This is a genomic window from Sideroxyarcus sp. TK5 (assembly GCF_054601595.1).
Genome location: NZ_BAAHSJ010000001.1, coordinates 501997 through 557842 on the forward strand (window position 1 = coordinate 501997; position 55846 = coordinate 557842).

Sequence of the window (55846 nt, forward strand, 5' to 3'; positions counted from 1 at the left end):
CTACGTCGGCGACGAAGTGACATTGACCATCCCGGTGGAAGCCATCAAGCAGTGATGTAGGGACCGCCGGCCCCGAGCCGGCGGTAAACAGACAACAAGGAAACGAAATGACGAAAGCATTGTTCACCCCGACCACCCTCGGCAAACTGCAACTCGGGAACCGAATCGTGATGGCACCGATGACGCGCTCGCGCGCCACCGGTAACGTGCCGAACCAGCTGATGGAGAACTATTACGCATTGCGCGCAGACGCGGGGCTCATCATCACCGAAGGCACGTCACCCTCCGCCAATGGTCTGGGCTATGCACGCATCTCGGGGATGTTCTCGGATGCCCAGATACAGGGATGGAAACGGGTGACCGATGCGGTTCATGCACGGGGCGGCAAGATATTCGTGCAGCTGATGCACACCGGCCGCGTCAGCCATCCGGCCAACATGCATGAAGGAACAAAGATCGTCGCACCATCCGCGCAGGCATTGGCCGGGGATATGTGGACGGATAGCGATGGCATGCAGCCTTATCCGGTACCGACCGAGATGAGCGGGGAGGATATCGCCACCGCCATAGCGGAATATGCCCAGGCATGCAGGAACGCAATAGCGGCGGGTTTCGACGGTGTCGAGCTGCACGCTGCCAACGGTTACCTGATCGACCAGTTCCTCAACACCGCCAGCAACCAGCGCAGCGACCAGTGGGGTGGCAGCGTTGAGAACCGCATCCGCTTCGTGGTGGAAGTCGCCAAAGCCAGCGCCGCCGCCATCGGTGCGGAGCGCATCGGCATGCGCATCTCCCCCTACGGTGTGTTCAATGGCATGAAGCCGGACGCGAAGATGGATGCGCTGTATCTGCGTCTGGTCGAGGCGTTGAACGAGACCGGTCTGGTATACATTCATATCGTCGACCATAGTTCGATGGGCGCACCGGAAGTCAGTCCCGAGCTGAAGCAGAAGATACGCGCCAACTTCAAGGGCAAGTACATTCTGTCCGGCGGCTACGATGCGGCACGCGCCGATGCGGACCTTGATGCGCAGAAAGGCGATCTGGTCGCCTTCGGTCGTCCCTTCATCTCCAACCCGGACCTGGTGAACAAGCTGCAGAAAGGTGGCGAACTTACTCCGCCGGACATGGCGACGTTCTACACGCCGGGCGAGAAGGGTTACACCGACTATTGATGAAGCTGGTTCTCTACAGCACTTCGCATTGCCATCTGTGCGAGCAGGCAGCAGTCTTGCTCGCACAGCGAGGTGTCGAAGCCGAACTTGTCGATATCGTGGATGACGATGCGCTACTTGAATGCTACGGTACACGCATCCCGGTAGTGAAACGGCTGGACAACGGGGATGAACTCGGCTGGCCGTTCGATACCGAGATGCTAGCGCGCTTCCTGTCCTGAGCGCGGGGCTCAGTCCGACCACATCGCGTTCAGCAGCCTGTCCTCGCGTTCTTCCGGTACGCGTTGCATGAACGGGCAGTCGCGGCGGTGGATGGTGATGCCACGGTCACGGGTGACGTAGCCGACGATGGAGGCCGGGGGGGCCGGATGGCAGCAAAGCGCCAGTTTGAATGCCAGGTTGTTCACGCCCTCGATCAGCACACGAGGTGTGCGGCCGCTAGATGGTGCTGGAGTAGCCGTCTTGCGCGGTGCAGGCGATTCCTTGACGACTGCAAGGCTCACCCGGCGCGGTGTGATGTCGCCGCGGCCGAGGGCGGCGTGCAGGTCGTCCGGCTTGTTGTAATGCAGTTGCTGGGCGAGCTTTTCCAGATTGATGTCGTTGGCACCGATGCGATGCAGTTCGCGTTCGAGCAAGGCGCGTCCCTGTGCGATGCTGTCGTCCAGGTTCTGTTCCGAGAACCAGTGTCGCACCTTGGCGCGCGCCCGCGCGCTCTTCAGATAACCGAGCTGCGGGTTGGCCCAGTCGCGGCTGGGGCCGCCCTGTTTGACGGTGAGGATCTCCACGCGCTGGCCGGTCTGCAATTTGTGTTTGAGCGGCACGATGTTGCCGTCCACCTTGGCACCGCGCGTGCGGTGCCCCAGGTCGGTGTGCAGAACGTAGGCAAAGTCTACCGGCGTTGCACCGCTGGGAAGATCGATCACCTTGCCCTGCGGGGTCAGCACGTACACGCGGTCCTGTAACAGTTCGTTGCCGAGCTGTTTCTGCAGCTCGCCGCTGTCCGCCAGTTCGGCTTTCCACGCCAGAACCTGTCGCAACCAGGCTACTTTCTCGTCCAGACCGCCTTCGGATTTCCTGTTCTCCTTGTAGCGCCAGTGGGCGGCGACGCCGAGTTCGGAATCGTGGTGCATCTGTCGCGTGCGGATCTGCACCTCCACCGACAGGCGGCGCGGGCCGAGCACAGCGGTGTGCAACGAACGGTAGCCGTTGGGTTTGGGTTTGGCGATGTAATCGTCGAACTCTTTCTGTATCGGCAGCCACAGTTCGTGCACCAGCGACAGCGCGGCATAACACTGCTCTATGTCATCCACGAGGATACGCACGGCGCGCACGTCGTACAGCTCCTCGAAGGCCAGATGCTTGCGCTTCATCTTGTTGATGATGCTGTAGATATGTTTGGGGCGGCCGGTCACTTCGCCGTCGATGCCGGCATCTTTCAGTGTCTGCTGCAGTTGCTCGACCAGATCGGTGATGTAGCGCTCACGATCGACGCGCTTCTCATCCAGCGACTTGGCGACCTGTTTATACAGCACAGGTTCCAGATAGCGCGTGGACAGGTCTTCCAGTTCCCACTTGATCTGCCACACGCCGAGGCGGTTGGCCAGCGGGGCGAAGATGCTCTGTGTCTCCTGCGCGACTTGCCGTTGCAGCGCAGCATCGGCATGGGAGAGGTGGCGCAGCGTCTGCGTACGTTCGGCGAGTTTGATCAACACCACGCGGATGTCTTCCACCATCGCCAGCAGCATCTTGCGCAACGTCTCGACCTGCTGTGCGGCTTCTTCGGTGCTTGGCTGAGCGCGCACCTCGCTGAACTGGCGCACATGTTCCATGCGCGAGATGCCCTCAACCAGCCCCGCGATGTTGGGGCCGAAGCGCTCGCGCAGCAGGATGTGCGAGTCCTTCAGGAAGTCTGGCACGGCATGCAGCGCGGTGGCGGCGATGGCCTCGTGATCCATATTGAGGCCGATCAGGATGGAGGCCGAACCCAGCGCGTGCTGCAGTAGCGGTGTGCCGGTGATGTCGGTGCTGCCTCGGTAGAGCGGGGCAGCGAATTCGCAGGCCTGCCGGATGAGGTCGATCTGATCCGGATCGAAGGTGTCCGACAGTGCCGCCATCCAGTGCTGGATGTCGCTGGCGTCGTCTCCGGTGAGCGGCGGGAATTGATGCTGGACTGAAACCATCTGTCTTGTTTAGAGTTGGTATTTTCCTTCGGTGAAGAGTCGCAACGCGGCATCCACGACGTCGGCATCATAGGCCGTGCCGCGATGCGCGCGTATCTCCTGCAGTGCCGACTCGATGCCGAGTCCCGTGCGGTAGGGGCGGTGTGATGCCATAGCCTCGAGCACGTCGGCCACGGCGATGATGCGCGCTCCCGGCAGGATCTGCTCACCTTTCAGTCCCTGCGGGTAGCCGGAACCGTCCATGCGTTCATGATGCTGCAACACCATCTCGGCCACCGGCCACTGGAAGTCAATGTCCTTGAGGATGTCATAGCCGCTCTGAGGATGAGTCTTGATGAAGGAATACTCGATCTCGTTGAGGCGAGCGGGTTTGCTGAGTATCTCGGCCGGGATGGAGATCTTGCCCAGGTCGTGCACCACTCCGGCGAGGTGGATGGCGAAGATCTGTTCATGGGGCAGCCCCATCTCGCCGGCGATGGCGGCGGCAAGGTCGGCCACGCGCCGCTGATGGCCGGCGGTATAGGGGTCGCGCATCTCCACGGTGGCGGCGATGGCCTGCACCGTGTCCTGCAGCCCTTGCTGTATCTTTTCCAGAAAACTCTGCTTCTCCTGCAGGACCTGGTCGCGCTCGGCGCGCATGCGCAGATTGCGGATGCCAAATGAAAGATCCTCGCCCATCTCGGACAGCAGCGCGATCTCGTCGGTCGTGAATGCATCCGGCAAGGCGGCATACAGCGACAGCGTCGCAAAGGTGCTGCCGTTGTCGTGCAGCGGGAGCGAGATGCTGGCACGGTAGCCGTATCGCAGCGCCACGTCCCGCCAGGGCGCAAACAGAGGGTCGGTCGCGATGTCCTGGCAGATGGTGGCTTGCCCGCTGCGCACCGTCAGGCCTGACGGGCCGTTGTTCAGTGCGATGTCCTGCCATGTCGACAGTAGGGATTCCACATAACCGGGCTGTACGGCATGCCAGACCTCGGGTTTGATCGAGTGCGTCGCGTCATCCTGCACATAACCGACCCACGCCAGCAGATAGCCGCCTTTTTCCACGGCTGCGCGGCACATGGCTTCCAGCAGGGCGCGTTCCTCGTGTGCGTGCAGCAGTGTCTTGTTGCCCGCGCTCAGTGTTTTGAGTGCGCGATTGGCGTGTTGCAGGGCATTCTCCGCCTCGCGCACGCGCATGAACGGTTCCTGTACGCTGCCGACGAACACTGTGCGATAGAGCACGGCATAGGCGATGATCTTGTAGACATGCCCCAGCAGATTGAACACATCGGTCACATCGGAATACAGCGTGAAACTCAACTCGCTGAGGATGGAGATGGCCGCCACGCTGAACAGACCGACTGCCTCGCGCGGTTTGCCTCGTTGCGCCTGACGCCAGAACAACACGGTGGCGACCAGCAGCAGCGCGACGATGGCATATTCCGCCGCGATCTTGAAGGTGGTCAGCCCCAGACCGGCGATGAAGGTGCGCGGCAACGCATCCTGGTGGAACAGGCCGACCCAGTACACCACTGCGCTGACAAGGATCGCAACGGACAGCATCGTGTAGCGGGTGTGCGGACGCGCAAGCGGTTGCCACGGGCGCAAGGCGACCGACAGCAAGGCTGCGGCAAAGATGAATCGTGCGGACAGCCAGAAGTTGATCGCCTTTTCGGGGCCTGCGGGCGTCACCCAGTCCGGCATGCCGGCGAAGGACAGCATGTGCGCGAAGTCGATCAGGCCGACCGCCAGCGAAGCGCAGGCGAGGAGGATGATGTTGGCGGCGCGCTCCTTGCTATAGGCGTTCCAGGCGACGCCGAAGATCAGCATGGAGATGATGAGGGAGGCGGTCTCGACCGGCAGGTGGATGCTCTGGTATCTGGAGATGCCTTCGAACGCATGTTGCGGCGGGGCGAACCAGACGATCAAAAACAAGGCTGCCAGCATCAGCAACGGCCAGGCCGCTTTGCGCAATGCAGACCGGTTGTGTGCGAGCGTATCCATTGCCGCTCAGGCGTTGCTCACCTGTATCAGTTGCGCCAGCTTGGCCTTGGCCGCGCCGCTGGCGATGACTTCGGCGGCTTTCTTCACGCCGTTCTGCAGCGTGTCGGAAAGTCCGGCTAGGTAGACGGAAGCGCCCGCGTTCATCAGCACGATGTCCAGCGCCGGGCCGGGCTGGTTGTCCAGCACGTCGAGGATCATGTCGCGCGAAGCCTGCACGTTGCTGGCCTGGATCTCTTCCAGCGAGGCGGTGGAGAGGCCGAACTGCTTGGGATGCACGGTGTACTCACGCACTTCGCCATCTTTCAGCTCTGCCACCATGGTTTCGCCGGTCAGCGTGATCTCGTCCAGCCCGTCCATGCCATGCACCACCATCACGCGCTGGCTGCCCAGGCGTTGCAGCACGCGTGCCTGGATGCCGACCAGGTCGGGATGGAACACGCCGAGCAGTTGCTGTTTTGCGCCAGCGGGGTTGGTCAAAGGGCCGAGGATGTTGAACAGGGTGCGTACGCCCAGTTCCTTGCGCACCGGCGCGGCATGCTTCATCGCGCTGTGGTAATTCGGGGCGAACATGAAACCGAAGCCGGCCTCGCTGATGCACTTCGCGGTCTGTTCCGGCGTCAGGTTGATGTTGATGCCCAGCGCTTCCAGCACGTCGGCGCTGCCCGATTGAGACGATACCGAACGCCCGCCGTGCTTGGCGATCTTCGCCCCTGCGGCTGCCGCGACGAAGGCCGAGGCGGTGGAGATGTTGAAGGTGTGTGCACCATCGCCGCCGGTGCCGCAGGTGTCCACCAGCCGGTTGTCGTCCGCGATATCCACCTTGGTAGAGAGTTCGCGCATCACCAGCGCCGCACCGGCGATCTCGCCGATGGTCTCCTTCTTCACGCGTAACCCGGTGATGATGGCCGCGATCATCACGGGCGTGACTTCGCCGCCCATGATCTGCCGCATCAGCGACACCATCTCGTCGTGGAAGATCTCGCGGTGCTCGATGATGCGCTTGAGTGCGTCTTGCGGCTTCATGGTTTGCCCTCCAGGAAGTTCTTCAACATGTCATGGCCGTGCTCGGTCAGGATGGATTCCGGGTGGAACTGCACACCGTGCACGGCCAGCGTCTTGTGGCGCACGCCCATGATCTCGCCGTCGTCGGTCCAGGCGGTGATCTCCAGGCAGTCGGGCATGGTCTCGCGCTCGATCACCAGCGAATGATAGCGCGTGGCGGTGAACGGCGAAGGCAGGCCAGTGAACACGCTGTTGCCGTGGTGGTGGATCAGCGAGGTCTTGCCGTGCATCAGCGTCTTGGCGTGGATGATCCTGCCGCCGAAGGCCTGGCCGATGCTCTGGTGGCCGAGGCACACGCCGAGCAGCGGTATCTTCCCCGCGTAAGTCTTGATCGCGGCGACCGAGATGCCCGCCTCGTTCGGTGTGCAGGGGCCGGGCGAGACGACCAGGTGCTGCGGGTTCATCTTCGCGATGTCATCCACCGTGATCTCGTCGTTGCGCTTCACCACCACATCCGCGCCGAGCTCGGCGAAGTATTGCACCAGGTTGTAGGTGAAGGAGTCGTAGTTGTCTATCATCAAAAGCATGGTGTCCTCCTAGCGGTGGGCTTGGGCATCGAGCCCGTCCAGCACCATCTCCGCAGCGCGCAGCACGGCGCGCGCCTTGTTCTGCGTCTCCTGCCATTCGCTCTCGGGCACCGAGTCGGCGACGATGCCCGCACCCGCCTGCACGTAGAGCATCTTGTCCTTCACCACGGCGGTGCGCAGGGCGATGGCGACGTCCATGTCGCCGTTGAAACCGAGGTAACCGACTGCGCCGGCGTAGATGCCGCGCTTGGAAGGTTCCAGTTCGTCGATGATCTCCATCGCGCGCACTTTGGCCGCGCCGCTGACCGTGCCGGCGGGGAAGGTGGCTTTCAGCACATCCATCGCATCCAGGCCTCGCTTCAGCTTCGCCTCGACGTTGGAAACGATGTGCATCACATGCGAGTAACGCTCGATCACCATCTTGTCGGTGAGCTTCACCGTGCCGTGTTCGGCCACGCGGCCGATGTCGTTGCGACCGAGGTCGATCAGCATCAGATGCTCGGCCAGTTCCTTTGGATCGGCCAGCAGTTCTGTTGCCAGTTCGGCATCCTGTTGCGGGGTCTTGCCGCGCGGTCGGGTTCCGGCAATCGGGCGCACGGTGACGGTGTCACCTTCCAGTCGCGCCAATATCTCCGGCGAGGAGCCGACCACGTGATGGTCGCCCATGTCGTAATAGAACATGTAGGGCGAAGGATTGATGCTGCGTAGCGCGCGATACAGCGACAGCGGCGATGCCGGGAAGGGCTGTGACATGCGTTGCGACAGCACCACCTGCATGATGTCGCCGTCGAATATGTATTGCTTGGACTTCTCCACCGCAGCCTTGAAGGCCGCTTCGCCGAATTCCGATTTGGCTTCGACATGTTGTGCCGGCGGTACGAACGGGATGTCTGCCGGCAGGCGCATCATGCCGATCAACTCGCGCAGACGGTCGCGCCCGAGCGGGTAGGCGTCGTCCTGTGCCGGATCGACATACACGATGAAGGTGAGCTTGCCGGACAGGTTGTCGATCACCGCCAGTTGTTCGGTCAGCATCAGCAGGATGTCGGGCGTGCCCAGCGTATCCGGCTTCCGTGTCCGGGCCAGGCGCGGTTCTATGTAGCGCACGGTGTCGTAGCCGAAGTAACCCGCCAGACCGCCGGTGAAGCGCGGCAGGCCGGACAGCGGCGCGACCTTGAAACGCTTCTGGTAGTCGCTGATGAAGTCGAGCGGATGTTCGACCTGTTGCGTCGTCTCGCCACTGGCGTTGGTCAGTGTGACCTGGTTGCCGCGCACCGAGATGCGTGTCTCGGCCGGCAGGCCGATGAAGGAATAACGACCGAAGCGTTCGCCGCCCTGCACCGATTCGAGCAGATAGCTGAACGGCTTGTTGGCCAGCTTGAGATACAGTGACAGCGGCGTGTCCAGATCGGCGAAGGTCTCGGCGACCAGCGGGATGCGGTTGTAGCCTTGTGCGGCTAATGCGTTGAATTCTTCCTGAGTGATAGGGGACAGCATAAAGACCTCTCTAGTGTTGTGCGATGACCATGGGTGGACGCGATGTCCGGTGATGCCGGATCACCATCGCCACCAGGTCGTCTGCAATAAGAGGTCGGTATGGGTCATGTCAGTTTGGTTTGATGAGTGGCAACACGCCGGTGAGATCGGGAATGACTGCATCCACGTTCAGTGTCTCCACCGGCTCGCCGTGATTGTAGCCGTAAGGTACGCAGATGATGGGGCATCCTGCGGCACGTGCCGCCTGCGCATCACTCAGCGAATCGCCGACCAGCAGCAGATGTTCGATGGTACAGCCGAAGAACTTGGCCGCGTGCAGCAACGGCAGTGGATGCGGCTTCTTCTCGGGCAGTGTGTCACCAGCCAGCACGATGTCGAAGTAGTGTGCCATGCCGATGCCTTTGAGCAAAGGCGTGGTGTAGCGCTCGACCTTGTTGGTGATGCAGCCGAGACGGAAACCCGCCGCTTTCATCGCATCGAGCCCTTTGATCACATTGGGGAACGGCTTGCTCTGCAGCAGCAGCGCGGTGTAATGCTGCTCGAAGATGGGCAATGCCTGGTCGAACAGCGCGGCATCCGGTTCGGCATGCATGTCGCCGGTCAGCGCACGCTTGACCAGCCAGTGGATGCCGTTGCCGATATAGCTCATCAGCAGGTCTTGCGACACGGGTGGACGGCCCATGTCGCGCAACATGCGGTTGGCCGATTCGGCCAGTTCCGGTGCGGTATGCAGCAGGGTGCCGTCCAGGTCGATGACGATGGCCGAGACAGCCAGCGGGAAGTCCTGGTACGCCATTACTTGCCGACTTTGGCCAGCTCTGCGCGCAGTTCGCCGATGATGGTGTTGTAGTGGTTCGCGTCTTTGTCGTTCTTCTTGCCGAACACGGCAGAACCGGCCACGAAAGTGTCGACGCCTGCTTCAGCCACTTCCTTGATGTTGGCCGGGCCCACGCCACCGTCGATCTCCAGACGGCACTTGTAACCGCCGGCGTCGATCATGGCGCGTACCTTGCGTGCCTTGTCCAGCACGTGCGGGATGAATTTCTGACCGCCGAAGCCGGGGTTGACCGACATCAGCAGCACCATGTCCAGCTTGGGCAGGGTGTACTCGAGAATATCCAGCGGTGTGGCGGGATTGAACACCAGACCAGCCTTGCAGCCGAGTTCCTTGATCATGCCGATGGTGCGGTCGATGTGCTCGGAGGCTTCCGGGTGGAAGGTGATGTAGGTCGCGCCGGCCTTGGCGAAGTCGGGGATGATGCGATCCACCGGCTTGACCATCAGGTGCACGTCGATGTCTGCAGTCACGCCGTGTTTGCGTAGCGCTTCGCAGACCAAGGGACCTATGGTCAGGTTGGGCACGTAGTGGTTGTCCATCACATCGAAGTGCACGATGTCCGCACCGGAGGCCAGCACGTTGTCCACTTCCTCGCCCAGCTTGGCAAAGTTTGCGGAGAGGATGGAGGGGGCGATCTGATAATCCATGAGAGTTCCTTTAATTGAGACGGGTTTGAATTTTGGACGCGCATTTTACCTGAAATGCGCCCTGCGCCGCTGTGCGGCTTGTCATGACATGTAAAATACGGTGAAATGCAACGATGGATGATTCTTCTCGATATCGTGTTCACGTTGCCGTACAGGTACGCCATCTGGCGGAACAATCCGATGAGGCGGATGAACGCTTCGTTTTCTCCTACACCATCACCATCACCAATCAGGGGCCGCAGGCGGTGCAGTTGCTGAGCCGTCACTGGATCATCACGGATGCCAACAACCACGTGCAGGAAGTGAAGGGCAAGGGGGTGGTCGGCGAGCAGCCGGTGATCAAGCCGGGCGAGAAGTTCGAATATTCAAGTGGCACCGTGCTGGCCACCCAAGTGGGTACAATGTCGGGCAGCTACCGCATGCAAGTACTGGACGGTGGCGAGTTCACGGTCCCCGTGCCCCAGTTCGTATTGAGCGTGCCGCGCACGCTGCATTAGTCAGGAAACGATGAAGTCTCTCTTGCCCGTTCGTAATCTGGCCCTGCTGTTGGGCCTCAGTGTCTGGTTGTCGGCCTGCAACATGTTCAAGCCTGCGGTGATCGAGCCGGTGCCGCCGGTCGGCAAGGTCTCGCCCGATTTCATGCTGGCCAGCTGGTCGGAGCTACCGGACTGGCTGAATCAGGAATTGCCGGCCTCCTGGCCGGCGCTCGAGCAGAGTTGCAGTGCACTGCGCTACAAGACTTTGTGGTTGCCGATCTGCGATGCGGCGAAAGCCATCGCACCGGACGACCTGATGGCGCAACGCACTTTCTACGAGACCTGGTTCACTCCCTATCGCGTCCTCAACCCGGACGGCACGGATACCGGACTGGTCACCGGCTATTACGAGCCCCTGCTATACGGCAGCCGCAAGCAGAGCGCCAAATACCCCTACCCGGTCTATGCGCCGCCGGAAGACATGCTGGAAGTGGACATGGGTGAACTGTATCCAGAATTCCGTGGCAAGACGGCGCGCGCCCGTCTGGAAGGCAAGCGTGTCGTGCCCTACTTCAATCGTGCCGAGATCGATGCGGGTCGGGCCGAGGCGCTACAAGGCCATGCCTTCCTGTGGGTGGACAACGAAGTGGAGCTGTTCTTTCTGCAGATACAGGGTTCGGGGCGTGTCCAGCTGGAGGATGGCACTCGCGTCAAGATCGGCTACGCCGACCAGAACGGGCATCCCTACGCGTCCATCGGGCGGCGTCTGATCGATATGGGTGAGATGACGGCAGACCAGGCTTCGATGCAAAGCATCAAGCGCTGGGCTGAAAAGAATCCGGAACGGCTCGCAGTGTTGCTGGGGCACAACCCCAGCTATGTGTTCTTCCGTGAAATGCCGGATGCGATCTCGGGTCCGGTGGGGGCATTGGGTGTGCCGCTCACCAACGAATACAGCATCGCAGTTGACCGGCGCACCATGCCGCTCGGCGTGCCGGTGTTCCTGTCCACGACCCAGCCCAACACCGAAGAACCGCTCAATCGCCTCATGTTCGCGCAGGACACCGGCGGTGCCATCAAGGGGGCGGTGCGAGCCGACTTCTTCTGGGGTTTCGGCGAGCTGGCTGGTGCCAAAGCGGGGCGCATGAAGCAGCGCGGTCGCATGTGGGTGCTGTTCCCCAAGGGCGGCGAGCCGACACTCAACTGAGTCATTCCTCTGTGCAGTTCCTTCATCGGGACGATGCGAAGTATCGTGTCGTCCTGCCAAATATATAGACCTTCCATCACAAACAACTTTAGCTGTTTTGTGCAATCCATTGCTTTTTAAGCGTATTTATTTTATCTCAACGAAAGCCGCTAACCCTTTGTCCTGAAAAGAAAAAAACCCATTTTCCTGCTTGACCGACCCGATTGTTTTCAATATAGTGGGACCCAGTGGTAAAAAGTGGGAATAAATGGGAGGCAAAGGGGTTCCATGTTCCAAGGGGCGGCGCAATTCAATCTGGATGGCAAGGGCAGGCTGACGATACCCACGCGGTATCGCGACATGCTGCTGGCCCATTGCGCCGGTCAGTTGGTGCTGACCGCCGATGCCGACGGTTGTCTGCTCGTCTATCCGCAGCCCGAGTGGCAACCCATCCGCGAGAAGCTGATGCAGCTTTCCGCTTTCAATCCTAAAACGCGCGCTTTGCAGCGCTTCTTGGTCGGTCATGCGGAAGACGTGGTCATGGATGCTGCCGGGCGCGTGCTGATCTCCGCGACCTTGCGTGATTACGCCAAGCTGGACAAGCGCGTGATGCTGGTCGGTCAGGGCAACAAATTCGAATTGTGGGACGAGGCGCGCTGGCAGGCGCAGTACGAGAAGATGACTAGTTTCTCGATGGACGATCTGCCGCCGGAGCTGGAAGGGTTCACCTTGTGAGTGACGCGTTCGCGCATGCGACCGTCCTGTTGAACGAAGCGGTCGATGCGTTGCAGGTGCGGCCGGATGGCATCTACGTGGACGGCACTTTTGGTCGCGGCGGGCATAGTCGCCTGATCATGCAGCGCCTGGGAGCGCAGGGGCGATTGATCGCACTGGACAAGGATCCGGCGGCCATCGCAGCAGGGCGCGCGATCAATGATGCGAGATTCACGCTGGTGCATCGCGGCTTCGAGCAGCTGGCGCAAGTGCTGACCGAGCAGGGCGTGGACAAGGTGGATGGTGTACTGCTGGATCTGGGGGTGTCGTCGCCGCAACTGGACGACGAGCAGCGTGGCTTCAGTTTCCGTTTCGATGCGCCGCTGGACATGCGCATGGATACGAGCAGTGGGCAGACGGCAGCCGAATGGCTGGCGACCGTGGAAGAAAGAGAACTGGCGGAGGTGATACGTGATTACGGCGAAGAACGGTTTGCTAGGCAGATTGCAAGGACGATTGTTGCTGCGCGCCAGGAGCGGGCTATCGAGACAACCGGGCAGCTCAGCGACATCGTGGGGCAGTGCGTGCGCACGCGCGAACCGGGCAAGAACCCGGCCACGCGAACCTTTCAGGCTATACGGATTCATCTCAATCGCGAGCTCGAAGAGCTCGAGAATGTTCTTCCGCAGTGCGTGGGGCGTCTGAAAGCGGGCGGGCGCATGTCCATCATCAGCTTCCACTCCCTTGAAGACCGCATCGTGAAACGTTTCATGCGCGACATGGCGCAGGGCGACAAGGTGCCCAAGTTCGTGCCGATCCGCGCGGCGGACGTTCCGCAGGGGAAGCTCAAGCTGATCGGCAAGCCGGTGTTCGCATCGGCTGCCGAGCTGGCAGCCAACCCGCGCGCGCGCAGCGCGGTGCTCAGAGTGGCGGAGCGGCTGGGTGGCTAGGCTGAATGTAGCGTTGCTGATTCTGGTCATCGCCTGTGCGTTGGGAGTCGTCACCTCCCAGCACAAAGCGCGCAAATTGTTTGTGGATCTGCAGTACGAGAAAGAACGGGCGCAACAGATGGATGTAGAGTGGGGCAAATTGCAGTTGGAGCAGAGCACGCTGGCGATGCCGACGCGCGTAGAGAAGCTCGCACGCCAGCAATTGCAGATGCACATGCCTGTCAGCGACCAGATGCACCTGGTGCGCATCGACGGTGACGGGGTGCGGCCATGAACTACGCCTCGCTCCCCCAGACCTCTGCGCAGCTTGCCTTGCCCGCCTGGCGCTCGCGCCTCCTGTTCGTGCTGTTGCTGCTGGTGATGCTGGCGCTGTTCGCGCGAGCCGTCTACCTGCAGGGGATCAACAACGATTTTCTGCAGCAGAAAGGCGATGCGCGCTATGCGCGCGTGATCGAGGTGCCCGCGCATCGCGGCATGATCACCGACCGCAACGGCGAGCCGCTGGCGATCAGCACGCCGGTGGAGTCTGTCTGGGCCAGTCCGGCCGAGGTGGTGATCGATATGCGCCAGCTGATGAACCTCGCGCGGGCGCTGGATATGAAACCCGAGGCATTGCGCGACAAACTTCAGGCGCGGCGCGATTTCGTCTATCTCAAGCGCCAGTTGCCGCCGGAGCAGGCGCGCAAGGTGGCGGCACTCAATATCCCGGGTATATCGCTGCAACGGGAATACAAGCGCTACTACCCGGCGGGCGAGGTGACTTCCCATCTGCTTGGCTTCACCGATGTGGACGATAACGGTCGCGAAGGCATCGAGCTGGCGCTGCAGGAGACGCTGGGCGGCAAGCCGGGCAGTCAGCGCGTGATCAAGGACAGGCGCGGGCAGATCATCGAGGACGTGGCCAGTCTGCGTGCGCCGAAAGAGGGCGGCGATGTCGCGCTGAGCATAGACAGCAAACTGCAGTTCCTGGCGTTCCGCGAGATCAAGCAGGCCGTGATAGACCACAAGGCCCAGTCCGGCTCCATCATCGTGCTGGATGCGAGGAGCGGCGAGGTGCTGGCGCTGGCCAATTGGCCCACCTACAACCCGAACAATCGCAAAGGTGCGACGCTGTCCGTGATGCGCAATCGTGCCGTCACCGACCTGTTCGAGCCCGGCTCGACCATGAAGGCGTTCGCGGCAGCCGCCGTGCTGGAAGAAGGGAAGTTCAAGCCGGATACCCGTATCGATACCGGCGACGGCAGGCTGACCATCAACGGCCGCACCATCCACGACACGCATCCGGACGGTGTGATGACCGTCTCGCAGATCATCCAGAAATCGAGCAACGTCGGTTCGGCCAAGATGGCGTTGTCGCTGACGCCGCATACGTTCTGGGGGCACCTGAGCGATGCGGGTTTCGGCATGCGAACCGGCAGCGGTTTCCCCGGCGAAGCGACCGGCATCCTGCGCGATTTCAAGACATGGCGGCCCATTGAGCAGGCCACCATGTCCTACGGCAACGGTATCTCGGTCAACCTGTTGCAGCTTGCCCGTGCCTATACCGTGTTCGCCAACGACGGAGAACTCAAGCCGGTCAGCATGCTGCGTCAAACCGGGCACGTGGCGGGCGAGCCGGTCTATTCGATACGCACCGCGCGCGCGGTGCGCGACATGCTGGAACTGGTGGTGAAGCCCGGCGGCACCGCGCCGCTGGCGCAGATCCGCGGCTATCGCGTGGCGGGCAAGACGGGGACCGCGCACAAATTGCAGAACGGCCGCTACGTGGATGAGTACGTCGCCTCCTTCGTCGGCATGGCGCCGGCCTCCGATCCACGCCTGATCGTGGCCGTGATGGTGGATGAACCGTCCGGTGCCCAATACTACGGCGGACTGGTCGCCGCGCCTGTTTTCCAGAGTGTGATGAGCGCTTCGCTGCGCGCGCTGGACGTCCCTTACGATGCACCGCTGAACAATGTCCTGCAGTCCGCACAACTGGTGGAGGAGGAGACATGAACGCGCTTCGACTCGGTGAACTGGGCATGCTGGGTATCGAGGTCAAGCGCCTCGTCTCGGATAGCCGCGCGGTACGGGCGGGCGACACCTTCGTTGCCTATCCCGGTGAAGGCAATGACGGGCGTCGCTACATCGCGCAGGCGATCGCGAACGGCGCCAATGCGGTGATCTGGGAGGCGCAGGATTTCGTCTGGCGTCCGGAATGGACGGTGCCCAATCTGCCGGTGCATGGTCTGCGTCAACAGGCCGGATTCATCGCAGACAGCATCTATGGTCAGCCGTCGGCCAAATTGTGGACGGTGGGGGTGACCGGCACCAACGGCAAGACCTCGATCAGCCAGTGGCTGGCACGCTGCTTTTCCGCAGTAGGCAGCAAGAGCCTGGTGATCGGCACGCTGGGCAACGGTTTTCCGGATGCCTTGCAGGCGAGCGTGAACACCACGCCGGATGTGCTGCATCTGCATGCGCTGCTGGCCGAGGGGATACGGCAGGGTGCGCAAGCAGCGGTGATGGAAGTCTCCTCGCATGCGCTCTCGCAAGGGCGCGTCAACGGCATGCAGTTCGATGTGGCGCTGCTCACCAACCTCACACGCGACCATCTCGATTACCACGGCGACATGCAGCACTACGCCGCGGCCAAGCGCAAGCTGTTCGACTGGGACAGCCTCAAATTCGCCGTGGTCAATCTGGACGATGCCTTCGGCGACGAACTGGCCACCTCGCTGCGCGACGGTGCGGCGGAAGTGATCGGCTATGGCCTGAGCGAAGAGGCGCTGCAGCGCGCCGGCCGTCTCGGCATTCGCATGGTGCACGGCAAACTGGTACGCGCGGACATGCAGGGCATGTCCCTGACGTTGCATACCAGTTGGGGTGCGGCGGATATGAACAGCCGTCTGGTCGGCGTGTTCAATGCCTCCAACCTGCTGGGTGCGCTGGCAGTTTTGCTGGCAAGCGGGGTGGCCATGGAAGACGCCGTGCGCGAGTTGGGCCTGCAAAAGGCGGTCGCCGGACGCATGCAGACACTGGGTGGCAAGGAAGTGCCGATGGTGGTGGTGGATTACGCGCACACGCCGGATGCGCTGGAGAACGTGCTGAAGACGCTGCGCGAGGCGACTGAACCGGCCGGCGGTCACGTCATCTGCGTGTTCGGTTGCGGCGGCGACCGGGATCGCGGCAAGCGCCCGATGATGGGCAAGGTCGCCGAGCGCTTCGCCGATGTGCGCATCGTCACCAGCGACAATCCGCGCAGCGAAGATGCGCATTCGATCATCGAAGAGATCCGTGCCGGCATGCAGGGCGAGTGCCAGGTGATCGAGGATCGCGCGCGCGCCATCGCGCAGGCCATCGACCATGCGCGTATCAACGATACCGTGCTGATCGCCGGCAAGGGACACGAGGAATATCAGGAGATCGCCGGGGTGCGCCATCCCTTCTCCGACAGCGAACTGGCGCAGCGCGCGCTGAGCATGTGGAAACCCGAGGAGCGCTGGTCATGATGCTGCTCTCACAGGCCGCCGCCGCATTGCATGCCAGCATGGACGGAAATGATGTGCGCTTCACCGCCGTTTCCACCGATACGCGCAGCATCGCGCCGGGCGACCTGTTCATCGCGTTGCGCGGCGAGCATTTCGACGGCGCGCAGTTCGTCGCGCAGGCCGCGCAAGCCGGTGCGGTCGCGGCCATCGTGAAGGAAGGCAGCGTACTGGAAGAAGTGGGATGCCCCGTGTTGTTCGTGCCCGACACGCGCCTCGCGCTGGGAAAACTGGCCGCGTACTGGCGCAGGCAGTTCGACATTCCGCTGCTCGCCGTCACCGGCAGCAACGGCAAGACCACGGTCAAGGAGATGCTGGCAGCGATCTTCGCTGCGCACGCGGGCGAAGACGCCGTGCTGGCGACACGCGGCAACTTCAACAACGACATCGGTATGCCGCTCACCCTGCTCAAGCTGCGTGCGCAACATCGCTATGCCGTGATCGAGATGGGCATGAACCACCCCGGCGAGATCGCATATCTCACGCATCTCGCGCAGCCCGATGTGGTGCTGGTCAACAACGCCAGCGGTGCGCATCTGCAAGGACTGGGTTCGGTGGAAGGGGTGGCGCGCGCCAAGGGCGAGATCTTCGCCGGGCTGCAAGGTAACGGCACCGCAGTCATCAATGCCGACGATGCGCATGCCGGACTGTGGCGCACGCTGGCGGACAAACATCGCGTGTTCGACTTCGCGCTGGAACATAACGCTGCCGTGAAAGGCGAATGGCAGGCACAGGGTTTCGGCGGGGAACTGCGTGCGTTCACTCCGGCGGGCGAACTGCGCGTCGTGCTGCAGGTGCCTGGCGAACACAATGCGCGCAACGCGCTGGCTGCCGCAACCGCAGCGCTGGCCGTGCATGTGCCAATTGCAACTATCGAGCGCGCACTGGAATCCTTCGGCGGCGTGGCGGGACGCTTGCAGCGCAAACAGGCGCTGGGCGGCGCGACGCTGATCGACGATACCTACAACGCCAATCCGGCTTCCATGCATGCCGCACTGGAGGTGCTGGCGCAGGCGACAGGCAAGCGCATCTTCGTGCTGGGCGACATGGGCGAACTGGGCGACAACGCGGCACAGTTCCATCGCGAGATCGGCATCGCCGCACGCGAACTGGGCATCGAAAAGCTGTATGCGTTGGGCACGCTCAGCGCGCAAGCCGTGGCCGAATTCGGGAACGCTGCAACGCACTTCGCGGATGTGGAAGGTTTACTGGCTGTACTCGAACAAGAACTGGACGCGCAGACCACGGTGCTGGTGAAGGGCTCGCGCTTCATGAAAATGGAACGCGTGGTGCAGGCCTGCGCGTTGCAACAGGAGGAAACATGCTGCTCGCATTAGCCCAATGGCTATCACAGGATATCCGCGCATTCAGCGTGTTCAACTACATCACGCTGCGCGCAGTGATGGCCGCGATGACCGCGCTCATCATCTCCTTCATGCTCGGTCCGTGGATGATCCGCAAACTGACCGCGATGAAGATCGGCCAGTCGGTGCGCAGCGACGGCCCACAGACGCATCTGGTGAAAGCCGGCACGCCGACCATGGGCGGCGCGCTGATACTGATGTCCGTGGCGATCACTACCCTGCTGTGGGGCGATCTGCACAACGCCTATGTGTGGGTGGTGTTGCTGACCACGCTGGGCGTGGGGGCCATCGGCTGGGTGGACGACTACCGCAAGGTGGTCTACAAGAACCCGGACGGGCTGTCCGCGCGCGCCAAGATGTTCTGGCAATCCCTGATCGCGCTGGCGGTCGGAATCTATCTGTGGACGCATGCCACGTTGCCGCAGCACACCGAGATCATCGTGCCGTTCTTCAAGAACTTCGTCATCCCGCTCGGCATGGTCGGTTTCATCGTGCTGGTGTATCTGGTCATCGTGGGCAGCAGCAACGCGGTGAACCTGACCGACGGTCTGGACGGCCTGGCCATCATGCCGACCGTGATGGTGGCGGCGGCGCTGGCCATCTTCGCCTATGTCGCCGGACACGCCGAGTTCGCCAAATACCTGGGCGAACCCGCTATCCCCGGCGCGGGTGAACTGGCCGTGTTCTGCGCCGCCATCGCGGGAGCCGGACTGGCCTTCCTGTGGTTCAACGCCTATCCCGCCGAAGTGTTCATGGGCGACGTCGGCGCGCTGGCGCTGGGTGCGGCGCTCGGCGCAGTGGCGGTGATCATCCGCCAGGAACTGGTGCTGTTCATCATGGGCGGTGTGTTCGTGGTGGAGGCGGTGTCGGTGATGCTGCAAGTTTCCTGGTTCAAATACACCAAGAAACGTTACGGCACCGGCCAGCGCATCCTGCTGATGGCCCCGCTGCACCATCACTTCGAGCAGAAGGGCTGGAAAGAGACTCAAGTCGTCGTGAGATTCTGGATCATCACGATGTTGTTGGTACTCATTGGATTGTCCACGCTGAAACTGAGATGACATCTTTGCGCGACAAATCGGTGCTGATACTCGGTCTCGGTGAGACCGGGTTGTCGCTTGCGCGTTTCCTGCATGCGCAGGGCGCGCGGCTGCGCGTCGCCGATAGTCGTGCAGAGCCGCCCGGTGTGGCGACATTGCGCAGCGAGATGCCGCAAGCCGAGATGCATTGCGGCGCGTTCGACGACGCGCTGCTGCAAGGCATAGACCGCATCGCCATCAGCCCCGGGGTGCCGATGGCCGAACCGTTCGTGCAGCGCGCGGTCGCGCGGGGCATCCCGGTCGAGGGCGACATCGAACTGCTGGCGCAACAGATTGCGGATGCGCAGCCGAAACCGAAAGTCATCGCCATCACCGGCGCCAATGGCAAGACCACCACCACCAGCATGGTCGGTGCGATGTGCGCCGCCGCCGGGCTGGATGCGCAAGTGGCGGGCAACATCTCGCCCGCCGTGCTGGATGCCTTGCGCGAGCGCGGCGGCCACCAGCCGCAAGCCTGGGTGCTGGAGTTGTCCAGCTTCCAGTTGGAGACGACCCATACCCTGAACGCGGATGTGGCGGTGGTGCTCAATGTGAGCGAAGACCATCTGGATCGCTATGCGCACAGCATGGATCTTTATGCTGCCGCAAAGACGCGCATCTATAACGGTGACGGCGTACAGGTGCTCAATCGCGACGATGCGCGCAGCGCGGCGATGGGGCTGGCCGGACGCAAACAGGTGACCTTCGGGCTGACGCCGCCGAGCAGCGAGCTGGACTGGGGGATCGGCAAGGAAGGTGCGATCACCTGGCTGATGCAGGGCGCGCAGAAGGTGATGCGCGCCGACGAATTGCAGGTGGCCGGTCTGCACAATGTGGCGAACGCGCTGGCCGCGCTGGCGCTGTGCCGTGCGCTCGACTTGCCGCTGCCGCCGCTGGTCGCGGCATTGCGCGCCTTCAAGGGTTTGCCGCACCGTGTGGAAGAAGTGGCACAAGTGAACGGCATCACCTATTACGACGATTCCAAAGGGACCAACGTCGGGGCGACCGAAGCGGCGCTGAATGGTCTGGGAAAACCTGCAATCGTGATCCTGGGCGGCGACGGCAAGGGGCAGGATTTCTCGCCCTTGAAAGCGGCAGTGGAAAAGCATGCGCGCGCCGTGGTACTGATCGGCCGCGACGCGCCGCTGATCGCACGCGCAATCGCTGGATGCGGCAAGCCGGTATTGAACGCGCGCGACATGGAAGATGCGGTACGCACCGCGACGGCCAATGCACAGCGCGGGGACGCGGTGCTGATGTCGCCCGCCTGTGCCAGCTTCGACATGTATCGCAACTACCTGCATCGCGCGGAAGCATTCGTCGCTGCGGTGCGGAAACTGCAAGCGGAGGCGACATGTTGAATACCGCATTGAACGCACCGCGTCGCGCCATGGCCGAATACGACACCGTGCTGGCCTGGCTGGTCACCGCGTTGCTCGCCATCGGTCTGGTGATGGTGTACTCCGCGTCCATCGCCACCGCCGAAGCGGGCCGTTATACCGGCCACCAGGCGACCTACTATCTGGTGCGCCACAGCCTGTTCATGGCGATCGGTCTGGCTGTTGCGATGGCGGCATTCATGGTGCCCACGCAGAAATGGCAACAATATGCGCCGGTGCTGTTCGTGATCGGAGTGGTGTTGTTGATACTGGTGTTGATCCCGGGCATCGGAAAGTCGGTGAACGGAAGCCGCCGCTGGATCTCGCTGGTCGTGTTCAACATGCAACCTTCGGAATTGATGAAGCTGTTCGCCGTGCTGTACGCCGCCGACTATGCGGTGCGCAAAGGCGCGGTGCGCCACCGCTTCGTGCAGTCCTTCGTGCCGATGTTCATCGTGATGGCACTGGTTGGTGCCTTGCTGCTGCTGGAGCCGGACATGGGCGCCTTCGTGGTGATCTGTGCCATCGCGATGGGCATGCTGTGGCTGGGCGGCTTCAACCTGAAGATATTTGGCGCGCTGACCGTTGCGCTGCCACTGGCCTTTGCCGCACTCATCTTCTCTTCCGAATACCGTATGCAGCGCGTACTCGGTTTCCTCGACCCATGGTCCGATCCCTACGGCAAGGGCTACCAGTTGAGCCATGCGCTGATCGCCTTCGGGCGCGGCGAGTGGCTGGGCGTCGGCCTGGGCGGCAGCGTGGAGAAACTGTTCTATCTGCCGGAAGCGCATACCGACTTCCTGCTGGCTGTGATCGCCGAAGAGCTGGGCCTGTTCGGCGTGAGCGCAGTGCTGCTGCTGTTCGGCTGGCTGATCGTGCGCGCCTTCGCCATCGGCCGCCAGGCCGCGATGTCGGACCGCCTGTATGCCGCGCTGGTGGCGCAGGGCATCGGCGTGTGGCTGGGCGTGCAGGCGATGATCAACATCGGCGTGAACATGGGCGTACTGCCGACCAAGGGTTTGACCCTGCCATTCCTGAGCTTCGGCGGCAGCGGCGTGGTGGTGAACATGGTGGCGGTGGCGGTGTTGCTGCGTATTGATTACGAGAACAGGCGTGTTGCGAGGGGGCTGCCGATATGAGCCGCACTCTCATGGTCATGGCAGGCGGAACCGGCGGGCATATCTACCCGGGGCTGGCGGTCGCTGATGCGCTGCATGCGCAAGGTTGGAACATCGTCTGGCTGGGCGCACCGAACAGCATGGAAGCCGAACTGGTGCCCAAGCATGGGTATCCGGTGGCATGGGTGAAGTTTTCCGGTGTGCGCGGCAAAGGGCTGATTCGTTTGCTGATGCTACCGTTCACCTTGCTGCGTGCACTGGGACAGAGCGCGGTGGCGATCCTGCGCCATCGGCCCGATGTGGTGCTGGGCATGGGCGGCTACATCACCATGCCGGGCGGATTGATGGCGGCATTCCTGCGCCGGCCGCTGGTGGTGCATGAGCAGAACTCCATCGCGGGCATGAGCAACAAGATATTGGCCAAGCTCGCGACCAAAGTGCTGAGCGGTTTTCCTGATGTACTGAAAGGCACTGAGTGGGCCGGCAACCCGGTGCGTACCGACATCGCAGCATTGGCTGCACCGCAAGTGCGCTACGCATCGCGCAGCGGCAAGTTGAATGTGCTGGTGGTGGGCGGCAGTCTTGGAGCCAAAGCTCTGAACGATGCGTTGCCGCAAGCACTGGCGTTGCTGGAGGTGGATGCAAGACCGAATGTTGTGCACCAGACCGGCAAGAAGAATTTCGAAGCAGTGCAGCAGCTATATGCACAAGCCGGGGTACACGCCGAAGTTCGCGCTTTCATCGACGATATGCCGCAACAGTATGCGCAAGCCGATGTGGTGATCTGTCGCGCGGGGGCGCTGACGGTCGCCGAGCTGGCGGCGGCGGGTGTGGCCAGCGTGCTGGTGCCGTTCCCGTTCGCGGTGGACGACCACCAGACTCACAACGCGCGTTTCCTGAGCGAGCGCGGCGCGGCGATCCTTTTGCCGCAACAGGAATTGAGTGCGGACAAGCTGGCACAACTGCTGCGCGAACTGGACAGGGAAAAGTTGCTGGCGATGGCACAGGCTGCACGCAGCCTGGCCAAACCGGATGCAACACAACACGTGGCGCAAGTTTGCGTTGCCTTGGCGGGATAGAAGATATGAAACATAAGATCAAAAACATCCACTTCGTAGGTATCGGCGGTTCCGGCATGAACGGTATCGCCGAGGTGATGCTCAACCTGGGTTTCAAGGTGAGCGGCTCCGATATCGCGGACAGCACGGTCATCATGCGTTTGCGCGACCTCGGTGCGGAGATCTCGCAGGGGCACGATGCGAAGAACCTGCGCGATGCGGATGCCGTGGTGACGTCCACCGCCGTGAAGGCGGACAACCCTGAAGTGGTCGCGGCCCGCGAGCAACACATCCCCATCGTGCCGCGCGCGGTGATGCTGGCCGAACTGATGCGCCTGCGCCAGGGCATCGCCATCGCCGGCACACACGGCAAGACCACCACCACTTCGCTGGTGACTAGCGTGCTGGCCAAGGGTGGTTTCGACCCGACCTTCGTCATCGGCGGGCGACTGAATAGCAGCGGCGCGAACGCGCGTCTCGGTACGGGCGAATACATCGTGGCCGAAGCGGACGAGTCGGATGCTTCCTTCCTGCACCTGACGCCGATCATCGCCGCGGTGACCAACATCGATGCCGATCACATGGAGACCTACGGTCACGACTTCAACAAACTGAAGCAGGCCTTCATCGATTTCATCGAGCGCCTGCCGTTCTACGGCCGCGCCATGCTGTGCGCGGATGATCCGAACGTGCGCGACATCCTGCCGCGCATCAGCAAACCGGTGACCACTTACGGACTGGGCGAAGACGCCCACATACGTGCGGTGAATGTGCGCCACGAGGCTGGCCGGATGCGCTTCACCGCGCAGTGCCGCCACGACGAAAAATGTCTGTTCGATGGCAAGCCGTTGGATCTGGACATCACGCTCAATCTGGCCGGTGAACACAACGTGCTGAACGCGTTGGCAGCGATCGCCATCGGTCTGGAAGTGGGGGTTGCGCCACAAGCCATCGCCGATGCGCTGGCCGAATTCCAGGGCGTGGGCCGACGCATGCAGCGCTACGGTGAGGTCGCCTTGCCGTCCGGCGGCAGCTTCACGTTGATCGACGATTACGGCCATCATCCGGTGGAGATGAAAGCGACCATCGCCGCAGTGCGCGGCGCATTCCCAGGCAAGCGCCTGCTGCTGGCGTTCCAGCCGCATCGCTATACGCGCACGCGCGACCTGTTCGAGGATTTCGTGAAGGTGTTGGGCGGCGTGGATGCGCTGGCGCTGGCTGATATCTATGCTGCGGGTGAGACACCCCTCGTGGCGGCGGACGGGCGTGCGCTGATGCATGCATTGCGCGTGGCAGGGCAGAGCAATGCCGTGTTCGTCGAGGATATCAATGACATGCCGCAGACCATCATGCAGATGGCCAAAGACGGCGATGTGGTGCTGACCATGGGCGCGGGTTCCATCGGCGCTGTGCCGAGCAAAGTGAAACAAGTCGCATAAAGATGAATATGAACGAACCGGCACAGTTCGATACCGAAGGCTTGCGCGGCGAGATGCTGCTGGACGAGCCGATGTCGCGCCACGTGAGCTGGCGCGCGGGCGGTGTCGCGCGGCGCGTGTACCAGCCGGCCGACCTGGCGGATCTGCAGGTGTTCCTGCAACAGACGCCAGCGGACGAGCCTTTGCTGGCGGTCGGGTTGGGCAGCAACTTGCTGGTGCGCGATGGCGGTTTTCGCGGCACGGTGCTGCTGATGGTCGGTGCGCTCACCGAGTTGCGCATGGAAGACGGAGAGATTTACGCACAGGCCGGTGTGCCGGGTGCGAAGCTGGCGCGGTTCGCGGCGGGCAACAAGCTGTGCGGCGCGGAATTCTTTGTCGGCATCCCCGGCACGCTGGGCGGAATGCTGGCGATGAACGCCGGTTGCTACGGCAGCGAGACCTGGGGCGCGGTGCAGCGTGTGCAGGTGCTGACGCGCAGCGGGACACTGATCGAGCGCACGCCGCAGGAATATGACATCGGCTATCGCCACGTTGCGCTGAAGCAACAGAGCGATGAGTTCTTCGTCGGTGCCTGGCTGCGCTTCGGCGAGGGCGACGTCGAAGCGGCGAAGCGGGAGATCAAAGCGTTGATGGAGAAGCGCAGCGCCAGTCAGCCTTTGCAGATGCCCAATGCGGGTTCCGTGTTCCGCAACCCGCAGGGCGAACATGCGGCGAAGTTGATCGAGGGCTGTGGTCTGAAAGGCAAGCGCATCGGCGGCGCGCAGGTGTCGGAGAAGCATGCGAACTTCATCGTGAATGCAGGGGGAGCGACCGCCGCGGATATCGAGGCGCTGATAGTTGAAGTGCAGACGACGGTGCAGCAGCAGACGGGCATCAACCTGCATCCGGAAGTACAGATCGTTGGAGAAAGTGACAAGTGAGCAGATTCGGAAAAGTGGCGGTGTTGTTCGGTGGGCGTTCGGCGGAGCGTGAAGTGTCGCTGAAGAGCGGTGCGGCGGTGTTGGCCGCTTTGCTGCGCAGCGGTGTGGACGTGCATGCATTCGATCCAGCCGAGCGCGAGCTGTCGGAATTGAAGAGGGGTAAGTTCGATCGCGTGTTTGTCATGTTGCATGGCCGGGGCGGCGAGGATGGCACGGTGCAGGGGGCGCTGGAACTGATGGGCATCCCCTACACCGGCAGCGGCGTGATGGCCTCGGCCATCGGCATGGACAAGTGGCGCACCAAACTGATCTGGCAGGCGGCCGGATTACCGATCCCGGAATATGAAGCGCTGACCGCACCGACCGACTGGAATGCGGTGGCCGAGCATCTCGACCTGCCGCTGTTCATGAAGCCTGCTTGCGAAGGTTCAAGCGTGGGCGTGATCAAGGTCAAAAAGGTGGAAGACCTGCCTGCTGCATACGCGCAAGCCGCGAAGCACGACAAGGTGGTGATCGCCGAGAGCTTCATGAGCGGCGGCGAGTACACGGTGGCGATCCTGAACGGCAAGGCTTTGCCGGCGATCAAGATCGAACCGGCGAACGAATTCTATGATTATGAAGCGAAGTACCTGCGCGACGATACGCGCTATCTCTGCCCGTGCGGCCTGGATGTCGAGCAGGAAGCCGAGATGCAGCACATGGCGCAACTGGGTTTCCAGTTGATCGGCGGACAGGGCTGGGGGCGCGTGGATTTCCTGCGTGGCGAGGATGGCAAGATGTATCTGCTGGAAGTGAACACCGCGCCCGGCATGACCGATCACAGTCTGGTGCCGATGGCGGCACGCCAGGCGGGGATCGGTTTCGACCAGCTGGTGTTGCAGATCCTGGAGGGCGCGCATGTGGGATAACGCTCATCTGCTGCGCGGTATCGCCAATGTGCTGTTCGGTTTCAGCCTGTTGCTGATGGTGTATGGCCTGCTGCGTTATGTGGCGCAGTTGCCGGCATTCTCACTGCAGGCGGTGGTGCTGACGGCAAATCCGCAACGCGTGGATGTAGCGCAACTGGAGGAAGTGGTGCGCGATCAGGTGCACGGTAATTTCTTCACCGTCGACCTGGCCGAGACACGCGCTGCATTCCAGCAATTGCCCTGGGTGCGCTCTGTGAGTGTGCGACGCAAGTTCCCCTGGCAACTGGAAGTGGCGATCGAGGAACACATCGCGCTGGCACGCTGGAACAAGACCGCGCTGGTGAATAGCCATGGCGAAGTGTTCGAGGCGGTGAGCGAAGAGGCGCTTCCCGAGTTCTCCGGCGAGACGGAGAACTCGCTGGTGGTGGCACGCATGTATGGCGAGCTGGAACAGGTGTTGCAGCCTATGCAAAGACATATCGCGCGATTGGATCTGTCGCCGCGCATGAGCTGGCAGGTGAAGCTGGACGATGGCATGGAGCTTGCGCTGGGACGCGAGGCGATGCGCGAACGACTGGCGCGTTTCGTCAAGGTCTTTCCGTACAGCGTGGCGGTGCGCGCGCCGAACGCGCGCCGTATCGATCTGCGTTACCGGAACGGATTTGCGGTGCAGCCGCCGCTGAGCGCGGCATAGGGTGTTCAGGAGAAGGTGATGAGTAAAGAGAGCAAGAGTCTGATCGTGGGTCTGGATATTGGCACGTCGAAGATCGCGTGCATCGTGGCCGAGGTGACTGCGGAGGGTACGCTGGAAGTGATCGGTGCGGGCATGCATCAATCATCCGGCATGAAAAAGGGCATGGTGGTGAACATCGATGCCACGGTGGGCGCGATCCAGCAGGCACTGCAGGAAGCGGAGCTGATGGCGGACTGCAAGATACGCCAGGTCTATACCGGCATCGCGGGCGGCCATATCCGCAGTTCGAACGCGCACGGCATGATCAAGATCAAGGACAAGGAAGTGGCGCATACCGATGTGGTGCGGGCCATCGAGACGGCCAGCTCGATCAGCCTGCCGGGCGACCAGCAGATCCTGCATATCCTGGAGCAGGAATTCAGTATCGACGGACAGGGCGGCATCAAGAAGCCGTTGGGCATGAGCGGTCTGCGACTGGAAGTGGAGATACATATCGTGACCGGTGCGGTGTCTGCGGTGCAGAACATCCTCAAGTGCATCCATCGCTGCGGACTGGAAGTGGAAGACATGATTTTACAACCGCTGGCGTCGAGCAAAGCGGTGCTGGCGGACGATGAGCGAGAGCTGGGTGTGTGTCTGGTGGATATCGGCGGTGGCACGACCGATGTGGCGATCTTCACCGGCGGCGCGATCCGCCACACGGCGGTGATCCCCATCGCGGGCGACCAGATCACCAACGACATCGCGATGGCACTGCGCACACCGACCAAGGATGCGGAAGACATCAAGATCAAGTACGGCTGCGCATTGCGCCAGCTGGCGAACGATGCGCCGATCGAGGTGCCGGGCGTGGGCGAGCGCAGTGCGCGCATGTTGTCGCGCCAGACGCTGGCGGAAGTGATCGAACCGCGCGTGGAGGAGTTGTATTCGCTGGTGCAGACGGAGATCCGTCGCAGCGGTTTCGAGGACCTGCTGTCCTCCGGCATCGTCATAACCGGTGGCAGCGCGGCCATGCAGGGCATGGTCGAGCTGGGCGAGGAGATCTTCCACTTGCCGGTGCGGCTGGGACTGCCGCGCAACATCGGCGGCTTGTCGGCTGTAGTGAAGACGCCGCGCTATGCGACCGGAGTCGGTCTGCTGGTGTACGGACTGGAACGCCACCAGCGCGAGGAGGTGTCCAGGGTGGGGACGGGGTCGTTCAAGGATGTGCTGGAAAAGATGAAGGATTGGTTCAAGGGGAATTTTTAGCAGTGGGCGTGCTGTGTGATCGGTCGGCTTTGTATTTGAATATTTGTTATCAACCTTAAGGAGAAAAATGATGGCTTTCGAACTGTTGGATGCACAACCGCAAGGCGCGGTGATCAAGGTGGTGGGCGTGGGCGGCTGCGGCGGCAATGCGGTCGATCACATGATCGAACAGGGGGTGCAGGGGGTCGAGTTCATCACCATCAATACCGATGCGCAGGCGTTGAAGCGCAGCAAGGCCCGCGTGCAGTTGCAGATCGGCTCCGCGCTGACCAAGGGGTTGGGCGCGGGGGCCAAGCCTGCAATCGGGCAAGCTGCGGCGGAAGAGGATCGCGAGCGTATCGCCGAGATCATCAGCGGCGCGAACATGGTGTTCATCACTGCCGGGATGGGCGGCGGCACCGGTACCGGTGCCGCACCGATCGTGGCGCAGGTGGCCAAGGAGCTGGGCATCCTGACTGTGGCCGTGGTCACCAAGCCGTTCGTGTTCGAAGGCAAACGCATGGCATTGGCGCAACAGGGTATCGAAGAATTGAGCGCCTATGTCGATTCGCTCATCATCGTGCCGAACGCAAAGCTGATGGAAGTGCTGGGCGGGAAGACCACCATGCCTGCCGCCTATATGGCATCCAACGGTGTGCTGCACGGCGCGGTGGCGGGTATCGCCGAGGTGATCAATGTGCCGGGCATGATCAACGTGGACTTTGCCGATGTGTGTACCGTCATGTCGGAGAACGGCATGGCCATGATGGGATCGGCCAGTGCTGCGGGCGAAGGCCGTGCTCAGCGCGCGGCGGAACAGGCCATCGCCAGCCCGTTGCTGGAGGATGTGGACCTGACAGGCGCGCGTGGCATGCTGGTCAACATCACGTCGAGCAGCAGCATCACGCTGGAGGAGTTCCATGAAGTGATGAACTGCTTCCAGTTCGCGGCTTCCGAGGCGACCGTCATCGTCGGTTCCGTGTTCGACGAGAACATGGGCGACGAACTGCGTGTGACCATCGTAGCGACCGGTCTGGGCGAAGTCCGCAAGCCACAGAGCAGACCGGTGCTGGTGCCGCAGACCCAGCTGCGCACGGGTACGCATGATGCGCCGATGGTGGATTTCAGCGAGCTGGACATGCCGGCCGTGATGCGCAGCGGACGTCACCGTGAGGCGGTGGAGGCAATGAAGCAATCCGGAGTCGAGACGCTGGATATCCCGTCGTTCCTGCGCAAACAGGCGGACTGAGCAAGAGGCGATAGCCGGTGGGCAGGGACGGGTCGCTGCGGTGGCCTGTGCTAAACTCGCCGGCGTGTCAGTCGGGATAACAGGAATGGTCAAACAGCGCACGTTGAAGACAGTGGTCGAAGCGACCGGTGTCGGTCTGCATACCGGAGAAAAGGTCTATCTGACCTTGCGTCCGGCAGCCATCGACAGCGGCATCGTGTTCCGCCGCGTGGATCTGCCTCAGTCTCCGGACATACGCGCCGAAGCGCATGCGGTACATGACACGCGCCTGTCGACCTGTCTGGAAGCGAAGGGTGCGCGCGTGGCCACCGTCGAGCACCTGATGTCGGCCTTGGCCGGCCTGGGGATCGACAATGCCATCGTCGAACTGAGCAGCCCCGAGTTGCCCATCATGGATGGAAGCGCGGGGACGTTCATCTTCCTGCTGCAATCGGCAGGCATCGTCGAGCAGGATGCGCCCAAGAAGTTCATCCGCATAAAAAAGACGATCGAAGTCAAGGACGGGGACAAGTGGGTGCGCTTCGAGCCTTTCAACGGATACAAGCTGAGTTTCACCATCAACTTCGCCCATCCGGTGTTCGCCAATACCAGGCAGGATGTCGTGGTGGACCTTGGCGAGCATTCCTATATTAAGGAAGTCGGCCGGGCGCGCACCTTCGGGTTCATGCAGGATGTGGAGAATATGCGGGCGCAGGGGCTGGCGCTGGGCGGTAATCTGGACAATGCCATCGTGATGGACGAGTACCGTGTGATCAATCCGGACGGCCTGCGTTTCGAGGATGAGTTCGTGAAGCACAAGGTGCTGGATGCCATCGGTGATCTGTATCTACTTGGACACCCGCTGATCGGGGCGTTCTCCGGCTACAAATCCGGGCATGCATTGAATAACGCCCTCTGTCGTGCGCTGCTGGCAGATGAATCGGCGTGGGAATTCGCCACATTCACCAAGGCTGAAGAGGCACCGGACTTTTTGCGTCTGCAACTACAGCCTGTCTGATCGGAGGCTGCTATGCTGATTCGATTGGTTTTGCTGCTGTCAGTGCTACTGATGGCAGTTTCGGCGGTGGCCTATCTTTTTACGCGGGAAGTGCGTTATCTGGCCTTCATCAAACAAATCTTGCGTTACTTGGTGTTCCTTTTACTGGTATTTGCGGTGCTGTATGCGTTGGAGCACTTCGGGCTGGTTGCCTGGCGCGTCTTAGCTTAGCGCCTTATGTGCGCCAGACGTTCAATGGCCGATCGCAGGTCGCCCTCCGGCAGATCGTGCGCCAACTCATCCAGTGCAACGCGGCCTTGTTCGCCGATCTCCTTGGGTGGCAACGGCTTCGCGGGCGGGGCGGCGTTCACTTGCACCTGTGTTTGAATTCCAGTAACCTCGCATCCCCTTGTTCGAAATGAAGAAATCAATAGGGGGGCGAGTTGCTTGAGTTTGCTGGCGATCGCGCCGTTGTCGGCGGCCAATGTCAGATGATTGTTTTCGAAGCGCAACACGCGGCTGCCCTTGAGCAGGGATGGCGGCGCGATGGCCCGATATTGATGCTGTAACCACACCAGCTGGCGCGCCGCCAGTGCAAGTTGCTTCAGCTTTGGATCGGAGTCCAGAAAGTCGTTCAGGCGGTCGGGCACAGTCGATCGGGATCTCGTAGGGAGTGTATGCATGAATATTATTCTAGTTTCGAACAGTTCTGCAAAAGCGCGCAGTCTGACGCTGACCGGCACCCATATGGCGCTGGCTGCATTGGCTGCGCTGGGCTTGTTCGTCGCTGCCGTGTTGATGGCGCAGTATGCCATCGTGCGCTTCCAGTCCGGCTCCATCAGCAATGAATTGCGCGACTGGCTGGCCAGTGCGCAGGACGAGGAATTGCGCAAGCAGGAGTTGTTCATGCGCCAGAGCCTGGATGCGATGGCGGTGCGATTGGGGCAGATGCAGGCGCAACTGCAGCGTCTCGATGGGTTGGGTGCGCGTCTGGCCAAACTGAGCGGAATGAAGCCGCAGGAGTTCTCCTTCGGCCAGAAGCCGGCACAGGGCGGCCCACTGCTGACGGTCCCTCCGCAGCAGGACATCTCGCTTGAGACGATGATGCAACAGATGGCTGACCTGGATGCGCTGCTTGGAGACAGGAGTGACAAGCTGGTGGCACTCGAGACTTTGTTGCAACAGGACAAACTGGACAAGAAGATGCTGCCCTCGGTGGCGCCGATCACGGTGAGCTGGTATTCCTCCAACTTCGGCTGGCGTATCGACCCTTTCACCGGAAAGAACGCGATGCATGAAGGGGTGGACTATATGGTGCCGGCGGGTACCCCGGTGTACGCCTCGGCGGGCGGCGTCGTGGTGTTCGCGGGCATGCATCCCCAGTATGGTAATATGGTCGAGATAGATCACGGTAACCAGATCATCACCCGTTATGCGCATGCTTCCAGACTGCTGGTCAAGGTCGGCGAGGTCGTCCGGCGCGGGCACGAGATCGCAAGAGTCGGTAGCACCGGGCGTTCCACAGGCAATCACCTGCATTTCGAAGTGAGATACAAGGGGACGGCTCAGAATCCGGTGCGCTTCCTGGAAAAAGCAGCCAGTTGAGGCAGGTTCCATTACGGCAGGGGTGAGGTGAGTGCCTCACCCTTTTTTATTTGTTCGCAACAATCGTCACAGAAAATACAAGCATGATCTCCAAATTGTTGAAATCCGTCTTCGGCAGCCGCAATGACCGCTTGCTCAAACAATATCGCCAGACGATCGCACGCATCAATGCGCTTGAGCCTGCTGTCCAGGCGCTATCAGACGAGGCGTTGCAGGCCAAGACTGACGAGTTCAGGCAGCGCGTCGGCAAAGGCGAGACGCTGGATGCACTGTTGCCGGAAGCGTTCGCCGTGGTGCGAGAAGGCAGTCGGCGCGTGTTGCAGATGCGGCACTTCGATGTGCAGTTGATCGGCGGCATGGTGTTGCATTACGGCAAGATCGCCGAGATGCGCACCGGCGAGGGCAAGACCCTGATGGCGACCCTGCCTGCCTACCTCAACGCCCTGTCCGGCAAGGGGGTGCACGTGGTGACGGTGAACGATTATCTGGCTTCGCGCGACGCGGAGTGGATGGGGCGTCTGTACCGTTTCCTCGGTTTATCCGTCGGCGTCATCCTGTCCAATATGGATCACGCAGACAAGCTGGCTGCCTACAGCGCCGACATCACTTACGGTACCAACAACGAGTTCGGCTTCGACTACCTGCGCGACAATATGGCAGCGCGGGCCGAAGACCGTTTCCAGCGCGGACTGAATTTCGCCATCGTGGACGAGGTAGACTCCATTCTGATCGACGAGGCGCGCACCCCGCTGATCATCTCCGGTCAGGCGGAAGACAACGTGGACATCTATGTGCGGGTCAACGCACTGGCACCCGAACTGGTCCGCCAGGCAGACGACGAGGCCCCCGGAGATTACAGCGTGGATGAGAAGAGCCACCAGATACTGCTGAGCGAGACCGGACATGAGCATGCCGAGCAGTTGCTGTCCCGGGCGGGCCTGCTGCCGGCCGGCGGCAGCTTGTACGACCCCGCGAACATCACGCTGATCCATCATCTGTATGCAGCGTTGCGGGCACACAATCTGTTCCATCGTGACCAGCACTATGTCATCCAGAATGGCGAGGTGGTGATCGTCGACGAATTCACCGGCCGACTGATGGCGGGGCGCCGCTGGTCCGACGGTCTGCATCAGGCGGTCGAGGCCAAGGAAGGAGTGGCGATCCAGAAGGAGAACCAGACGCTGGCCTCCATCACATTCCAGAACTATTTCCGCATGTACAGCCGCCTGTCCGGCATGACCGGTACGGCGGACACCGAGGCGTTCGAGTTCCAGTCCATCTACAACCTGGAAACGGTCATCGTCCCGCCGCATCGTCCTACCGTACGCCAGGATCTGATGGACAAGGTATACCTGACTGCCAAGGAGAAGTATGCCGCTGTCATCGCAGATGTGCGCGATTGCCACAAGCGCGGTCAACCGGTGCTGGTCGGCACCACTTCCATTGAGACCTCGGAGTTGTTGTCCGGCCTGATGCAGAAGGCCGGTTTACCGCACCAGGTGCTGAACGCCAAACAACATGCCCGCGAGGCCGAGATCGTCGCGCAGGCTGGCCGTCCCGGCATGATCACTATCGCCACCAATATGGCCGGTCGCGGTACCGATATCGTGCTCGGCGGCAATGTGGAGAAGCCGATCGAGCTGGTGCGCATGGACGAGAGCCTTGATGCGGAAACACGGGAGAAGCGTGTGGCCGAATTGCGCGCTGCATGGCAGCCGGTACACGAGCAGGTATTGGCCAGCGGCGGTCTGCACATCATCGGTACCGAACGCCACGAGTCGCGCCGGGTGGACAACCAGTTGCGCGGACGCTCCGGCCGCCAAGGCGATCCGGGTTCCAGCCGCTTCTACCTGTCGCTGGAAGATTCCCTGTTGCGTATCTTCGCCTCCGACCGTGTGGCTGCGATCATGAACCGGTTCAAGTTGCCGGAAGGTGAGGCCATCGAACACGTCTGGGTGACGCGCGCCATCGAGAACGCTCAGCGCAAGGTCGAGGCGCGGAACTTCGATATGCGCAAGCAGATCCTTGAGTACGATGATGTGGCTAACGATCAGCGCAAAGTGATCTACCAGCAACGAGCGGAATTGCTGGAAAGTACGGATATCAGCGAGACCATCACTGCGATGCGCGGCGGAGTGCTACGCGAACTGGTCGAGCTGCATCTGCCGCCCGGCAGCATGGAAGAGCAGTGGGATGTGCACGGACTGGAGAGGGCCTTGGCTGCGGAATTCCAGCTGCATCTGCCTGTCGTGGAGTGGATGGAGCAGGACAAGCAACTGGATGCAGAGGGACTGGCTGCGCGCATCGCCGAAGCGGCAAGCCGACAGTACCAGGAAAAGGTCGATCAGGTCAGTGCCGAGGTGATGCATGGCTATGAACGCATCGTGATGTTGCAGAGTGTGGACCAGCATTGGCGCGAGCACCTGGCTTCGCTGGATCATCTGCGTCAGGGTATCCATTTGCGCGGTTACGCGCAGAAGAATCCCAAGCAGGAATACAAGCGCGAGGCATTCGAGTTGTTCTCGGCCATGCTGGACGGCATCAAGCGAGATGTGACCCAGACGCTGATGAACGTGCAGATCCGCAGCGAAGAGGCGGTGCAGGCGGCCGAAGCGCCCCACACCCCGGAAAATGTGCAGTATCATCATGCGGCCTATGAGGAAGCTCTGGCATCCGGGGGCGGCGCAGACGCCGAACATAAGCCGTTCGTGCGGGGGACGGAGAAGGTCGGACGGAACGACCCGTGTCCCTGTGGCTCCGGCAAGAAGTACAAGCAGTGCCACGGCAAACTGAACTGATTAATCTAGGGAGACCAAAGATGGGTACGGATCAAATGATTCTGCAGACGCTGCACAATTCGACGCTGACCGAAGAGTTGCGCGACGCCGAGATCGAAACGCTGGGACAGCTGTTCGAGGTGCGCGAATTCAAGGCGGGCGAGAGTCTGTTGCGTCCGGGCGAGGAGAAGCTGAAGAATTCATTGGTCATGCTGGCCAGCGGCGAAGTCGAGGCGACCGCGAACATCGGCAACGAGCAAGCCACCCTGCATCTGCTGCAGCCGGGCGACTTGGCGGGGATAATCACTTTTGTGGGCGGCAATGCTTCGCAGATCAGCGCCACCATCACCGCGAAGACCGATTGCAAGGTGTTGCTGCTCGATCGTTGCAGGCTCGAATCGTTGTTGAACACACAACCCGCTATCGTCTATTACGTGATGCGAGGCATTGTTCGCCATACCCATGGCATCGTGCGCCGCATGAATGCACAGTCGGTCGAAATGACCAATTATCTGTACAAGACCGGTCGCCACCTCTGAAATCATCATCATGCCTGTGAATCTTTCCGCGCCGGTTGCGGCACAACTGTTGCCCGTTGCGGGCGTCTCTTTGGGTATCGCCGAGGCGGGCATCAAGCGCGCCAACCGCAAGGATCTGCTGGTCATCAAGCTGGACGACGGCGCGACGATCGCCGGTGTGTTCACCACCAACCGCTTCTGCGCCGCGCCGGTCACCGTGGCCAAGCAGCATCTGGCTACAGGCAAGGGAATCCGGGCGCTGGTCGTGAATACGGGTAATGCCAATGCAGGCACCGGCGAGCAGGGCATGAATGCCGCGCGCACCACCTGCACCGAACTGGCCAGGCTACTGGGTTGTGCGCCCGATCAGGTGCTGCCGTATTCCACAGGCGTCATCATGGAGCCGCTGCCCGTCGAGAAGATCGTCGCGGGCATGCCGCAGGCCATCGCCAATCTGAAAGCCGACAACTGGTTCGACGCCTCGCAGGCGATCATGACCACCGACATCGTCGCCAAGGCGGTGTCGAAGCAGGTGCAGATCAACGGCAAGACTGTCACCGTCACTGGCATCTCCAAAGGTTCCGGCATGATCCATCCCAACATGGCCACCATGCTGGGCTATATCGCCACCGATGCCGCCATCGCGCAGCCCTTGCTGCAAGAGATGGTGCGCGAAGCCGCGAACAAGTCTTTCAATTGCATCACCGTGGACGGAGACACCTCCACCAACGATGCGTTGATGCTGATCGCGACCGGCAAGAATTGCGTGAACATCGATGCGGTGAGCCGTGCTGCGATGCAGGCCGTCATTACCGATGTGGCGACCGAACTCGCGCAAGCCATCGTGCGCGACGGTGAAGGCGCGACCAAGTTCATCACCATCCAGGTCGAGGGCGGCAAGGATGAGGCCGAGTGCAAAAGGATCGGCTACGCCATCGCACACTCGCCGCTGGTCAAGACAGCATTTTTCGCCTCTGATCCCAATCTCGGACGCATTCTTGCAGCGATCGGCTATGCGGGCGTGGGAGATCTCGATGTCGCGACATTGAAGCTCTATCTGGATGATGTGCTGGTGGCCGAGAACGGCGGTCGTGCCGCGAGTTATCAGGAAGAAGACGGCCAGCGCGTGATGAAGCAAAGTGATATCACCATACGCGTGGTGCTGAACCGCGGGGCAGCCAACGCCACGCTGTGGACGTGTGACTTCTCTTACGATTACGTGAAGATCAACGCCAGCTACAGAAGCTGATTTGCAGCTCCCGCACGGGGAATAGTTCTATGGATAAGCTGGACAAGTTTCTCTCCCGTGCCGAAGGCTTGCTCGTTCGCCTCGAAAACACCCTGCCCGGCGCGCAACCGCAATCACCCGATTGGCAATCTGCCGCCGCATTCCACTGGGACCACCAGCAACGTGTGTTGCATCCCGTCCTGAATTTCCAGCGTATCGCGCTCTCCGACCTGCTCGGCATAGCCGACCAGAAGCAACGCATCCAGCAGAATACGCTGCAATTCGTGCGTGGTGGCACGGCGAACAATGTGCTTCTGACTGGCGCGCGCGGTACAGGCAAGTCTTCGCTGGTGAAGGCGCTGTTGAACGAATATGCAGGACAAGGTCTGCGTGTCATTCAAATCGACAAACAGGGGCTGATCGACCTGTCGCACATCATCGGGCTGGTGCAGGGGCGGGCCGAGCGTTTCATACTGTATTGCGACGATCTGTCCTTCAATGCCGACGAACCCGACTATCAGTCGCTCAAGGCTGCGCTGGACGGTGATCTTGTCGCTTTCTCCGATAATCTGCTTATCTACGCGACCTCAAACCGCCGTCACTTGATGCCGCAATCCATGCAGGACAATCAGGCCACACAGTATGTCGGAGATGAGGTACATCCGGCGGAGAGCGTGGAAGAGAAAGTGTCGTTGTCCGAGCGCTTCGGTTTGTGGATATCGTTCTACCCCTTCACACAGGATGAGTACCTGGCGGTGGCCGCACACTGGTTGGCGCACCATGGCTGGAAAGCGGGGATGACGGATGAAGTGCGCACCGCTGTCCTGCAATGGTCTTTGCTGCGCGGTTCGCGCAGCGGCCGCGTGGCGGGGCAGTTCGCGCGCGACTGGTGCGGGCGGCATGTCCAGAGATAAGGTTGTCGAAGTTTCGGCTGCGGTCCTGCAGCGTCGAGACGGCAGCTTCCTTCTTGCGCAACGGCCTCCTGGCAAGATATGGGCAGGCTATTGGGAATTCCCCGGCGGTAAGGTCGAGGCCGGCGAGACGGCCCATGATGCCCTGGTGCGCGAGTTGCGCGAAGAACTCGGCATCACGGTTCAAACAGCCTACCCCTGGCTGACCAGAGTATTCACCTATCCCCATGCGACCGTGCGCCTGAGATTCTTCCGCGTGACGGCATGGACGGGTGCGTTGCACGCACATGAAGGGCAGCAGTTCGCGTGGCAGGTGCCGGGGGGCGTGGATGTCGCCCCCGTCCTGCCCGCGAACACGCCCATTCTGCGCGCGCTGGAGCTGCCGGACATGTATGCCATCAGCAATGTAGCCGAGCTGGGCATTGCTACATTCATGGCGCGTCTGCAAGCCGGACTGGAGGCGGGCTTGAAGCTTGTTCAGCTACGTGAAAAAGAGCTGTCCGGCGTGGCGTTACGTTCCTTGGCGCAGCAGGTGGTGGCACTCGCGCATGCTGGCGGCGCAAAGGTGTTGCTCAATGGCGATGCGGAGATGGCACGGCAAGTGGGCGCGGATGGGGTGCAATTGACCTCGACCCAGCTGGCTGTGCTGAAAGAACGTCCTGCCGTGGAATGGTGCGCGGCATCATGTCACAACATCGAAGAGTTGCGACGTGCCGAGGCACTAGGCTGTGATTTTGCTGTGCTGTCGCCGGTGTTGCCGACGCTCTCGCATCCGGGGGCGCAACATCTGGGGTGGGACAGGTTCGCTGCCGTGGCGGCTGATGCAACGATACCCGTGTACGCCTTGGGCGGGCTGCAACAGGGCGATATGCAGACTGCCTGGGAGCACGGTGCCTACGGTATCGCGCTACTGCGTCAGGCCTGGGTCTCCTGATCGCCGGAATCCCTTTCGCGCTGTTCGACGCGATATTCCTCGTTGGCCCATTTTCCAAGATCGATCAGGCGGCAACGCTCGCTGCAAAAGGGACGAAAACGGTTGCTCGTGTCCCAGGCGTGTTCTTTTCCGCAGGTTGGGCAGGAGACGATGATTGGTTTGCTCATTGCAGGGAACAGAAGACCAGATCGAAGTCCACATCGTGTTCGTAGAGTGAGGTCTTGGCGCTGAAGCTGGCAGAGATGAACCGGATGTTCAGTGCGTATTTGTTGGCGCTGATCTCGGGAACGCAGGGCAATGTTTTATCCAGTGTGACACACAGCAATTGCGCCACCTTTCCGCCCTGCATCTGCTGGAAAGTGCCGTTGTGTGCGGTGAAGCGGTGGTGCCTTCCACTTTCACGCATTAGCTTGAGCATGATGTCTATGCCATCCCTGAGCGGGAGCAGGGGAGCCAGCCAGTCGTTCAGGTCGCCGCGGCGTTTTTGCACCGATTGATTCTGCCAGTAGTGGTACGAGGGCAGGTCGAATTCGCAAACGCCGCCGGGGATGACCGCTCGTTGCTTGATGCCCATCAGCCATTCGTTGTCGCGCAAATGCTGTCCGATCTTGCCGGTGATGTCCAGCAGCCTGCCACAGTCAGCTTCGATCTCGTTCAGGATGGCATCCAGTGCATCTTCGGAGATGGCGGGATTGTTGTGCAAAGCATTGAGAGCCTTCTTCTGCTTCTCCAGTTCCTGCAGGAGTTCCGATTTCAGATCGGCGCGGCTGGCGACCTCGAGTATCTCGAACAATACCCCGAGAGCCGCGTGATGGTCTTCGCATTCCTCGCGCGCGATGAAGCGCTGGATGCGCGAGAACAGGTCCTCCAGACGCAACAGGGTGCGCACACGTTCGTTCAACTGGAATTCGTAACTGATCACTTTTCGGATGTTTTGAGGCGGTGTACTTTGACCGAAAGATTATAGGCCGTGCAGGATATCGTCAAATGCTTTTCAGCAGCCTGCCAAGCGCTTATGCATTTCGCAGACCCGGTGTTCGAGTTGCATCAGGCTGCCGTCGTTCAGTATGGTCTCATCCGCTTGCCGTAGCCGGCTGCCCCGGTCCAGCTGCTGGGCCATGATTGCGCGCACGGTCGGCTCGTCCAGTGCGCTGCGCTGCAAGGTGCGTGCTATCTGCAGTTCTTCAGGGCAATCCACCACGATCACGCCGCTTAGCCAGTCGCGGTAGCGTCCGCTTTCGAACAGCAGCGGAACCACTACCAGCGTATAGGGGGCTCCGGTCGGTGTGTTGGCGCAAGATTTGGCCTGTTCGAGGATCATGGGGTGCAGGATGGCTTGCAGTCTGTGCAAGGCTGCCCTGTCGGAGAACACCAGCGTTCGCATCCTGTCGCGGTCGAGCGCGCCATCCTGGCCGATGAACGTGTCGCCGAACTCCTGCCGTATGGCCGGCAATGCCAGCCCATTGGCGGCGGTCAGATCGTGGGAGATCACATCGGTGTCGACGATGCGGGCACCTTTTGATTCGAACAGTTTGGCAACGGTGCTCTTACCGCTACCTATGCCGCCGGTCAGGCCGTAACAGGCGATCACGGCGTTGACAGGAGTTGCAGATAACTTTCGGTCAGAGGCTGCCCCCAGAACAAAGCGATCAGCCCCCCTCCGGCAAGATAAGGGCCGAAGGGGATAGGGATGTTGCGGCCATGCTTCGCGATGACGATCAGGGCGATGCCGACAACGGCACCGACCAGCGAGGAGAGCAGGATGGTCAACGGCAGCAGCTGCCATCCCAGCCATGCGCCGATGGCGGCAAGAAGCTTGAAGTCGCCATAACCCATGCCCTCCTTGCCGGTAGCCAGTTTGAACAACCAGTACACGCTCCACAGCACCAGATAGCCGGCTGCCGCCCCGATGACCGCATGGGCGAGCGAGGTGAATGTGGCGTTGATGTTGAGCAGCAGTCCCAGCCAGAGCAGTGGCAGCGTGATGGCGTCCGGCAGCAACTGTGTGTCGAAGTCGATGAAGGTGAGCGCGATGAGTGCCCAGACCATGATCAGCGCAGCACCGGCTACGAGGCCGAAGCCGAAGTGCCAGGCGGCATAAGCTGAGAGCAATCCGCTTATAGATTCGACTATGGGATAGCGTGCCGAGATGCGAGCCCCGCATCCTTTGCATTTCCCGCGCAATATCAGATAACTGATGACAGGGATGTTCTCCAAAGCGCCGATAGCGTGCTGGCAATGCGTGCAGGCTGAGCGCGGTACCAGCAGGTTGTAGCGGGGGCTTGCCGGAATCTGCTTGCCGGAAAGTTCCGCGCATTGCGCATGCCATTCGCGCTCCATCATCTTGGGCAGGCGGTGGATGACGACATTCAGGAAGCTGCCGACCATCAGGCCGAGCAAGCCGCAGACCGTCACGAACAATGCAGGATTATCTTGCAGCAATAGGATCATCTGAACGTCTTTTGAGAATGGGCGCGGCGGCTGGCCGCGCCGGATTGCGTATTAAACCACTTGGCCCATCTTGAAGATCGGCAGATACATGGCAATCACCATGCCTCCGATGAGCGTACCCAGCACCACCATGATGATGGGCTCCATCAGGCTGGAGAGGGCTTCCACCGCCTCATCGACCTCCGCTTCGAAGAAGTCCGCGACTTTGGAAAGCATCGAATCGATCGAACCGGACTCTTCGCCGATGGCTACCATCTGCAACACCATGGCCGGGAAGGCATTGGTATTGATCATGGCCGCATTCAAGCTGCTGCCGGAGGTGACTTCGCGCTGGATCTGCTTGGTCGCGTCGTAGTACACCGCGTTGCCGGCAGCTCCCGCTACCGAGTCGAAAGCCTCCACCAGCGGCACACCGGCTGCGAACATGGTGGACAGTGTGCGCGTCCAGCGGGCGATGGTGGCTTTGCGGACCAGTGGGCCGAATATCGGCAGTTTGAGCATGATCTGATCCATCGCACGCTGCATCTTCTTGTTGCGTTTCCAAGCGTAGAAGAAGCCATAGAGGGTGCCGCCGATGGTGCTGAAGATGGCCCACCACCATGCCACGAAGAAATCGGAGATTCCCATGACGACCAGGGTGGGAGCGGGCAAATCAGCACCAAAATTACTAAAGAGTTCCTTAAAGGCCGGGATGACGAAGATCATAATGACTGCGGTAATCGCGAATGCGATTACGATGATGGACACTGGGTAGAAAAGGGCGGATTTGATCTTGCCCTTGATCGCCTGGATCTTCTCCTTGTAGGTGGCCAGCCTGTCAAGCAGGGTGTCCAGAATACCCGCCGCCTCGCCGGCACCGATCAGGTTGCAGAACAGGTCATCGAAATACAACGGGTATTTGCGAAAGGCCTGCTCGAGGCTGCTGCCGGTCTCGATGTCGGTCTTGATCGCCATCAGCAAGTGGGCGACTGCCGGATTGTCATGCCCTTTGCCGACGATATCGAATGCTTGCAGTAGCGGCACACCGGACTTCAGCATGGTGGCGAGCTGACGGGTGAACAGTGTGATGTCCTTGTCAGTGACCTTGCCGCCCCCCTGCGAACTCTTCTTGACCTTGGTGACTTGTATGCCCTGACGTCGCAGGTGGGCCGAGACGGTGGCCTCCCCGGCCGCGCGCATCTCCCCCTTCACGGCTTTGCCGGACTTGTCTTTGCCTTCCCAGTGGTAAAGTATCTCTTTGATCTTCTCGGTTTTTTCGATAGCCATCTTTCCCTCGACTGGAACACTGCGCCGACAGAGTTTGGGTTGATTATGAGCGCCACTCTAAACGTGTCGGATTATAAAGGCTTTTTGCATCATGCATGGCATTGCCGGCTTTGTAAAGCGATCAAGTCGTTGCCTTGCGTTTGCCGGAATGAGCCGGGAATATGCGGGCGACCTTGATGGCCCGATCCTGTGTCTGGATGATCTCGATCGGATAGTCACCGATCTTCATACTGGTCCCCGCTTCGGGGATGTCCTCGAGGTGTTCCAGGATCAAGCCGTTGAGCGTTTTTGCCCCACCTAGCGGGAGGTGTATGCCAAGTTTGCGATTGAGGTCGCGCAGACTGCTGGATCCTTCGAGCAGGTAGCTGCCATCCTCCTGTCGCAAGTATTTCCCGCCCTGGGCGGGAGACTGCGTGGTGAAATCACCAACGATCTCCTCCAGGATGTTCTCCAATGTGACCAGACCGAGCAATTCGCCGTATTCGTCGACGACCAGGCCGAGTCGGGTCTGGCGCTCCTGGAATTGCTGCAATTGTTTCAATAGTGGCGTATCGGAAGGGATGAAGTAGGGGGCGTGCAGTATCTCGCGCAACTGGTCGGTGTCCAGCACCTCGTCCTGCAGCAAGGAGAGCGCGCGTTTGATATGCAGTATGCCGATGATGTTGCCGGGAGAGTCCATATATACCGGCAGTAGCGTATGGTGGCTGGTGATGATCTGGCGTTTGAGTTCTCCCGCCTCGGCGGCGAAGTTCAATGATTCGATCTGGTTGCGTGGGATCATCACATCGTTCACCGTGATTCGCTCCAGATCGACCAGATTCAGCAGCATCTTCTGATGTTTATGGGGCAGGTAATGGTCCGCCTCGAGGACCATGGAGCGCAACTCCTCCAGCGTGGCTCGCGACCGGCTTTGGTCGGTCAGCAGCTTGATGCCGAACAGGCGCAGCAGGATCTTGACCAGCATGCCGGCGATCCAGACGACGGGGTGGAACAGTGTGATTAACGGCGAAAGCAGGTAACTCGCCGGCAACGCCAGCTTTTCAGGGTAACTGGCGGCCAGCACTTTGGGGGTGATCTCGCTGAATACTAGCAAGACAAAGGTGAGGGCAAGGGTGCCGAGCAGAATGGCCAGATCATCCTGGCCGTATATTCGCAATACGATGATGTTGGCTACAGCGGCGGCAGCCACATTGACCAGCGTGTTGCCAAGCAGGATGGAACTGAGCAGCTTGTCCACCTTGCCCAGCAGTTGGTTGACCAGTTTCGCGCTGCGGTTGCCTTTGCGCATCAAGGTGTTCAGGCGATAGCGATTGACCGCCATCATGCTGGTTTCTGAACCGGAGAAGAAAGCGCTGCAGATCAGCAGGACGAACAGGATGCCGAACAACGCGCCCAGTGAGATGTCATCCAAAACGGAACACCTTGTTGAAGAATGGGGCGAGAGTATCGGGGAGGGCGTCAGGCAGTGTCAACTTCACCAGTCCTTGAATGTCAGACCGAATGCGAAGCTGGTCTGGTTGTGATTGTAGTCGACCAGATTGTGTCCGTAGCCTGTGGCCAGCTGCAGACTGAGATGTGAGAGATGCCAGAAGCGCACCGGTGTGGACCAGTCCAGCTGCAGATAGCCGCGCGGCTGACCAAAAGACAGGTTGCTGCGTGCCAGCAGGGTCACTTCATCATCCGAGTCGGGTGACCAGTGCGCTTCCAGTTCCGCTCTGCCCAGATATTGCTGGATGTCCGGGTTGTCATCCTTGGCGGCGGATTCGGGAAAGCGCCACCAGCCTCTTGCCAACAGGTAATAGTCGCCGTATTCCCAGCCGCCCTGCGTATAGAGCCTGTTCCAGCTGCGTGACAGGTTGTCACCACGACCGTTCGATTGGTGGGTAAGGCCGATGTTCAGCAATTTCCAGCCTTCGCTGTGTCCGGTGCCGAAAGTGCCGATGAGCTCGGGTTCATAGTCGGTCTCCCGGAACGGGGAGGATTGGGAGCCGTTGAACAGTTGCCAATAGGATTGCTGGGTGAAGCCGGCCCACAGACGGAAGTTCTGCAACCCCAGTAGATCCAGTTCGCGGAAATTGCCGATCTCGGATTTTGCGCTGAACTGGAACTTCAGTTCGTTCGGCTGGTAGGCAACTGGTGCCGAAGCGGGGTGGGCAGGGGATGCCGGCTGCGCATTGATGCGGGAGGTGTGATGCACCATCACGCGGTTGGCTCGATATGGCTCCAGTCTGCGCACCCCGGTTGAATCAGGGTTGCCGAGACCATCCAGGTCCCATGCCCGGGTAAGTGCGGAGCGCTGCAGGTAACGATGCCCCGCGAGCTTGTCATAACAGGCGAGGCGCTCCTGCTCCTGTTCGATGGCGGCACAAGTTTTCCAGCCGGGCGCTGCGGCCTGCGCAGCGCCCGCGGTAACAAGGAGGAGTGCGAGCAGAATGCGTCTCATGGCGCATGCTTCGCGCTGGCCCGTTTCATCAGCCAGATGCCGGCCAGCACCATCGGCAGGCTCAGCCACTGGCCCATGCTGACGCCGAACGTCATCAAGCCGAAGATGCCGTCATCGGGATTGCGCGTGAACTCGCCGAGGAAGCGGAAACTGCCATAGCCGATCAGGAACAGTCCCGACACCGCTCCGACCGGGCGCGGTTTGCTGGAGAACCACCACAGCAGCGCGAACAGCGCGACACCCTCCAGCGCGAATTCGTATAACTGCGAAGGGTGGCGTGCCAGATTATCTACATGCGGGAACACCATGCCCCATGGCAGATCGGTCGGCCTTCCCCACAATTCTCCGTTGATGAAGTTGCCAAGTCGCCCGAAAGCCAGGCCGGGCGGTACCAGCGGTGCGATGAAATCCATCAGCGCCAGCCATTCCAGCTTGCGACTGCGGGCGAAAAGCGCCATGGCGACCAGTACACCCAGAAACCCGCCGTGGAAGGACATGCCGCCTTCCCATATCGCCAATATCTTCAGCGGGTGGGAGAAGTAATAGCCGGGGGCATAGAACAGCACCTCGCCCAAACGCCCGCCCAGTATCACGCCCAGCACACCATAGAACAGCAGATCATCCAGAAGCTTTGCATCCCAGGCGGGCCGGTTCATCACCCGCAGGCGTCTGCGGCCCAGCCAGATGAAGGTGGCAAAACCAAGCAGGTACATCAGGCCGTACCAGTGGATGCCGAAAGGGCCGAGTTGCAGGGCGACTGGATCGAATTGGGGATGAACGAGCATAGCCTTAGATGGGGTAGAATCAATAATCCAATTATACGTTGCCTGAGAGGCTGAACATGCCGCATTACCGTTCCCGTACTTCCACCCATGGCCGCAACATGGCCGGTGCCCGCTCACTGTGGCGTGCCACTGGTATGACCGAAGGCGACTTCGGCAAGCCCATCATCGCCATCGCCAATTCCTTCACCCAGTTCGTGCCGGGTCATGTGCACCTCAAGGACATGGGCCAGCTGGTGGCGCGCGAGATCGAGAAGGCAGGCGGCATCGCCAAGGAATTCAACACCATCGCAGTGGACGACGGCATCGCCATGGGGCACGACGGCATGCTGTATTCGCTGCCTTCGCGCGACCTGATCGCCGATTCCGTTGAATACATGTGCAACGCGCATTGCGCCGATGCGCTGGTATGCATCTCCAACTGCGACAAGATCACGCCCGGCATGCTGATGGCCGCCATGCGCCTGAACATCCCGGTGGTATTTGTCTCCGGCGGGCCGATGGAAGCTGGCAAGGTCAACTGGCAGGGCAAGGTGAAGGGGCTCGATCTGGTGGACGCGATGGTGGCTGCAGCCGACAGCCGCATCAGCGATGAAGAGGTGGATGCCATCGAGCGTTCCGCCTGCCCCACCTGCGGCTCCTGCTCCGGCATGTTCACCGCCAATTCGATGAACTGTCTGACCGAAGCCTTGGGCTTGTCATTGCCAGGCAACGGCTCGCTGGTGGCGACGCATGCCGAGCGCAAGCAGTTGTTCCTGCGCGCGGGCCGCCTGATCGTCGAGCTATGCAAACGCTATTACGAACAGGACGATGCATCCATCCTGCCGCGCAGCATCGCTACTTTTGATGCGTTCGAGAACGCGATGACGCTGGATATCGCCATGGGCGGATCGACCAACACCGTGCTGCACCTGCTGGCAGTAGCGCGCGAAGCGGGCGTGGATTTCACCATGAAGGACATGGACAGGCTGTCGCGCCATGTGCCGACGCTGTGCAAGGTTGCACCTTCTTCCGAGTATCACATGGAGGATGTGCATCGCGCGGGCGGTATCGCGGCGATCCTCGGCGAGCTGGACAGGGCGGGGCTGCTGCACGGAGAAGTCGGTACGGTGCACAGCACGAACCTGCGCGAAAGTCTGAAGCAATGGGACATCGCGCAGACACAGAGTGAGGAAGTGAAGAGATTCTTCCGTGCCGCGCCCGGCGGCATCGCCACCACCATCGCGTTCTCGCAATCCATGCTGTATCCAGAGCTGGATGCGGACCGCGCCAAGGGCTGCATCCGTGACAAGGTGCACGCCTATTCGCAGGACGGCGGCCTTGCGGTGCTCCACGGCAATATCGCGCTCGACGGCTGCATCGTCAAAACTGCGGGTGTGGACGAGAGCATTCTGAGGTTCAGCGGTCGCGCGCGTGTGTTCGAAAGTCAGGATGCGGCCACCGCCGGCATCCTCGCCGACCAGATCGTGGCGGGCGATGTGGTGATCATCCGTTACGAGGGCCCCAAGGGTGGCCCCGGCATGCAGGAGATGCTGTACCCGACCTCGTACCTGAAGTCCAAGGGGCTGGGTAAAGCCTGTGCGCTGCTCACCGACGGACGCTTCTCCGGCGGTACCTCGGGCCTCTCCATCGGCCACGCCTCGCCGGAAGCGGCCAGCGGCGGCGCGATCGGTCTGGTACAGGAAGGCGACCGTATCGAGATCGACATCCCGAATCGCACCATCAATCTCGCGGTCTCCGATGCCGAACTGGCCAAGCGTTGTGCCGCGATGGAAGCGAAAGGCAGCAAGGCCTGGAAGCCGGTCGCAGAGCGTCCGCGGAAAATCTCGGCAGCCTTGCGCGCCTACGCAGCGATGGTGACCAGCGCGGACAAGGGCGCAGTGCGGGACGTGTCGCAAGTGGAGAAGTAACGAACCGGTGATAGGGAGGGTGTCGTGAAAGCGATCCTGATTGCGAATCCGAAAGGCGGCAGCGGCAAGACCACGCTTTCCACCAATATCGCGGGCTACCTGGCAACGCAGGGCAAACGCGTCGCCATCCTGGACCTGGACCGCCAGAAGTCTGCAACGCAATGGCTCGCCGCACGCGGGATGGAGTTGCCGGGTATCGAGTTGATGCAAGCGGGGAGCGCGCACGATGCGCCGCTGGATTGGCTGGTGATCGACTCCCCGGCGGGACTGCACGGCAAGAACCTGGAGCATGCTTTGAAATTGGTGCACAGGGTGATCGTCCCCATCGCGCCCTCAGCGTTCGATATCCAGGCCAGCCGCGACTTTCTGGAGACCCTGCATCACGAGAAGGCGATCCGCAAAGGCAGGATATTCGTCGGCGTGGTTGGCATGCGCATGGATCCGCGCACACGGGCAGCACTGACGCTGGAACAATTCCTGAAAGGCCTGGACTTGCCTGTGCTCGCTTATCTGCGCGAGACGCAGGCCTATGTGAACGCCGGTTTTGAAGGCAAGACGCTGTTCGATCTGCCGCCCTCACAGGCACATCGCGAGTTGGAGCAGTGGCCATTCCTGCTGAACTGGCTGGAGCAAGGCGAAGTGCTCTGATTCGCTATTTACATTTGATTGGAGATGGATATGAATAAAGTCTGCTTGTTAGCCGTGTTGTTCGTCTTCGCAGGCTGTCAGCCGGATGTGCAGCAAAGTCCCGCTGCTCCCACCGCAGCGGATGCGAAACCCGCCGCTCAGGAAGAGACGATGCGGCTCCCGGCTGAACCTGCACCACAGCAGGAGCAGGCCGCGCTCGTGGCGGCTCCCGTAGTCGCCCAGCCTGTACAACGCATGCCGGAAGCGGTGAAGCCCGCCGTTGTCAGCCCGACGCAGGGTGTGGAGGTGCCGATGGCGGGGCCGGAAAAGACGGAGCAGCTCGTGGTGAAGGAAACAGCAGCCGTGACACAGCCTGCCCCGCCAGGACGTCTTTCCGAAGAGGCTGCGCTCGCTTTGGCAAGGAAGAAGAATTGTCTGGCCTGCCATGCGCTGGACAAGAAGATGGTCGGGCCTGCCTGGAGGGCCGTGGCGCAAAAGTACCGTGGACAAGCCGGTGCTCAAGCTGCCGTGGAGGTCAAAGTGCGCAAAGGTGGCAAGGGGGATTGGGGCACTATCGCGATGCCTCCCCAGCCGGCGCTAAGCGACGAGGAGTTGACCGGACTGGTGCAGTTCGTGCTGCAGCTGCAGTGAAGCGTCAACCGATCCATGGAATGGGGCGTTATTCGCCCACCGCTTTGTGGTTTGCAATTCGTGCGGGGTTGTTTAGAATGCGGCCGGGGTAATCGCTCCGCTCGTAGTGAAATGTAGTCAAACCAAAAATATGGAGAGAACATGAAATCTATCGTCGTTAGCATGATCGCTGCTGCAGGTCTGATGGTCGCGGGTTCCGCCATGGCAACCGACATGCCAGCCGTTGCAAAGAAGAACAACTGCACCGCTTGCCACAAGGTGGACAAGAAGGTGGTTGGCCCGGCTTGGAAGGATGTCGCTGCCAAGTACAAGGGCGATGCCGCAGCTTGGGACAAGGTCGCAGAAAAGATCAAGAAGGGCGGCAGCGGTGCATGGGGTTCCATGCCTATGCCGGCAAACCCGAAGGTCAGCGATGCCGACATGAAGGAAATGATCGACTTCATCAAGGCCCTGTAATAACGAGTCCTTGTTGTTCAAAAAAGCCGGCTTACGCCGGCTTTTTTGTTGCCAGTATACGGATGAAAGCCCATCCAAGGCTTGAGTCCTCCGCCGCTTCGGGGTTTAATCGGGCGAAGGACAAGAGGGGGAGACAGAATGAAGATGTATAAGGCGTTGGTGTATCTGCTGCTGTGTGCGTTGCCACAGGCGGCATCGGCCAGTGAATCCGGTCTGGATGCGATGTTCGGCTCGATCAACGGCATGTTGGCGCAAGTCATCTTCTACGACATCTTTCCCGGTGAGCCGGCCATGCCGCTGATCGTTGCCTGGCTGATCGTGGCAGCGGTGTTCCTGACGTGGCGTTTCAACTTCGTCAATCTGCGCATGATGCGCCATGCCTTCCACGTCATGCGCGGCAAGTACCGGACTGCGGACGACCAGGGCGAGGTCACTTCTTTCCAGGCGCTTTCCACCGCGCTTTCGGCCACAGTCGGACTTGGAAACATCGCGGGGGTGGCGATCGCCATCTCCATAGGTGGGCCGGGCGCGACATTCTGGATGATCGTGGCGGGTTTCCTCGGCATGAGTACAAAATTCACCGAAGCCAGTCTGGCGCAGATGTACCGCGAGGTCCGCCCTGACGGCCGCTTGATGGGGGGCGCGATGGAATACCTTTCCAAAGGATTGGCCGAGAACGGTGCGCCGCGTACCGGTAAAGTACTGGCCATCCTGTTTGCGATCTTCACGATACTCGGCTCTTTCGGGGCCGGCAGTGCGTTTCAGGTCAGCCAGTCGATGGGGGCGGTGCAGACCCAGATCGAATTCTTTCGCGACGTGCCGATCGCATATGGTTTGTTGATGGCGATCGCCATCGGACTGGTGATCATCGGGGGCTTGCGCCGCATCGCGCATGTGGCCGAGGCGGTGGTGCCGACCATGGTCATCATCTATTTGGGGGCCTGTCTGTGGATCATCGGCAGCAACGCCGAGCTTGTGCCGGCCGCATTGGGCAAGATCGTCACGGAAGCTTTCTCTCCGATAGCGGTAGCAGGCGGCATGGTGGGGGCCATCGTGCAGGGGTTCAAACGCGCAGCGTTCTCTTCCGAGGCCGGGCTGGGTTCTGCGGCGATCGCGCACTCCGCCGCCTCGGTGAAATACCCGGTGCGCCAGGGTTTGGTCGCGCTGTACGAGCCGTTCATTGACACCGTGGTGATCTGCACCATGACCGCGCTGGTGATCATCATCACCGGCGTCTATAACGCACCGGAGTATGAGGCCATCCGTGCTGCCAGCCAAGGAGCGACTTTGACATCTATGGCATTCGCGACCGTATCGGATTGGTTCCCTTCGATACTGGCGCTGTCCGTCGTACTGTTCGCCTACAGTACAGCGATCTCCTGGTCGTATTACGGCGAACGGTGTTGGGTGTATGTGTTCGGCGAACGGTATTCCCTCTTGTACAAGGCGGCGTTCATCTGCTTCGTGGTCGTCGCCTCGGTGGCGAGCGCATCCAATCTGGTGGACTTCACCGACCTGTTGGTGCTGTCCATGGCTTTTCCCAACCTGATCGGGTTGTATGTGTTGAGCGGAAAGGTGAAGCTGGCCTTGGCCGATTACGAGTCCAGGCTCTCCAGTGGCGAGCTGGATCGTGAGGCGGGACGCTGAATCAGCTCAGCACTTTGAACAGCAGTTTGGTGGCAAGAACAAGCAGCAGTCCGGCGAACAGTTTGCGCAACACCCCCACATTCAGACGATGCACCGCCCGCGCACCCAGCGGAGCGGTGAGCACTGTGGCGAGCGCGATCCAGAACAGGGCGGGCAGGTAGACATAACCAAGGTGCGGGGCCGGCAGTGTCTGGATGTTGGCACCCACGGTGATGTAGCCCAACGTGCCGCCGAAAGCGATGGGGAAACCGATGGCGGAGGCGGTGCCGATCGCGTTGCGTATCGGCAGATTGCACCAGAGCAGGAAGGGGACGACCAGCGTGCCGCCGCCGATGGAGACCAGGCTGCTGATCCAGCCGGTAAGCGTGCCGAAGCCGGTCATGCCGGATAAGCCGGGCAGTTGTCGCGCGGCATGCGGGCGCTTGTCGATGAGTATCTGTCCTGCTGCGAAATAGACGAACAACGCAAAGAACATCCCCAGACCCTGGGCGGGGATGTTCGAGGCGGTCAATGCCCCGATGGCCGTACCCAGCAGGATGCCGGGCGTGATATTGCGCACGATCTGCCAGCTCACCGCGCCCAATTGGTGGTGTTTGCGCATGCTGGAGAGGGAGGTGAACAGGATGGTCGCCATCGAGGTGCCGAGCGCAAGATGCATGATGTGTTCGGTCGCGAAATGCTGGGCATCGAACATCAGCAACAACACCGGCACCAGCACCAGTCCTCCGCCCACCCCGAACAGCCCTGCAAGAAATCCGGCAACTGTACCTAACAGCAGATAGGCGGCATACCATTCCATCAGTTCTTGACCAACTTTGCAGTGATGAACTTCCACTCCGCCGGGTCGAGCGGGGTGATGGACAAACGATTGCCGCGCTGCAAGGTGCGCATATGCTCCAGCTCCGGATGCCGCCTCAGTTCATCGAGCGGGATCAGCGCGATCTTCTTTACCAGCTTCACATCCACGTTCATCCAGCGCGGCTGTTCCGGCGTCGCTTTGGCATCGAAGTATTTGCTGTGCTGGTCGAACTGTGTGGCATCCGGATAGGCTGGGCTGCACACTTCGGCGATGCCGGCGATACCGGGCTCCTTGCAGTTGGAGTGGTAGAAAAGCACGCCATCACCGATGTTCATCTGGTCGCGCATGAAATTGCGCGCCTGGTAGTTGCGCACGCCGTACCAGGCTACGGTCTGGTCTTTCATGGCGGCAAGGTCATCGATGCTGACATCGGATGGTTCGGATTTCATCAGCCAGTAGCGCATGGAAGTATCCCTTCAAATGAAAATGCGATCCCGAAGGATCGCACTGGAATAAAGGCCCCCGCCTGTGCCGTTGACTCAATATCTTGAACCTGGGTTCAAGAGGGTCGCGTTCCGGTCGCATCAGGTGCATCCGCTGGGGATGCTCACAACAGCGAGTTATATGGGCGGCAACCTAAGCATTAGCTCATTGGTTCAAAGAATTATGAATCTCACGAACACCGCAGGGGACAAACTGTCGACCGGTTAAAACAACCGGTCATGGTCGACCAAAGCTTCATCGATGGTCGCCTGCATGCCCTGCATTCTACGCTTCAATTCCGCGAGGTCAAAGCCGCCACCGACGCGCGTGGTGAGCAACTCGTGCGCGATGTTGAGGGCGGCCATGATGGCGATGCGTTCGACCGATGCGATCTTGCCCGCATCGCGTATTTCGCGCATCTTGCCGTCGAGGTATTTGACTGCATCCAGCAATTCGCCGCGTTCATCATCCGGGCAGGCGACGCGGAACTCGCGGTCAAGGATGTTCACATCCAGAAAACTGGTCTTGGCTTCACTCATTAGGCGTCGGAGGGGAGTTGTTCGAGGAGTCTTTCAAGGCGTGAGGCTGTCTGGTCGATCTTGTCCTGATGCTTGCGCTGTGCGTTCAGAGCCGAGGCAACATGTTGACGCAATTGCTGGTTCTCGTCGCGCAAACGCTGATTGAGCTGCACCAGCAGCTGCAGTTTCTGTTCAAGGGAATCCAGTTCGCTGATCATGGGCGCACTATAGTTTTTATTTCCCTGTTAAGTCAATCGGTAACGGAATGTTTTGCAAGTATTTTGGAATTGCCGATTTTTGTCCTGTTACAATGCCCGTCGCTCCAGGGTGCCGAAGGGCGAGTGTCCTTCGGTTAAACGGGAAACAGGTGTGATGCCTGTGCTGCCCCCGCAACGGTAAGCAAGTGTGGGTCTGTCGGTAAGCCACTGTGCGCAAGCATGGGAAGGCGGCGGATCAAGACTTGTGAGCCCGGATACCGGCCTTGGGCGAGGTTCAGGAAATGCTGCGGGCGGCGCATGGACGATGCATCTTTCATCGCCTTCGGTATTTCCTGATTTTTTCAATGTTCCAACGGGGTCGCTTGGAGCACATTCAGGAAAATCTCATGAAACTACATAAACTCATCGCCGCACTGCTGTGTGCGGCATCAGGCCTGGCATTTGCTCAGGACAGTCTGGAAGAAGTGGTAGTGACCGCTGCTCGTAGCGAGCAACACCTCACAAAAACTCTGCTGCATACCAGTGTCATCTCGCAGCGGGACATCCAAGCATCCGGGGCGGCAGATGTGCCGGCCTTGCTGCGGAATCAGGCTGGTGTGGAAGTGACGCAGAACGGTGGCGTCGGTTCACAAAGCAGCTTGTTCCTGCGTGGCACCAATTCGAGCCATACATTGGTGCTGCTGGACGGCGTACGTATCGGGTCGGCCACATCAGGAGCGACTGCCATCGATCAATTGATGCTGGATCAGATCGATCGCATCGAAGTCGTGCGCGGCAACGCCAGCAGTCTGTACGGGGCGGAAGCCATCGGCGGTGTGGTGCAGATATTCACCAAGCGCGGCAAAGGTGCGCCGGCGGCGAGTGCAAGCGCAGGATTTGGCACTCATGCCACGCGTCGTGCGAGTGCGTCCTTCGGCGGCGAGCTGAATGATGCGAACTTCTATCTTGGGGTGTCAAAATTCGCTACGGACGGTGTATCCGCCGTCAATACAGCAGTCTCCCCTTCGGCCAACCCCGATGCGGACGGGTACGACAACACCAGTTTTTCGGCGCGTACCGGGTATGCGTTCGATCAGTCAGACCGGATCGATGTGTCGTTGTTTGGCAGCCGGGGAAAGGTGAAGTACGACAATGCCTATGGGGTTGCGTCGGATACGCACGATAGCGAGGCCACCTTGTCGAAATGGTCGCTGAGCTTGACCGATCAACTGCTGCCCGCTTGGCAAAGCCGGTTGATGCTGGCTCAAGGTGCGGACGACGTCACCAGCTACAAGAATGGAGCTCGTTCTTCACAATTCAAGACTGTGAATGACCAGTTCTCCTGGCAGAACACGCTGACCACAGGCGAGCAGGGTGTGTTGTTGCTGGGCGTGGAACGGTTGAAGCAGCGTGTGAGCGGTAGCACCGCTTTCACTCAAGATGCTCGCAGCAGCAACAGCTATTTCGCCGGATACACGGGTGACTATGGCGTGCATCAGGTGCAAGCGAATCTGCGTCAGGATCGTTATTCGGATTTCGGCACCGCCAATAGCGGCTTGTTGGGCTATGGATTGAAGGTGTCGGATAGCTGGCGCATCATGGCCAATGCCTCTGCCGCATTCAAGGCGCCGACCTTCAATGACATGTATTACCCGCTCTCATATGGCTATCAGGGCAATCCGAACCTCAAACCGGAGCGTGCACATAACCTTGAATTGGGCGCACATTACTCTCAGTCAGGGCTGCATCTGGAGGCATCACTGTACCGCAACCGTATTCGCGATCTTATCGCGACCAATAGCAGCTATTCCACGATGGAAAATCTCGACGAAGCCGTGATCGAGGGGATGGAGTTGGTGTATGGCGTACAGCAGAATGGGCTGGCGATCGAAAATACGCTGACGCTGGAAAGTCCGCGGAATGCGAAAACCGGCGTGCAACTGTCAAAGCGTGCGCAAACACTGAATACGCTCACTATCGCCCGCACTTTCGAAACCGGTCGCGTTGGAGGCGAGTGGCACTCAAGCGGTGCCCGGATTGATGGTTCGAACACGCTGAGCGCATATAGTGTGGTCAACTTGACTGCCCAGTGGGAGTTCGCCCCGCATTTGGGCTTGAATGCGCGTGTGGATAATTTGTTCAATGAGGATTACATGCTGGCGCACGGCTACAACACCTTGGGGCGAGTCTTTTATGTCGGTTTGAATTACCGGCCGTAACAGGCTGCAAGGCGGATTAACGCCATTTCTGGTAAAGTTCCTGCCAGTGATCGCTGGCAGGAACCTCGGGAGAATCTCAATGAATATTTCACAAAATAAAACGGTCTGGATCGCATCGGCATTGCTGTTGTTGATGGCATTGACGCGCTACAACCATTTCGGCTCTGCAATGGCATTGCCCGATGCTTCATATGCCGTGTTCTTCCTGGGGGGCTTGTTCCTGGGACGCATGCGTGGCGCATTGGGGATCCTCGCTCTGCTGATGGTCGAAGCGGCACTGATCGACTATTACGCGATCAATTTCCGTGAAGTGAGCGGCTATTGCGTGACCTCAGCCTATTCCTTCCTGGTGCTGGCCTATGGCGCGCTGTGGTTCGTCGGTCGCTGGTACGCACCGCGCCATAACCTGACGTTCAAGGGCATGGCCGGTCTGTTCATGGCCGGTGCGGCGGCAGGCAGCGCGGCATTCATCATCGCCAATGTGAGTTTCTACCTGTTGGCCGGATACTTCGACCGCATGAGCGTTGTCCAGTATGTCTCCAGCGTGGCGCAATACTACTTGCCATATGTGGCCGTGGCAGTGTTCTATGTTGGCTCCGCAGCCGGTGTGCAGATGCTGTTCGCATTTCTCGGTAACAAGACGCGGCAGGCCGATGTCCGCTGATCCTGCGCTTCAGAGCAGCGCTTGCGGATGACCAGCACGCAACTCTATCTGCGGTTGATGCGCTACGTTCGCCCGCATTGGCGGGCGTTCGCGATTTCTATCCTGGGCATGGTGGTGGCGGCTGCCACAGAGCCGCTCCTTCCGGCTTTGCTCAAGCCTTTCCTGGATGGCACCTTCGTGCACAAGGATGATGCCGTGATGCATTGGGCCCCCGTGTTCATACTGGTCATTTTCCTGGTCCGGGGTATCGCGACCTTCTTTGGGTCTTATGCCATCCACTGGGTGGGTAACAAAGTGGTGATGGACCTGCGCGCGGAGATGTTCGCAAAATTGATGTCCTTGCCGACGCGCTACTACGATGATCATGCGACCGGCTCCCTGATCTCCAAACTCACCTACGATGTGACAAATGTCACCGCCGCTGCCACCAGCGTGGTTACCGTCGCTATCCGTGACAGCATCATCATCCTCGGTCTGCTCGGGTGGCTGTTCTATCTGGACTGGAAACTGACATTGATCTCCCTCACCGTTGCGCCTGTGGTGGCGTGGGTGATCCAAACCATCAATCGCCGTCTCCGCAGCTC

At 60.6% G+C, this 55846-nt stretch carries 57 protein-coding genes, 1 other RNA gene and 1 riboswitch (2 of these 59 running past the window's edge); of the genes, 37 read left to right on the forward strand and 21 right to left on the reverse strand.

Features of this window, described 5'->3' with window-relative positions; genetic code table 11:
* The 3 genes in view from ACYPYQ_RS02525 to ACYPYQ_RS02535 are tightly spaced (at most 52 nt apart) and all read left to right on the forward strand, a layout consistent with a single transcriptional unit that may run on beyond the window.
* On the forward strand, positions 1-55 hold the 3' end of the coding sequence (locus ACYPYQ_RS02525; RefSeq protein ID WP_459719015.1) for a YceI family protein. 512 nt of this gene lie to the left of the window's left edge; the window shows 55 of its 567 coding nt (coding positions 513-567); its start codon lies off the left edge, out of view; its stop codon occupies positions 53-55.
* A 52-nt stretch (positions 56-107) separates the two neighbouring features.
* Positions 108-1175: an alkene reductase gene (locus ACYPYQ_RS02530; RefSeq protein WP_459719018.1), complete on the forward strand. Its 1068-nt coding sequence runs from the start codon at positions 108-110 to the stop codon at positions 1173-1175.
* On the forward strand, positions 1175-1396 hold the full coding sequence (locus tag ACYPYQ_RS02535) for a glutaredoxin family protein (protein WP_459719021.1): 222 nt from the start codon (positions 1175-1177) through the stop codon (positions 1394-1396). The genes ACYPYQ_RS02530 and ACYPYQ_RS02535 overlap by 1 nt, the downstream gene beginning before the upstream one ends.
* Before the next feature lie 9 nt (positions 1397-1405).
* Here the strand turns inward: ACYPYQ_RS02535 and ACYPYQ_RS02540 are convergent, their stop codons facing one another.
* From ACYPYQ_RS02540 to rpe, 7 genes are all read right to left on the reverse strand, one after another.
* Entirely contained in the window at positions 1406-3355 is a 1950-nt protein-coding gene (locus ACYPYQ_RS02540) for a RelA/SpoT family protein (RefSeq protein ID WP_459719024.1), read from the reverse strand.
* Between the two features lie 9 nt (positions 3356-3364).
* Positions 3365-5341, reverse strand: coding sequence for an MASE3 domain-containing protein (locus ACYPYQ_RS02545; RefSeq protein ID WP_459719028.1), 1977 nt, complete (start codon positions 5339-5341; stop codon positions 3365-3367).
* A gap of 6 nt (positions 5342-5347) precedes the next feature.
* The gene (gene trpD, locus ACYPYQ_RS02550) at positions 5348-6364 is read right to left on the reverse strand and encodes an anthranilate phosphoribosyltransferase (protein ID WP_459719031.1); all 1017 of its coding nucleotides are present in this window, start codon (positions 6362-6364) and stop codon (positions 5348-5350) included.
* Entirely contained in the window at positions 6361-6930 is a 570-nt protein-coding gene (locus tag ACYPYQ_RS02555; RefSeq protein WP_459719034.1) for an anthranilate synthase component II, read from the reverse strand. Before ACYPYQ_RS02555 ends, trpD begins: the two co-directional genes overlap by 4 nt.
* 9 nt (positions 6931-6939) lie before the next feature.
* Positions 6940-8427, reverse strand: a complete 1488-nt coding sequence (trpE, locus tag ACYPYQ_RS02560; protein WP_459719037.1) for an anthranilate synthase component I — start codon at positions 8425-8427, stop codon at positions 6940-6942.
* A gap of 109 nt (positions 8428-8536) precedes the next feature.
* Positions 8537-9223, reverse strand: coding sequence for a phosphoglycolate phosphatase (locus ACYPYQ_RS02565; protein WP_459719039.1), 687 nt, complete (start codon positions 9221-9223; stop codon positions 8537-8539).
* On the reverse strand, positions 9223-9912 hold the full coding sequence (gene rpe, locus ACYPYQ_RS02570) for a ribulose-phosphate 3-epimerase (RefSeq protein WP_459719042.1): 690 nt from the start codon (positions 9910-9912) through the stop codon (positions 9223-9225). The genes ACYPYQ_RS02565 and rpe overlap by 1 nt, the downstream gene beginning before the upstream one ends.
* Before the next feature lie 113 nt (positions 9913-10025).
* Here rpe and apaG point away from each other — a divergent pair, with 113 nt between their 5' ends.
* From apaG to ACYPYQ_RS02670, 20 genes are all read left to right on the forward strand, one after another.
* Positions 10026-10409 carry a Co2+/Mg2+ efflux protein ApaG gene (gene apaG, locus ACYPYQ_RS02575; RefSeq protein WP_459719045.1) on the forward strand — a complete coding sequence of 128 codons (384 nt, stop codon included), beginning with the start codon at positions 10026-10028 and terminating at the stop codon, positions 10407-10409.
* A 10-nt stretch (positions 10410-10419) separates the two neighbouring features.
* A complete protein-coding gene (gene mltA / locus ACYPYQ_RS02580; RefSeq protein WP_459719047.1) occupies positions 10420-11595 on the forward strand; it encodes a murein transglycosylase A in 1176 nt (391 codons plus the stop codon).
* A gap of 267 nt (positions 11596-11862) precedes the next feature.
* The gene (gene mraZ, locus ACYPYQ_RS02585; RefSeq protein WP_459719050.1) at positions 11863-12309 is read left to right on the forward strand and encodes a division/cell wall cluster transcriptional repressor MraZ; all 447 of its coding nucleotides are present in this window, start codon (positions 11863-11865) and stop codon (positions 12307-12309) included.
* Positions 12306-13238, forward strand: a complete 933-nt coding sequence (gene rsmH / locus ACYPYQ_RS02590) for a 16S rRNA (cytosine(1402)-N(4))-methyltransferase RsmH (RefSeq protein ID WP_459719054.1) — start codon at positions 12306-12308, stop codon at positions 13236-13238. The genes mraZ and rsmH overlap by 4 nt, the downstream gene beginning before the upstream one ends.
* Positions 13231-13512, forward strand: a complete 282-nt coding sequence (gene ftsL / locus ACYPYQ_RS02595; protein ID WP_459719058.1) for a cell division protein FtsL — start codon at positions 13231-13233, stop codon at positions 13510-13512. Before rsmH ends, ftsL begins: the two co-directional genes overlap by 8 nt.
* Positions 13509-15233, forward strand: coding sequence for a peptidoglycan D,D-transpeptidase FtsI family protein (locus tag ACYPYQ_RS02600; protein ID WP_459719065.1), 1725 nt, complete (start codon positions 13509-13511; stop codon positions 15231-15233). Before ftsL ends, ACYPYQ_RS02600 begins: the two co-directional genes overlap by 4 nt.
* Positions 15230-16729 carry a UDP-N-acetylmuramoyl-L-alanyl-D-glutamate--2,6-diaminopimelate ligase gene (locus ACYPYQ_RS02605; RefSeq protein WP_459719069.1) on the forward strand — a complete coding sequence of 500 codons (1500 nt, stop codon included), beginning with the start codon at positions 15230-15232 and terminating at the stop codon, positions 16727-16729. The genes ACYPYQ_RS02600 and ACYPYQ_RS02605 overlap by 4 nt, the downstream gene beginning before the upstream one ends.
* Entirely contained in the window at positions 16726-18102 is a 1377-nt protein-coding gene (locus ACYPYQ_RS02610; protein WP_459719073.1) for a UDP-N-acetylmuramoyl-tripeptide--D-alanyl-D-alanine ligase, read from the forward strand. Before ACYPYQ_RS02605 ends, ACYPYQ_RS02610 begins: the two co-directional genes overlap by 4 nt.
* On the forward strand, positions 18087-19190 hold the full coding sequence (mraY, locus tag ACYPYQ_RS02615; RefSeq protein ID WP_459719076.1) for a phospho-N-acetylmuramoyl-pentapeptide-transferase: 1104 nt from the start codon (positions 18087-18089) through the stop codon (positions 19188-19190). The genes ACYPYQ_RS02610 and mraY overlap by 16 nt, the downstream gene beginning before the upstream one ends.
* On the forward strand, positions 19187-20569 hold the full coding sequence (gene murD, locus ACYPYQ_RS02620; RefSeq protein ID WP_459719079.1) for a UDP-N-acetylmuramoyl-L-alanine--D-glutamate ligase: 1383 nt from the start codon (positions 19187-19189) through the stop codon (positions 20567-20569). The genes mraY and murD overlap by 4 nt, the downstream gene beginning before the upstream one ends.
* Positions 20563-21726: a putative lipid II flippase FtsW gene (gene ftsW / locus ACYPYQ_RS02625; RefSeq protein WP_459719082.1), complete on the forward strand. Its 1164-nt coding sequence runs from the start codon at positions 20563-20565 to the stop codon at positions 21724-21726. Before murD ends, ftsW begins: the two co-directional genes overlap by 7 nt.
* Positions 21723-22784 carry an undecaprenyldiphospho-muramoylpentapeptide beta-N-acetylglucosaminyltransferase gene (murG, locus tag ACYPYQ_RS02630; RefSeq protein WP_459719084.1) on the forward strand — a complete coding sequence of 354 codons (1062 nt, stop codon included), beginning with the start codon at positions 21723-21725 and terminating at the stop codon, positions 22782-22784. Before ftsW ends, murG begins: the two co-directional genes overlap by 4 nt.
* 5 nt (positions 22785-22789) lie before the next feature.
* Positions 22790-24202, forward strand: a complete 1413-nt coding sequence (murC, locus tag ACYPYQ_RS02635; RefSeq protein ID WP_459719087.1) for a UDP-N-acetylmuramate--L-alanine ligase — start codon at positions 22790-22792, stop codon at positions 24200-24202.
* A 2-nt stretch (positions 24203-24204) separates the two neighbouring features.
* The gene (murB, locus tag ACYPYQ_RS02640; protein WP_459719090.1) at positions 24205-25122 is read left to right on the forward strand and encodes a UDP-N-acetylmuramate dehydrogenase; all 918 of its coding nucleotides are present in this window, start codon (positions 24205-24207) and stop codon (positions 25120-25122) included.
* A complete protein-coding gene (locus ACYPYQ_RS02645) occupies positions 25119-26030 on the forward strand; it encodes a D-alanine--D-alanine ligase (RefSeq protein WP_459719094.1) in 912 nt (303 codons plus the stop codon). The genes murB and ACYPYQ_RS02645 overlap by 4 nt, the downstream gene beginning before the upstream one ends.
* Complete coding sequence (locus tag ACYPYQ_RS02650) at positions 26020-26724, forward strand: cell division protein FtsQ/DivIB (RefSeq protein WP_459719097.1); 705 nt, start codon at positions 26020-26022, stop codon at positions 26722-26724. The genes ACYPYQ_RS02645 and ACYPYQ_RS02650 overlap by 11 nt, the downstream gene beginning before the upstream one ends.
* A gap of 18 nt (positions 26725-26742) precedes the next feature.
* Positions 26743-27972 (forward strand): cell division protein FtsA, encoded by a 1230-nt coding sequence (ftsA, locus tag ACYPYQ_RS02655; RefSeq protein ID WP_459719099.1) that lies wholly within the window; start codon positions 26743-26745, stop codon positions 27970-27972.
* Positions 27973-28042: 70 nt separating this feature from the next.
* Entirely contained in the window at positions 28043-29200 is a 1158-nt protein-coding gene (gene ftsZ, locus ACYPYQ_RS02660) for a cell division protein FtsZ (RefSeq protein ID WP_459719102.1), read from the forward strand.
* Between the two features lie 85 nt (positions 29201-29285).
* Positions 29286-30197, forward strand: coding sequence for a UDP-3-O-acyl-N-acetylglucosamine deacetylase (gene lpxC, locus ACYPYQ_RS02665; RefSeq protein ID WP_459719105.1), 912 nt, complete (start codon positions 29286-29288; stop codon positions 30195-30197).
* Positions 30198-30209: 12 nt separating this feature from the next.
* Positions 30210-30407 carry a hypothetical protein gene (locus tag ACYPYQ_RS02670; RefSeq protein WP_459719110.1) on the forward strand — a complete coding sequence of 66 codons (198 nt, stop codon included), beginning with the start codon at positions 30210-30212 and terminating at the stop codon, positions 30405-30407.
* On the opposite strand, the gene ACYPYQ_RS02675 is transcribed toward ACYPYQ_RS02670, so the two are convergent.
* On the reverse strand, positions 30404-30859 hold the full coding sequence (locus ACYPYQ_RS02675; protein ID WP_459719113.1) for a DciA family protein: 456 nt from the start codon (positions 30857-30859) through the stop codon (positions 30404-30406). The two genes, ACYPYQ_RS02670 and ACYPYQ_RS02675, sit on opposite strands and share 4 nt — an antisense overlap.
* Here ACYPYQ_RS02675 and ACYPYQ_RS02680 point away from each other — a divergent pair.
* The 6 genes from ACYPYQ_RS02680 (at position 30858) to ACYPYQ_RS02705 (ending at position 38149) form a co-directional block, all read left to right on the forward strand.
* A complete protein-coding gene (locus ACYPYQ_RS02680) occupies positions 30858-31781 on the forward strand; it encodes a M23 family metallopeptidase (RefSeq protein WP_459719116.1) in 924 nt (307 codons plus the stop codon). The two genes, ACYPYQ_RS02675 and ACYPYQ_RS02680, sit on opposite strands and share 2 nt — an antisense overlap.
* A gap of 83 nt (positions 31782-31864) precedes the next feature.
* Positions 31865-34579, forward strand: coding sequence for a preprotein translocase subunit SecA (secA, locus tag ACYPYQ_RS02685; protein WP_459719118.1), 2715 nt, complete (start codon positions 31865-31867; stop codon positions 34577-34579).
* Between the two features lie 20 nt (positions 34580-34599).
* Positions 34600-35097, forward strand: a complete 498-nt coding sequence (locus ACYPYQ_RS02690) for a Crp/Fnr family transcriptional regulator (protein ID WP_459719121.1) — start codon at positions 34600-34602, stop codon at positions 35095-35097.
* Positions 35098-35107: 10 nt separating this feature from the next.
* A complete protein-coding gene (gene argJ / locus ACYPYQ_RS02695) occupies positions 35108-36325 on the forward strand; it encodes a bifunctional glutamate N-acetyltransferase/amino-acid acetyltransferase ArgJ (protein ID WP_459719124.1) in 1218 nt (405 codons plus the stop codon).
* A 29-nt stretch (positions 36326-36354) separates the two neighbouring features.
* On the forward strand, positions 36355-37218 hold the full coding sequence (locus ACYPYQ_RS02700; protein WP_459719127.1) for an ATP-binding protein: 864 nt from the start codon (positions 36355-36357) through the stop codon (positions 37216-37218).
* Complete coding sequence (locus tag ACYPYQ_RS02705; RefSeq protein ID WP_459719129.1) at positions 37205-38149, forward strand: Nudix family hydrolase; 945 nt, start codon at positions 37205-37207, stop codon at positions 38147-38149. The genes ACYPYQ_RS02700 and ACYPYQ_RS02705 overlap by 14 nt, the downstream gene beginning before the upstream one ends.
* On the opposite strand, the gene yacG is transcribed toward ACYPYQ_RS02705, so the two are convergent.
* The 8 genes from yacG to lgt form a co-directional block, all read right to left on the reverse strand.
* On the reverse strand, positions 38131-38316 hold the full coding sequence (gene yacG / locus ACYPYQ_RS02710) for a DNA gyrase inhibitor YacG (RefSeq protein WP_459719132.1): 186 nt from the start codon (positions 38314-38316) through the stop codon (positions 38131-38133). The genes ACYPYQ_RS02705 and yacG overlap by 19 nt on opposite strands.
* Positions 38313-39071, reverse strand: a complete 759-nt coding sequence (zapD, locus tag ACYPYQ_RS02715; protein ID WP_459719135.1) for a cell division protein ZapD — start codon at positions 39069-39071, stop codon at positions 38313-38315. Before zapD ends, yacG begins: the two co-directional genes overlap by 4 nt.
* Before the next feature lie 72 nt (positions 39072-39143).
* Complete coding sequence (coaE, locus tag ACYPYQ_RS02720; RefSeq protein ID WP_459719138.1) at positions 39144-39740, reverse strand: dephospho-CoA kinase; 597 nt, start codon at positions 39738-39740, stop codon at positions 39144-39146.
* A complete protein-coding gene (locus ACYPYQ_RS02725) occupies positions 39737-40600 on the reverse strand; it encodes a prepilin peptidase (RefSeq protein ID WP_459719141.1) in 864 nt (287 codons plus the stop codon). The genes coaE and ACYPYQ_RS02725 overlap by 4 nt, the downstream gene beginning before the upstream one ends.
* A gap of 51 nt (positions 40601-40651) precedes the next feature.
* On the reverse strand, positions 40652-41866 hold the full coding sequence (locus ACYPYQ_RS02730) for a type II secretion system F family protein (RefSeq protein WP_459719145.1): 1215 nt from the start codon (positions 41864-41866) through the stop codon (positions 40652-40654).
* A 121-nt stretch (positions 41867-41987) separates the two neighbouring features.
* On the reverse strand, positions 41988-43277 hold the full coding sequence (locus ACYPYQ_RS02735; RefSeq protein WP_459719149.1) for an HlyC/CorC family transporter: 1290 nt from the start codon (positions 43275-43277) through the stop codon (positions 41988-41990).
* A 63-nt stretch (positions 43278-43340) separates the two neighbouring features.
* Positions 43341-44309, reverse strand: coding sequence for a phospholipase A (locus tag ACYPYQ_RS02740; protein WP_459719155.1), 969 nt, complete (start codon positions 44307-44309; stop codon positions 43341-43343).
* The gene (gene lgt, locus ACYPYQ_RS02745) at positions 44306-45094 is read right to left on the reverse strand and encodes a prolipoprotein diacylglyceryl transferase (RefSeq protein WP_459719158.1); all 789 of its coding nucleotides are present in this window, start codon (positions 45092-45094) and stop codon (positions 44306-44308) included. The genes ACYPYQ_RS02740 and lgt overlap by 4 nt, the downstream gene beginning before the upstream one ends.
* Positions 45095-45150: 56 nt before the next feature.
* Here lgt and ilvD point away from each other — a divergent pair, with 56 nt between their 5' ends.
* The 5 genes from ilvD (at position 45151) to ACYPYQ_RS02770 (ending at position 50382) form a co-directional block, all read left to right on the forward strand.
* Positions 45151-47001 (forward strand): dihydroxy-acid dehydratase, encoded by a 1851-nt coding sequence (gene ilvD / locus ACYPYQ_RS02750; RefSeq protein ID WP_459719162.1) that lies wholly within the window; start codon positions 45151-45153, stop codon positions 46999-47001.
* Positions 47002-47025: 24 nt separating this feature from the next.
* The gene (locus ACYPYQ_RS02755; protein ID WP_459719165.1) at positions 47026-47649 is read left to right on the forward strand and encodes a nucleotide-binding protein; all 624 of its coding nucleotides are present in this window, start codon (positions 47026-47028) and stop codon (positions 47647-47649) included.
* Positions 47650-47679: 30 nt separating this feature from the next.
* A complete protein-coding gene (locus ACYPYQ_RS02760) occupies positions 47680-48279 on the forward strand; it encodes a c-type cytochrome (protein WP_459719171.1) in 600 nt (199 codons plus the stop codon).
* Between the two features lie 141 nt (positions 48280-48420).
* Positions 48421-48735: a c-type cytochrome gene (locus ACYPYQ_RS02765; protein ID WP_459719176.1), complete on the forward strand. Its 315-nt coding sequence runs from the start codon at positions 48421-48423 to the stop codon at positions 48733-48735.
* 138 nt (positions 48736-48873) lie between these two features.
* Positions 48874-50382: an alanine/glycine:cation symporter family protein gene (locus ACYPYQ_RS02770; protein ID WP_459719179.1), complete on the forward strand. Its 1509-nt coding sequence runs from the start codon at positions 48874-48876 to the stop codon at positions 50380-50382.
* Position 50383: 1 nt separating this feature from the next.
* On the opposite strand, the gene ACYPYQ_RS02775 is transcribed toward ACYPYQ_RS02770, so the two are convergent.
* The 5 genes from ACYPYQ_RS02775 to ACYPYQ_RS02795 form a co-directional block, all read right to left on the reverse strand.
* Positions 50384-51181 (reverse strand): sulfite exporter TauE/SafE family protein, encoded by a 798-nt coding sequence (locus tag ACYPYQ_RS02775; RefSeq protein WP_459719182.1) that lies wholly within the window; start codon positions 51179-51181, stop codon positions 50384-50386.
* Positions 51181-51645: an EVE domain-containing protein gene (locus ACYPYQ_RS02780; RefSeq protein ID WP_459719185.1), complete on the reverse strand. Its 465-nt coding sequence runs from the start codon at positions 51643-51645 to the stop codon at positions 51181-51183. Before ACYPYQ_RS02780 ends, ACYPYQ_RS02775 begins: the two co-directional genes overlap by 1 nt.
* Positions 51646-51696: 51 nt before the next feature.
* A non-coding RNA gene (gene ssrS / locus ACYPYQ_RS02785) (6S RNA) lies at positions 51697-51875 on the reverse strand.
* 13 nt (positions 51876-51888) lie between these two features.
* A complete protein-coding gene (locus tag ACYPYQ_RS02790) occupies positions 51889-52203 on the reverse strand; it encodes a cell division protein ZapA (RefSeq protein ID WP_459719187.1) in 315 nt (104 codons plus the stop codon).
* On the reverse strand, positions 52203-52400 hold the full coding sequence (locus tag ACYPYQ_RS02795) for a hypothetical protein (RefSeq protein WP_459719190.1): 198 nt from the start codon (positions 52398-52400) through the stop codon (positions 52203-52205). The genes ACYPYQ_RS02790 and ACYPYQ_RS02795 overlap by 1 nt, the downstream gene beginning before the upstream one ends.
* Before the next feature lie 89 nt (positions 52401-52489).
* Positions 52490-52680: riboswitch (cobalamin riboswitch) on the forward strand.
* Here ACYPYQ_RS02795 and ACYPYQ_RS02800 point away from each other — a divergent pair.
* The 3 genes from ACYPYQ_RS02800 to msbA form a co-directional block, all read left to right on the forward strand.
* On the forward strand, positions 52664-54598 hold the full coding sequence (locus tag ACYPYQ_RS02800; protein WP_459719193.1) for a TonB-dependent receptor domain-containing protein: 1935 nt from the start codon (positions 52664-52666) through the stop codon (positions 54596-54598). Its footprint overlaps the riboswitch before it by 17 nt.
* Positions 54599-54677: 79 nt before the next feature.
* On the forward strand, positions 54678-55262 hold the full coding sequence (locus tag ACYPYQ_RS02805; RefSeq protein ID WP_459719195.1) for a hypothetical protein: 585 nt from the start codon (positions 54678-54680) through the stop codon (positions 55260-55262).
* Between the two features lie 27 nt (positions 55263-55289).
* Positions 55290-55846, forward strand: partial view of a lipid A export permease/ATP-binding protein MsbA gene (gene msbA / locus ACYPYQ_RS02810; RefSeq protein WP_459719199.1) — the 5' portion only. 1198 nt of this gene lie beyond the right edge of the window; only the first 557 of its 1755 coding nucleotides appear in the window; it begins with the start codon at positions 55290-55292; its stop codon lies beyond the right edge, outside the window.

What these genes read in the sequence shown, in the direction of transcription:
- ACYPYQ_RS02530 (WP_459719018.1), top strand. Translation starts at nt 108, where the DNA reads ATGACGAAAGCATTGTTCACCCCGACCACCCTCGGCAAACTGCAACTC.
- ACYPYQ_RS02535 (WP_459719021.1), top strand. Translation starts at nt 1,175, where the DNA reads ATGAAGCTGGTTCTCTACAGCACTTCGCATTGCCATCTGTGCGAGCAG.
- ACYPYQ_RS02540 (WP_459719024.1), bottom strand. Translation starts at nt 3,355, where the DNA reads ATGGTTTCAGTCCAGCATCAATTCCCGCCGCTCACCGGAGACGACGCC.
- ACYPYQ_RS02545 (WP_459719028.1), bottom strand. Translation starts at nt 5,341, where the DNA reads ATGGATACGCTCGCACACAACCGGTCTGCATTGCGCAAAGCGGCCTGG.
- trpD (WP_459719031.1), bottom strand. Translation starts at nt 6,364, where the DNA reads ATGAAGCCGCAAGACGCACTCAAGCGCATCATCGAGCACCGCGAGATC.
- ACYPYQ_RS02555 (WP_459719034.1), bottom strand. Translation starts at nt 6,930, where the DNA reads ATGCTTTTGATGATAGACAACTACGACTCCTTCACCTACAACCTGGTG.
- trpE (WP_459719037.1), bottom strand. Translation starts at nt 8,427, where the DNA reads ATGCTGTCCCCTATCACTCAGGAAGAATTCAACGCATTAGCCGCACAA.
- ACYPYQ_RS02565 (WP_459719039.1), bottom strand. Translation starts at nt 9,223, where the DNA reads ATGGCGTACCAGGACTTCCCGCTGGCTGTCTCGGCCATCGTCATCGAC.
- rpe (WP_459719042.1), bottom strand. Translation starts at nt 9,912, where the DNA reads ATGGATTATCAGATCGCCCCCTCCATCCTCTCCGCAAACTTTGCCAAG.
- apaG (WP_459719045.1), top strand. Translation starts at nt 10,026, where the DNA reads ATGGATGATTCTTCTCGATATCGTGTTCACGTTGCCGTACAGGTACGC.
- mltA (WP_459719047.1), top strand. Translation starts at nt 10,420, where the DNA reads ATGAAGTCTCTCTTGCCCGTTCGTAATCTGGCCCTGCTGTTGGGCCTC.
- mraZ (WP_459719050.1), top strand. Translation starts at nt 11,863, where the DNA reads ATGTTCCAAGGGGCGGCGCAATTCAATCTGGATGGCAAGGGCAGGCTG.
- ACYPYQ_RS02600 (WP_459719065.1), top strand. Translation starts at nt 13,509, where the DNA reads ATGAACTACGCCTCGCTCCCCCAGACCTCTGCGCAGCTTGCCTTGCCC.
- ACYPYQ_RS02605 (WP_459719069.1), top strand. Translation starts at nt 15,230, where the DNA reads ATGAACGCGCTTCGACTCGGTGAACTGGGCATGCTGGGTATCGAGGTC.
- ACYPYQ_RS02610 (WP_459719073.1), top strand. Translation starts at nt 16,726, where the DNA reads ATGATGCTGCTCTCACAGGCCGCCGCCGCATTGCATGCCAGCATGGAC.
- mraY (WP_459719076.1), top strand. Translation starts at nt 18,087, where the DNA reads ATGCTGCTCGCATTAGCCCAATGGCTATCACAGGATATCCGCGCATTC.
- murD (WP_459719079.1), top strand. Translation starts at nt 19,187, where the DNA reads ATGACATCTTTGCGCGACAAATCGGTGCTGATACTCGGTCTCGGTGAG.
- ftsW (WP_459719082.1), top strand. Translation starts at nt 20,563, where the DNA reads ATGTTGAATACCGCATTGAACGCACCGCGTCGCGCCATGGCCGAATAC.
- murG (WP_459719084.1), top strand. Translation starts at nt 21,723, where the DNA reads ATGAGCCGCACTCTCATGGTCATGGCAGGCGGAACCGGCGGGCATATC.
- murC (WP_459719087.1), top strand. Translation starts at nt 22,790, where the DNA reads ATGAAACATAAGATCAAAAACATCCACTTCGTAGGTATCGGCGGTTCC.
- murB (WP_459719090.1), top strand. Translation starts at nt 24,205, where the DNA reads ATGAATATGAACGAACCGGCACAGTTCGATACCGAAGGCTTGCGCGGC.
- ACYPYQ_RS02650 (WP_459719097.1), top strand. Translation starts at nt 26,020, where the DNA reads ATGTGGGATAACGCTCATCTGCTGCGCGGTATCGCCAATGTGCTGTTC.
- ftsA (WP_459719099.1), top strand. Translation starts at nt 26,743, where the DNA reads ATGAGTAAAGAGAGCAAGAGTCTGATCGTGGGTCTGGATATTGGCACG.
- ftsZ (WP_459719102.1), top strand. Translation starts at nt 28,043, where the DNA reads ATGGCTTTCGAACTGTTGGATGCACAACCGCAAGGCGCGGTGATCAAG.
- lpxC (WP_459719105.1), top strand. Translation starts at nt 29,286, where the DNA reads ATGGTCAAACAGCGCACGTTGAAGACAGTGGTCGAAGCGACCGGTGTC.
- ACYPYQ_RS02670 (WP_459719110.1), top strand. Translation starts at nt 30,210, where the DNA reads ATGCTGATTCGATTGGTTTTGCTGCTGTCAGTGCTACTGATGGCAGTT.
- ACYPYQ_RS02680 (WP_459719116.1), top strand. Translation starts at nt 30,858, where the DNA reads ATGAATATTATTCTAGTTTCGAACAGTTCTGCAAAAGCGCGCAGTCTG.
- ACYPYQ_RS02675 (WP_459719113.1), bottom strand. Translation starts at nt 30,859, where the DNA reads ATGCATACACTCCCTACGAGATCCCGATCGACTGTGCCCGACCGCCTG.
- secA (WP_459719118.1), top strand. Translation starts at nt 31,865, where the DNA reads ATGATCTCCAAATTGTTGAAATCCGTCTTCGGCAGCCGCAATGACCGC.
- ACYPYQ_RS02690 (WP_459719121.1), top strand. Translation starts at nt 34,600, where the DNA reads ATGGGTACGGATCAAATGATTCTGCAGACGCTGCACAATTCGACGCTG.
- argJ (WP_459719124.1), top strand. Translation starts at nt 35,108, where the DNA reads ATGCCTGTGAATCTTTCCGCGCCGGTTGCGGCACAACTGTTGCCCGTT.
- ACYPYQ_RS02700 (WP_459719127.1), top strand. Translation starts at nt 36,355, where the DNA reads ATGGATAAGCTGGACAAGTTTCTCTCCCGTGCCGAAGGCTTGCTCGTT.
- ACYPYQ_RS02705 (WP_459719129.1), top strand. Translation starts at nt 37,205, where the DNA reads ATGTCCAGAGATAAGGTTGTCGAAGTTTCGGCTGCGGTCCTGCAGCGT.
- yacG (WP_459719132.1), bottom strand. Translation starts at nt 38,316, where the DNA reads ATGAGCAAACCAATCATCGTCTCCTGCCCAACCTGCGGAAAAGAACAC.
- ACYPYQ_RS02725 (WP_459719141.1), bottom strand. Translation starts at nt 40,600, where the DNA reads ATGATCCTATTGCTGCAAGATAATCCTGCATTGTTCGTGACGGTCTGC.
- ACYPYQ_RS02730 (WP_459719145.1), bottom strand. Translation starts at nt 41,866, where the DNA reads ATGGCTATCGAAAAAACCGAGAAGATCAAAGAGATACTTTACCACTGG.
- ACYPYQ_RS02740 (WP_459719155.1), bottom strand. Translation starts at nt 44,309, where the DNA reads ATGAGACGCATTCTGCTCGCACTCCTCCTTGTTACCGCGGGCGCTGCG.
- lgt (WP_459719158.1), bottom strand. Translation starts at nt 45,094, where the DNA reads ATGCTCGTTCATCCCCAATTCGATCCAGTCGCCCTGCAACTCGGCCCT.
- ilvD (WP_459719162.1), top strand. Translation starts at nt 45,151, where the DNA reads ATGCCGCATTACCGTTCCCGTACTTCCACCCATGGCCGCAACATGGCC.
- ACYPYQ_RS02760 (WP_459719171.1), top strand. Translation starts at nt 47,680, where the DNA reads ATGAATAAAGTCTGCTTGTTAGCCGTGTTGTTCGTCTTCGCAGGCTGT.
- ACYPYQ_RS02765 (WP_459719176.1), top strand. Translation starts at nt 48,421, where the DNA reads ATGAAATCTATCGTCGTTAGCATGATCGCTGCTGCAGGTCTGATGGTC.
- ACYPYQ_RS02770 (WP_459719179.1), top strand. Translation starts at nt 48,874, where the DNA reads ATGAAGATGTATAAGGCGTTGGTGTATCTGCTGCTGTGTGCGTTGCCA.
- ACYPYQ_RS02775 (WP_459719182.1), bottom strand. Translation starts at nt 51,181, where the DNA reads ATGGAATGGTATGCCGCCTATCTGCTGTTAGGTACAGTTGCCGGATTT.
- ACYPYQ_RS02780 (WP_459719185.1), bottom strand. Translation starts at nt 51,645, where the DNA reads ATGCGCTACTGGCTGATGAAATCCGAACCATCCGATGTCAGCATCGAT.
- ACYPYQ_RS02790 (WP_459719187.1), bottom strand. Translation starts at nt 52,203, where the DNA reads ATGAGTGAAGCCAAGACCAGTTTTCTGGATGTGAACATCCTTGACCGC.
- ACYPYQ_RS02795 (WP_459719190.1), bottom strand. Translation starts at nt 52,400, where the DNA reads ATGATCAGCGAACTGGATTCCCTTGAACAGAAACTGCAGCTGCTGGTG.
- ACYPYQ_RS02805 (WP_459719195.1), top strand. Translation starts at nt 54,678, where the DNA reads ATGAATATTTCACAAAATAAAACGGTCTGGATCGCATCGGCATTGCTG.